47 protein-coding genes (1 of these 47 only partly in view) are annotated in these 57,671 nt (G+C 64.5%); 25 read left to right on the top strand and 22 right to left on the bottom strand.

Annotation, left to right across the window (positions count from 1 at the left end):
* The first annotated feature begins 49 nt into the window (after nt 1-49).
* From DEH80_RS13640 to DEH80_RS13630, 3 genes are all read left to right on the top strand, one after another.
* Entirely contained in the window at nt 50-1,744 is a 1,695-nt protein-coding gene (locus DEH80_RS13640; RefSeq protein WP_109721064.1) for a DUF1800 domain-containing protein, read from the top strand.
* Nucleotides 1,741-2,901, top strand: a complete 1,161-nt coding sequence (locus DEH80_RS13635) for a DUF1501 domain-containing protein (RefSeq protein WP_109721063.1) — start codon at nt 1,741-1,743, stop codon at nt 2,899-2,901. Before DEH80_RS13640 ends, DEH80_RS13635 begins: the two co-directional genes overlap by 4 nt.
* Nucleotides 2,902-2,972: 71 nt before the next feature.
* Entirely contained in the window at nt 2,973-3,878 is a 906-nt protein-coding gene (locus DEH80_RS13630; protein WP_109721062.1) for an alpha/beta hydrolase, read from the top strand.
* On the opposite strand, the gene DEH80_RS13625 is transcribed toward DEH80_RS13630, so the two are convergent.
* The gene (locus DEH80_RS13625) at nt 3,856-4,080 is read right to left on the bottom strand and encodes a hypothetical protein (RefSeq protein WP_133249245.1); all 225 of its coding nucleotides are present in this window, start codon (nt 4,078-4,080) and stop codon (nt 3,856-3,858) included. The genes DEH80_RS13630 and DEH80_RS13625 overlap by 23 nt on opposite strands.
* Nucleotides 4,081-4,209: 129 nt before the next feature.
* Between DEH80_RS13625 and DEH80_RS13620 the strand changes: the two genes are divergently transcribed.
* Both DEH80_RS13620 and DEH80_RS13615 read left to right on the top strand, forming a co-directional pair.
* Nucleotides 4,210-4,845 (top strand): TetR/AcrR family transcriptional regulator, encoded by a 636-nt coding sequence (locus tag DEH80_RS13620; protein WP_165831474.1) that lies wholly within the window; start codon nt 4,210-4,212, stop codon nt 4,843-4,845.
* Between the two features lie 94 nt (nt 4,846-4,939).
* Nucleotides 4,940-5,332 carry a styrene oxide isomerase gene (locus tag DEH80_RS13615; protein ID WP_109721059.1) on the top strand — a complete coding sequence of 131 codons (393 nt, stop codon included), beginning with the start codon at nt 4,940-4,942 and terminating at the stop codon, nt 5,330-5,332.
* 366 nt (nt 5,333-5,698) lie between these two features.
* On the opposite strand, the gene DEH80_RS13610 is transcribed toward DEH80_RS13615, so the two are convergent.
* Both DEH80_RS13610 and trhO read right to left on the bottom strand, forming a co-directional pair.
* Nucleotides 5,699-6,358 carry a glutathione S-transferase gene (locus DEH80_RS13610; protein ID WP_109721058.1) on the bottom strand — a complete coding sequence of 220 codons (660 nt, stop codon included), beginning with the start codon at nt 6,356-6,358 and terminating at the stop codon, nt 5,699-5,701.
* Complete coding sequence (gene trhO, locus DEH80_RS13605; RefSeq protein WP_109721057.1) at nt 6,351-7,235, bottom strand: oxygen-dependent tRNA uridine(34) hydroxylase TrhO; 885 nt, start codon at nt 7,233-7,235, stop codon at nt 6,351-6,353. Before trhO ends, DEH80_RS13610 begins: the two co-directional genes overlap by 8 nt.
* 199 nt (nt 7,236-7,434) lie before the next feature.
* Between trhO and DEH80_RS13600 the strand changes: the two genes are divergently transcribed.
* The 4 genes from DEH80_RS13600 to DEH80_RS13585 all read left to right on the top strand — a co-directional run bounded on the left by DEH80_RS13600 (nt 7,435) and on the right by DEH80_RS13585 (nt 16,329).
* Nucleotides 7,435-9,444, top strand: a complete 2,010-nt coding sequence (locus tag DEH80_RS13600) for a TonB-dependent receptor plug domain-containing protein (protein WP_109721056.1) — start codon at nt 7,435-7,437, stop codon at nt 9,442-9,444.
* The gene (locus DEH80_RS13595) at nt 9,444-9,956 is read left to right on the top strand and encodes a YfiR family protein (RefSeq protein WP_165831473.1); all 513 of its coding nucleotides are present in this window, start codon (nt 9,444-9,446) and stop codon (nt 9,954-9,956) included. The genes DEH80_RS13600 and DEH80_RS13595 overlap by 1 nt, the downstream gene beginning before the upstream one ends.
* Nucleotides 9,953-11,884, top strand: coding sequence for a putative bifunctional diguanylate cyclase/phosphodiesterase (locus tag DEH80_RS13590; RefSeq protein ID WP_109721054.1), 1,932 nt, complete (start codon nt 9,953-9,955; stop codon nt 11,882-11,884). Before DEH80_RS13595 ends, DEH80_RS13590 begins: the two co-directional genes overlap by 4 nt.
* Before the next feature lie 209 nt (nt 11,885-12,093).
* The gene (locus tag DEH80_RS13585) at nt 12,094-16,329 is read left to right on the top strand and encodes an EAL domain-containing protein (RefSeq protein ID WP_165831472.1); all 4,236 of its coding nucleotides are present in this window, start codon (nt 12,094-12,096) and stop codon (nt 16,327-16,329) included.
* On the opposite strand, the gene DEH80_RS13580 is transcribed toward DEH80_RS13585, so the two are convergent.
* The 3 genes from DEH80_RS13580 to DEH80_RS13570 are packed head-to-tail and all read right to left on the bottom strand — an operon-like array spanning nt 16,287 to nt 19,429.
* The gene (locus tag DEH80_RS13580) at nt 16,287-16,850 is read right to left on the bottom strand and encodes an RNA polymerase sigma factor (RefSeq protein ID WP_109721052.1); all 564 of its coding nucleotides are present in this window, start codon (nt 16,848-16,850) and stop codon (nt 16,287-16,289) included. The two genes, DEH80_RS13585 and DEH80_RS13580, sit on opposite strands and share 43 nt — an antisense overlap.
* A complete protein-coding gene (locus tag DEH80_RS13575) occupies nt 16,847-17,689 on the bottom strand; it encodes a hypothetical protein (protein ID WP_109721051.1) in 843 nt (280 codons plus the stop codon). Before DEH80_RS13575 ends, DEH80_RS13580 begins: the two co-directional genes overlap by 4 nt.
* Before the next feature lie 9 nt (nt 17,690-17,698).
* Nucleotides 17,699-19,429, bottom strand: coding sequence for a VWA domain-containing protein (locus tag DEH80_RS13570; protein WP_109721050.1), 1,731 nt, complete (start codon nt 19,427-19,429; stop codon nt 17,699-17,701).
* A 303-nt stretch (nt 19,430-19,732) separates the two neighbouring features.
* On the opposite strand from DEH80_RS13570, the gene ahpC reads away from it, so the two are divergent.
* The 4 genes from ahpC to DEH80_RS13550 all read left to right on the top strand — a co-directional run bounded on the left by ahpC (nt 19,733) and on the right by DEH80_RS13550 (nt 23,165).
* A complete protein-coding gene (gene ahpC, locus DEH80_RS13565; RefSeq protein WP_109721049.1) occupies nt 19,733-20,296 on the top strand; it encodes an alkyl hydroperoxide reductase subunit C in 564 nt (187 codons plus the stop codon).
* Between the two features lie 118 nt (nt 20,297-20,414).
* Nucleotides 20,415-21,992: an alkyl hydroperoxide reductase subunit F gene (gene ahpF / locus DEH80_RS13560; RefSeq protein ID WP_109721048.1), complete on the top strand. Its 1,578-nt coding sequence runs from the start codon at nt 20,415-20,417 to the stop codon at nt 21,990-21,992.
* A 158-nt stretch (nt 21,993-22,150) separates the two neighbouring features.
* Nucleotides 22,151-22,522 (top strand): MerR family transcriptional regulator, encoded by a 372-nt coding sequence (locus DEH80_RS13555; protein WP_109721047.1) that lies wholly within the window; start codon nt 22,151-22,153, stop codon nt 22,520-22,522.
* Nucleotides 22,523-22,598: 76 nt separating this feature from the next.
* Nucleotides 22,599-23,165 carry an NAD(P)H-dependent oxidoreductase gene (locus DEH80_RS13550; protein ID WP_109721046.1) on the top strand — a complete coding sequence of 189 codons (567 nt, stop codon included), beginning with the start codon at nt 22,599-22,601 and terminating at the stop codon, nt 23,163-23,165.
* 343 nt (nt 23,166-23,508) lie between these two features.
* On the opposite strand, the gene DEH80_RS13545 is transcribed toward DEH80_RS13550, so the two are convergent.
* Together DEH80_RS13545 and DEH80_RS13540 are read right to left on the bottom strand one after the other, a co-directional pair.
* Nucleotides 23,509-25,614 (bottom strand): ATP-dependent helicase, encoded by a 2,106-nt coding sequence (locus tag DEH80_RS13545; protein ID WP_109721045.1) that lies wholly within the window; start codon nt 25,612-25,614, stop codon nt 23,509-23,511.
* Between the two features lie 96 nt (nt 25,615-25,710).
* Complete coding sequence (locus DEH80_RS13540) at nt 25,711-25,899, bottom strand: hypothetical protein (protein ID WP_109721044.1); 189 nt, start codon at nt 25,897-25,899, stop codon at nt 25,711-25,713.
* 225 nt (nt 25,900-26,124) lie between these two features.
* Between DEH80_RS13540 and DEH80_RS13535 the strand changes: the two genes are divergently transcribed.
* A complete protein-coding gene (locus DEH80_RS13535; protein WP_133249244.1) occupies nt 26,125-26,373 on the top strand; it encodes a hypothetical protein in 249 nt (82 codons plus the stop codon).
* Between the two features lie 124 nt (nt 26,374-26,497).
* Nucleotides 26,498-29,029 (top strand): chemotaxis protein CheB, encoded by a 2,532-nt coding sequence (locus tag DEH80_RS13530; protein WP_109721042.1) that lies wholly within the window; start codon nt 26,498-26,500, stop codon nt 29,027-29,029.
* Here the strand turns inward: DEH80_RS13530 and DEH80_RS13525 are convergent.
* The 3 genes from DEH80_RS13525 to DEH80_RS13515 are packed head-to-tail and all read right to left on the bottom strand — an operon-like array spanning nt 29,013 to nt 32,081.
* A complete protein-coding gene (locus DEH80_RS13525) occupies nt 29,013-30,323 on the bottom strand; it encodes a DSD1 family PLP-dependent enzyme (protein ID WP_109721041.1) in 1,311 nt (436 codons plus the stop codon). The genes DEH80_RS13530 and DEH80_RS13525 overlap by 17 nt on opposite strands.
* On the bottom strand, nt 30,316-31,725 hold the full coding sequence (locus DEH80_RS13520) for a D-arabinono-1,4-lactone oxidase (protein ID WP_109721040.1): 1,410 nt from the start codon (nt 31,723-31,725) through the stop codon (nt 30,316-30,318). Before DEH80_RS13520 ends, DEH80_RS13525 begins: the two co-directional genes overlap by 8 nt.
* The gene (locus tag DEH80_RS13515; RefSeq protein ID WP_207774603.1) at nt 31,722-32,081 is read right to left on the bottom strand and encodes a c-type cytochrome; all 360 of its coding nucleotides are present in this window, start codon (nt 32,079-32,081) and stop codon (nt 31,722-31,724) included. The genes DEH80_RS13520 and DEH80_RS13515 overlap by 4 nt, the downstream gene beginning before the upstream one ends.
* Nucleotides 32,082-32,294: 213 nt before the next feature.
* Here DEH80_RS13515 and DEH80_RS13510 point away from each other — a divergent pair, with 213 nt between their 5' ends.
* Nucleotides 32,295-34,724, top strand: coding sequence for a TonB-dependent receptor (locus tag DEH80_RS13510; RefSeq protein WP_109721038.1), 2,430 nt, complete (start codon nt 32,295-32,297; stop codon nt 34,722-34,724).
* Between the two features lie 24 nt (nt 34,725-34,748).
* Here DEH80_RS13510 and DEH80_RS13505 read toward each other — a convergent pair whose 3' ends face one another.
* From DEH80_RS13505 to def, 8 genes are all read right to left on the bottom strand, one after another.
* Nucleotides 34,749-35,351 (bottom strand): glutathione S-transferase N-terminal domain-containing protein, encoded by a 603-nt coding sequence (locus DEH80_RS13505; protein WP_109721037.1) that lies wholly within the window; start codon nt 35,349-35,351, stop codon nt 34,749-34,751.
* Between the two features lie 18 nt (nt 35,352-35,369).
* Nucleotides 35,370-36,311: a homoserine kinase gene (locus tag DEH80_RS13500; protein ID WP_109721036.1), complete on the bottom strand. Its 942-nt coding sequence runs from the start codon at nt 36,309-36,311 to the stop codon at nt 35,370-35,372.
* Nucleotides 36,312-36,402: 91 nt separating this feature from the next.
* Nucleotides 36,403-36,729 carry a tetratricopeptide repeat protein gene (locus DEH80_RS13495; RefSeq protein ID WP_109721035.1) on the bottom strand — a complete coding sequence of 109 codons (327 nt, stop codon included), beginning with the start codon at nt 36,727-36,729 and terminating at the stop codon, nt 36,403-36,405.
* Nucleotides 36,726-38,183, bottom strand: coding sequence for a TrkH family potassium uptake protein (locus DEH80_RS13490; protein WP_109721034.1), 1,458 nt, complete (start codon nt 38,181-38,183; stop codon nt 36,726-36,728). Before DEH80_RS13490 ends, DEH80_RS13495 begins: the two co-directional genes overlap by 4 nt.
* Before the next feature lie 131 nt (nt 38,184-38,314).
* Nucleotides 38,315-39,688, bottom strand: a complete 1,374-nt coding sequence (trkA, locus tag DEH80_RS13485) for a Trk system potassium transporter TrkA (protein ID WP_109721033.1) — start codon at nt 39,686-39,688, stop codon at nt 38,315-38,317.
* 133 nt (nt 39,689-39,821) lie between these two features.
* Nucleotides 39,822-41,087 carry a 16S rRNA (cytosine(967)-C(5))-methyltransferase RsmB gene (gene rsmB / locus DEH80_RS13480; RefSeq protein WP_109721032.1) on the bottom strand — a complete coding sequence of 422 codons (1,266 nt, stop codon included), beginning with the start codon at nt 41,085-41,087 and terminating at the stop codon, nt 39,822-39,824.
* Nucleotides 41,077-42,018 carry a methionyl-tRNA formyltransferase gene (gene fmt / locus DEH80_RS13475; RefSeq protein ID WP_109721031.1) on the bottom strand — a complete coding sequence of 314 codons (942 nt, stop codon included), beginning with the start codon at nt 42,016-42,018 and terminating at the stop codon, nt 41,077-41,079. Before fmt ends, rsmB begins: the two co-directional genes overlap by 11 nt.
* Nucleotides 42,019-42,041: 23 nt before the next feature.
* Nucleotides 42,042-42,548: a peptide deformylase gene (gene def, locus DEH80_RS13470; RefSeq protein WP_109721030.1), complete on the bottom strand. Its 507-nt coding sequence runs from the start codon at nt 42,546-42,548 to the stop codon at nt 42,042-42,044.
* Nucleotides 42,549-42,661: 113 nt separating this feature from the next.
* Between def and DEH80_RS13465 the strand changes: the two genes are divergently transcribed.
* The 9 genes from DEH80_RS13465 to DEH80_RS13425 all read left to right on the top strand — a co-directional run bounded on the left by DEH80_RS13465 (nt 42,662) and on the right by DEH80_RS13425 (nt 54,636).
* Entirely contained in the window at nt 42,662-43,780 is a 1,119-nt protein-coding gene (locus tag DEH80_RS13465; RefSeq protein ID WP_165831471.1) for a LysM peptidoglycan-binding domain-containing protein, read from the top strand.
* An 8-nt stretch (nt 43,781-43,788) separates the two neighbouring features.
* Nucleotides 43,789-44,901 carry a DNA-processing protein DprA gene (gene dprA / locus DEH80_RS13460; protein ID WP_438938293.1) on the top strand — a complete coding sequence of 371 codons (1,113 nt, stop codon included), beginning with the start codon at nt 43,789-43,791 and terminating at the stop codon, nt 44,899-44,901.
* A gap of 171 nt (nt 44,902-45,072) precedes the next feature.
* The gene (locus tag DEH80_RS13455; RefSeq protein ID WP_109721027.1) at nt 45,073-45,546 is read left to right on the top strand and encodes a Smg family protein; all 474 of its coding nucleotides are present in this window, start codon (nt 45,073-45,075) and stop codon (nt 45,544-45,546) included.
* A 251-nt stretch (nt 45,547-45,797) separates the two neighbouring features.
* On the top strand, nt 45,798-48,161 hold the full coding sequence (locus DEH80_RS13450; protein WP_109721081.1) for a DNA topoisomerase I: 2,364 nt from the start codon (nt 45,798-45,800) through the stop codon (nt 48,159-48,161).
* Nucleotides 48,158-48,706, top strand: coding sequence for an L-threonylcarbamoyladenylate synthase (locus DEH80_RS13445; RefSeq protein ID WP_109721026.1), 549 nt, complete (start codon nt 48,158-48,160; stop codon nt 48,704-48,706). Before DEH80_RS13450 ends, DEH80_RS13445 begins: the two co-directional genes overlap by 4 nt.
* Nucleotides 48,703-49,620 carry an oxygen-dependent coproporphyrinogen oxidase gene (hemF, locus tag DEH80_RS13440; protein WP_109721025.1) on the top strand — a complete coding sequence of 306 codons (918 nt, stop codon included), beginning with the start codon at nt 48,703-48,705 and terminating at the stop codon, nt 49,618-49,620. The genes DEH80_RS13445 and hemF overlap by 4 nt, the downstream gene beginning before the upstream one ends.
* A 221-nt stretch (nt 49,621-49,841) precedes the next feature.
* Nucleotides 49,842-53,015 carry a S8 family peptidase gene (locus DEH80_RS13435; RefSeq protein ID WP_165831470.1) on the top strand — a complete coding sequence of 1,058 codons (3,174 nt, stop codon included), beginning with the start codon at nt 49,842-49,844 and terminating at the stop codon, nt 53,013-53,015.
* Nucleotides 53,016-53,113: 98 nt separating this feature from the next.
* Entirely contained in the window at nt 53,114-54,064 is a 951-nt protein-coding gene (locus DEH80_RS13430; protein ID WP_109721023.1) for a hydrogen peroxide-inducible genes activator, read from the top strand.
* Nucleotides 54,040-54,636, top strand: coding sequence for a uracil-DNA glycosylase family protein (locus DEH80_RS13425; protein WP_109721022.1), 597 nt, complete (start codon nt 54,040-54,042; stop codon nt 54,634-54,636). Before DEH80_RS13430 ends, DEH80_RS13425 begins: the two co-directional genes overlap by 25 nt.
* 59 nt (nt 54,637-54,695) lie before the next feature.
* On the opposite strand, the gene DEH80_RS13420 is transcribed toward DEH80_RS13425, so the two are convergent.
* The 3 genes from DEH80_RS13420 to recG all read right to left on the bottom strand — a co-directional run.
* The gene (locus tag DEH80_RS13420) at nt 54,696-54,980 is read right to left on the bottom strand and encodes a hypothetical protein (protein ID WP_109721021.1); all 285 of its coding nucleotides are present in this window, start codon (nt 54,978-54,980) and stop codon (nt 54,696-54,698) included.
* A 129-nt stretch (nt 54,981-55,109) separates the two neighbouring features.
* Nucleotides 55,110-55,985, bottom strand: coding sequence for a glutathione-dependent disulfide-bond oxidoreductase (gene yghU, locus DEH80_RS13415; protein ID WP_109721020.1), 876 nt, complete (start codon nt 55,983-55,985; stop codon nt 55,110-55,112).
* A gap of 133 nt (nt 55,986-56,118) precedes the next feature.
* Nucleotides 56,119-57,671: the 3' portion of an ATP-dependent DNA helicase RecG gene (gene recG, locus DEH80_RS13410; protein WP_109721019.1), read on the bottom strand. 556 nt of this gene lie beyond the right edge of the window; 1,553 of the gene's 2,109 nt are visible here — the last part of the coding sequence; its start codon lies beyond the right edge, outside the window — the gene reads right to left on this strand; its stop codon occupies nt 56,119-56,121.

Below are 57,671 nucleotides of genomic sequence, written 5' to 3'. Positions count from 1 at the left end.
GGCCTGAAATGTGCTGGGCGTACGATAAGGACTCTTGGCAGCACTGGGGATGCCGTTGGACACGAATCTGGGGACGAGCTGCCGTGCGTTGGCAGCGCGCATGGTGTCGCGCCGCTCCGTGGTGCAGGGACTTGCCGCGGGCGCCGTGGTGGGTTGCACCGACGGGGGCGGATTACAGGGCGAGGCACTGCCGGGCGCTGCAGACGTGGTCTCGCAAGTCGATGGGCTGCTGACCACGGATGACAGCGGTGGTCACATTCGGTCAGTCGACGAGTCGCATCTCCACCTGCTGCGGCGTATCAGCTTCGGCCCCACGCCGGAGAGCCTCGAGCGACTCAAGGCCATGGGGCAGACCGCCTACGTCGAGGAGCAGCTGACACTGCGTGACCACGCGGTGGAGCTGGATGTGCAGACGCGATACCCGCTGACGCAAAGCCCATCGCAAACCATCTACGCGACCACCGTCATTGGCGGCCAGCCGTACTGGCTTCACACCCGCCAGTACCAGAACGCCATGCTATACCGGGCTGCTCACTCGCGCGCCCAACTCTTCGAGGTGATGGTCGATTTGTGGAACGACCACTTCAACACCTACCTCTATAAAAATCCGGTCCCGCTGAAACTGGACTTCGACCGGACGGTGATTCGTCCCAACGCGCTCGGTAATTACAAGGACTTGCTGCGTGCCACGGTTTTCCATGGCGAGATGCTGCATTACCTGGACAACTACCTGAACCGTGCGGAGGCGATCAACGAAAACTACGCACGCGAATTGTTGGAACTGCACAGTCTCGGACGCGATGGCGGTTATGGCGAGGCCGACCTCAAGGCCTTGGCGCGGATTCTGAGCGGCTGGACCTATGTACGGTCGCCGGCCAATGTCTGGCGACCCACCGATGCCTTGGAATATGGCCAGGCGATCTTTGACGCGGCCGGCCACGACGCCGAACCCAAGACCTTTCTCGGCGAGTACTTTCCCGCCGGGGGTGGCGCCGAAGAACTGGATCGCGCGCTCAGCATCATCCTGGATCACCCGGGAACGGCTTGGCATGTGGCGCGCAAGCTTTGTCGTCGTCTGGTCGCCGATGAACCGTCCGAAGCACTGGTCGCGACGGTCGCCCAGCGATACCGGGACACCGACGGGGATATTCCCGCCATGCTGCGTCGCGTGCTGCGATCAGATGACTTTCGCAGCAGTGCCGGACAAAAGCTCAAACGGCCGATCCATGCCTTGATCGGCGCCGTGCGGGCCGTGGGCGTGGATCGGCTGGATCACACGCTCAACTACGGGCTTTACGGCGTGGCACACAACCCAGGCCAGCTGCTACAGCATCTGGAGCAAGCCGGGCAGGCGCCGTTCTCTTGGACGCCACCCGATGGCTTCCCGGATACCCGGGTGTATTGGGCCAATACCAACACCTTGCTGTACCAGCAAAAACTGATTGTTCGGCTGGCGGCGTCGCGCTCGTATAGCCACCTGCTGTCCGACCCGTTGGCTGCGCGGGAGCAAGGCCTGACCGTGGCCGACGATGTTGCCTACGCCACCACGGCACGCCAGGCGGTTAGCTACGCCATCGCCAACCTGCTGCTCGGTCCGGTGCCGGTCGATGCCGTGGCCCTGGCCATCGACTACATGGCGGATGGCGGCGACCCCGATGCGCCGCGCAGCCGCAATGAGCTGACCCAGCGCATACAGGGGTTGGTGCTTGCACTGTTGTCCTCACCCTGGTTCCTCGACAAATGACGACGCTGACCACACGACGTGACCTGCTCGGCTTGCCGAGCCATGCGACCCAGGCCGCCGCTGCCACCGGCACGGTGGTGGTGGTCTTCCAGCGCTTCGCCGCCGACTGGATCAACCTGCTCGTGCCGGCGGGCGACCCGGACTACGCGCGCCTGCGCAGCAATGTGCGTATCGACAATCCCTTGCCGCTGGACGGTTATTTCGGTCTGCATCCCGCGCTGTCGCCCCTGCAGCCGTTGTATCAGGCGGGCAGCCTGGGCTTTGTGACCGCAACCGGCTGGTTACCCGAATCGCTACGCGACCGGTCGCACTTCCAGGCGCAGCAATTGGCTGAGGCCGGCGGTGCCACGGGGGTGGACGGTGGCTGGCTGGGGCGCGGGATGAACGCGCTGGGCCCCCAGAGCAACCTCTGGGCCGGTTTGGCCGCGGAGTCCAGTGCGCCGGTCAGTCTGGAGGGCTATAACGGCACCATCGCCCTGCAGGATTTTTCGACCTACGATCACGGCTCGGTGGCCGGTGTCGGGGCAACAGCGCTGATCGAATCGCTGGCCGCGGTGGCGGGTGAGCGCGGTCAGGCGCTGCGCAACCTGTCGGCCTCCATGCAGGCCATTCAGGCAGAGCCCCCTGCGCCCACCGCACTCGATTACCCCAACACCAACCTGGGCCGTGGCCTGCGGACGGCGGCCGAGGCGATTCGGCACGGGCTGGCACCCCGGGTGATCACGGTGACCTCTGACGACGACTGGGACACCCACGTCAATCAGTTGTCACGGCACGAGGCCGCGCTACCGAATTTCGCCGCTGCGTTGCGTAGTTTTCACGATGATCTGGGCGAGCGCATGGCTGATGTCACGCTGGTGACGCTCACCGAGTTCGGTCGTAAGGCCATCGAGAACTTCAGCGGGACCGATCACGGCACCGCCTTCAGCATGCTGCTGATGGGCGGGCGTGTTCGCGGGGGGCAGGTGCTGGGGCAGTGGCCTGGTCTCGCCCAGGCGCAGTTGTTCCAGAACGAGGATTTGATGCCGACAACGGATTTTCGCAGCGTTCTGGGAGAGGTCTGGGGTCGGCACAGCCAGGCAGATGACGACACGCTGGAACGTGTGCTGCCGGGTGGTTATGCGACTCGTCCGAACTGGCTTGGCTGCATGACCTGACCCAACGGGTGGTTGGCGCGCCATCACCACAGGCGCTAACGTCCCTGCCTCGACCAGGGAGGGACGCACCCATGACCGAAGAAGTCACGTTTACCAGCCAGGGCACCACGCTGCGCGCCGGCCATTTTCAACCGGCAGATTCACCATTGACGGGCGCTGCCGGCACACCCTGTGTCGTCATGGCCCATGGCCTGGGCGGCACGCGGGCGGCCGGCCTGGAACCGTTTGCCGAGGCCTTTGCGGCCGCCGGTCTTCACGTTCTGTGTTTCGACTACCGTGGGTTTGGCAGCAGCGATGGCCAGCCGCGCCAGGTGGTCAGCGTCAAAATGCAGCTGGAGGACTGGGCAGCGGCCATCGCCTTTGCCCGCACCTTGGACGGTGTGGACCCCGCGCGCATTGCCACCTGGGGTAGTTCGTTCTCCGGTGCCCACGCGGTCACCGCGGCCGTGCGTGACGGACGCATTGCCGCCGTGAGTTCGCAGGGGGCCATGATGGATGGATTGGCCGCGCTGCAAAACGTGATTCGCAAGCAAGGCCTGCTGCATGGCCTGAAGCTGACACAAAAAGGATTAAGTGATGCCCTGCGCGGGGCCCTGGGTCTGCCCCGGGCCATGCTGCCGGTGGTGGCCGATCCGGGCGAACCCGGGGTGCTCACCACGCCGGATAGCAAACCCGGGTACACGCGCATCACGTCACCGGCCTGGCGCAATGAAATCTCCACCAGCTGGGCGGTGACGCTGGCGACTTACCGCCCCAATCTGCTGACACCGCGACTGCCGTGCCCAGCTTTGTTTTGTATTGCGACAGATGACGCGGTTGTGCCGCCCGCAGCCATGGAAGACGGGGCACGGCGGGCGCCCGATAAGGTGCGGGTCAAACGTTATGCAGCCGGGCATTTCGAGATCTACGTTCCACCGATGTTCGAGACCGTGGTGGCGGATCAGACCGCATTCTTTATGGAGACCCTTGCCCGCTAGGAAAGCGCTGCAGGCCCTCGGCCCGGAGCCAGACGCCGCCGCATTCGCGCAGACACTGTTCGGCCACCGTCGGTGGCACGCTCTGGCCAAAGAACATGGCGGGCGGCATGGCCACGGCCGGCAGGTGGCGTCGGGCGGCGTCGCAATCATCGACCGCCAGCACACGCCCGCTGGGACTCGCGTAAAGATGTACGGATTGCATGGGGCTGTCTCGGCAAGGCCTGTTTTGCTGTAACGCGATCTGCGCAAGAGAGCGGACAGCCTTTGATCAACCATCGGGTTGACGGCATTAATTTAACGTCGTTAATCTTTATTGATGGCCCGACAGGCAATGACAGAAGCGCAGGTTCAAGCCCGGCGCGAACAAATACTCGATGCCACGATGGCCGTCTTCGAGGCCGATGGGCTGGAGGCGGTGAGTTTTCGTCGCGTGGCCGCGCATCTGGGCTGCAGCTATTCGGCGCCTTATCGCTATTTCGCCAGCAAAGATGAGCTGCTCACCGCCTTGCGCGCGCGGGCATTTCGTTGGATGGAGCAGGCCATGCTGGAGGCCCTGGCCGGTGTCACCGGCTTTCGCGCGCGGCTGGCGGCGCTGTCCCGCGCCTTTATTGACGCCGCGCTCTCACACCCCCAGCGCTATGCACTGATGTTCTTCGAGTTACCGGACTCGGATCTGGCGCAACGGTCGCTGGAACTGGTGGCCGCCAAGCGCGATTCCCTGGATGTTTGCACCCAGGTGATTGCCCAAGGCGAGGCGGCCGGTGAGGTGGTGCTGGACTGTGATCCGCTGACGGCCAGCCATCTGCTGTGGGCGGGCGCGCACGGCATTGTTTCGTTGCAAATCGCCGGTCAGTTCGTCATGGGCCGGTCGGCCGAAGCGCTTGTACCTACGATGATTCAAGCGTTGATGCGCGGAATCGAGCGAGATGCCGACCGCGAGGTCGGCGCCCGACCGGGCGGCCCGTGAACGCAAGCAGTTGGAGGTGACGGGGTGGAACCGCAACAAGCATCACAGCATCGGGAATTCGCAATGACCGGACACCGGCTGACGGGGGGCGGAGATGTCGCATGAAACCGCGTTGCTGCCGGCGCAGCGCCGGCTGGTTGGTCATGGCGCATTACTGTTATTCGTCGGTGGCGTGATCGGCTTTGGCTTTTTGTTCTTCCTGATTGGTGAGGTCGCGCTGTGGCCGATTCCGTGGACCCTGGACTGGCAGCTGCCCGGCACCTACGACGCTTGGCGTATGGCGCATATGGAAGGCATCGTGAACGGCCTGGTGCTCTGGGTGGCTGCGGCGCTGTTGCCGGTGATGCCATTTACCGTCAAGGGTGCTGCCCGCATCGCGTTGGGCCTGATCATCGTGGCCTGGACCATTGTCATCGCCTCGGCACTGGACCCGCTGTTCCCGGAGAGCCGTGGGCTTGCGTTCGGTGGTCCGCTGAGCAACCAGTAAGGGAAGCACTGATCTATTCGCACCGCCAAGACGGAGCCGGTTTTCGCGCGAGCCCAGGCGGAGTGAGTGCCGCTTGGTTATTCCAAGTCAGTGAACGACAACGCAGGATCGCGGGAAAACCGGCCCGTTCCGTCTGGATTGCGCCTGCAAACAGGCCAGACTGCGTTGCTCGTCGTTCATTTGGAATGACCAAACTTCACTCCTCGCGCCTTGCCTGGCCTGTTTGCAGGCAGCAACTTGGCGGTGCGAATAGATCAGTGCTTCCCTAGCGTTTTTTCTGTTTTATGTCGGCGTGGTGCTGGTCATGGTCTTGTCGGCCGTCATCGCGTGGAAATGCCTCCGTCAACCGGGGTAGCGTGGCCGTATTCAGGGCACCGCGCCCAGCGTCCAGAGCACGGGGGGCTGGTCCGGCTCCCACGGCGCAAACTTCCGCATGATGGCCTGAAATCGGGCGCTGCCGACCCATCGCGTTAGCCAGGCGTGTAGCGCCGGGTAGGGGCGGCTATCCCACCATTGGGGTTCCACACCCGCAAACTGACGGACGAAGGGAAACAGGGCGACATCCGCGAGGCTGGCCTTCGGACTGACGAGCCCTCCGCCGTGCGCCTGCAGGCGGGCCTCCCAGTCGGCGAGTCGCTGCTCCGCCTGTTCACGGTAATGCTGCTGCGAGGCCTCGGGGTGACGCACGTGATACTTGTAGCGATCCAGCCAGTGCTTGAACGGGCCGTCGTTCTGGTCGATGAGCGCCTGCGTCTGGGCCTCGTCGCCGGCCAGCCACGCTTCGGGGTCCTGCTGCGCCAGCGCCCAGCGCATGACCGCGATGCTTTCCTCGATCACGGTGCCGTCAGCCAGCACCAGCACCGGTACGGTCGCCTTGGCTGAGGCCTGGAGCATGGCGTCGGGTTTTTGCTTGAGCAGCACCTCACGGTGTTCGACCGTGATGTTGGCCACCGACAAGGCCATCCGCGCCCTGATTGCATAGGGGCAGCGACGAAAGGAATACAGCGTGGGGTGGGGCTTAACCACGAGCGGCCCGCCGTTGGTCGCGCCGCATCTCCAGCGCGGCCCGGCGCTGGGGCGTCAGGCTGTCGATGCAGTGCGGGCAGCTGATGTCCGCCTCGAAGGCCTCGGAAGCCTGTTCCTCGCGGGTCAACGGCTCGCCGCAGGCCTCACATTGCACGGCATGGCCGGGCCGTAGCTGATGGTCCACCGAAACCCGCTCGTCGAACACATAGCACTCGCCGCGCCAGAGACTCTCCTGCTCCGGAACGGTCTCCAGGTATTTCAGGATGCCGCCGCGCAGGTGGTAGACCTGCTCAAAGCCCTGGTCCTGCAGATAGGACGTGGCCTTTTCGCAGCGAATGCCGCCGGTGCAGAACATGGCAATGGGGCGCTGCTCCTGACCCTTGAGCTCGCGGGCCACGTAGTCGGGAAACTCGCGAAAATTCTCCGTGCCGGGTGACTGTGCATGCTCGAAGCTGCCGAGCTTGACCTCGTAGTCATTCCGGGTGTCGATGACCAGTACATCGGGATCCTCCAGCAGGGCGTTCCACTGGTTGGGGTCGACATAGGTACCGACATGCTCGCGTGGATTCACGCCGGGCACGCCCAGCGTCACGATCTCCCGCTTGAGTTTGATGCGCAGACGCGAAAACGGATTGCGTTCGGCATACGAGCGCTTCTCGTCCAGCTCACGGAACCGAGGGTCGGTGCGCAGATGGGTGAGCACGGTATCAATCCCCGATCGCGTCCCCGCCAGTGTGCCGTTAATGCCTTCACCGGCCAGCAGCAAGGTGCCCAGCACGCCGGCCTGCTGACAGACCTCACGCAGGGGCACCTGCAGGGATTCGAACTCGGGGAGCGGCGCGAAGTGGTACAGCGCCGCGATCACGACTTGAGACATGCGTGGATCGGCTGGACAGAAGGCCCACCAGTTTAATCGACTGCGGCCGTTAGCTATCACAGCCGCGGCGGATGTTGCAGCGGCTTTACATTTTGAACATCGACGCTTGTCGATAATTTCGACCGTTTAGCGGCACAAGACCTAGAAAAGTCGAGTCGTTGGTCGCTACCTGCGTGATCGTGCGTTTGGAGACTTTGTGATGTTGGATAGTGTTCGGCCCTTGGCGAAGGCAGGCGCGACTGCCTCGACGTGGGTGCGTCGGGGCCTGCCGGCCTGTTTGGCCGGCATCAGTGCCGCGACCTTCGCCCATGCGCCCTCCAACGACTTGCTCAACCTGGACTTCGACCAGCTCACCGAGATCATGGTCTCTGAGGCCTCGGGGTTCGAGCAGGCCCCCTGGGACGCCCCGGTCAATGTCACGGTCATCACGCGCGAGAACATCCGAGACTTCGGCTGGCTGACGCTAAGCGATGCGCTGGGCAGTCTGGCCGGCTTGTTCGCACGCAATGACCGGAACTACGACTATCTGGGCACGCCGCTGTCGGGTGACTACAACAGCCGGTACCTGTTGCTCATTGATGGCGTACGGGCAACCGATGGCATCTACAACCAGGCGTTGACCGGGCACACGGCGCTCATCGGCCTGGAGTCGGTGGAACGCATCGAATACATCGCAGGCCCCGGTTCGTCCCTGCACGGCGGCAACGCGTACTACGGCACCATTAATGTGGTGACGGTGTCCGGTCGCGATGGGGGCGAGGCCGGCTTCCAGGTCGGCAGCCTCGGCGTGGCACGCGGCTATGCGTCCATGCATGAGCACCTGGGGCGGGCACAGATCAGCGTCAGCGGCAGCCGCTACAAGCGCAGCGGCGATGATGTTTACTATCCGGAATTCGATACACCGGACCAGAACCGGGGTGTGGCGACCGGCCTCGACGGCGAGACGGACGAGAACATCTACCTGCGGCTCGCACAGGGCGGCACGCAGCTGCAGCTGGCCTACTCTGATCGCCACCGGGATGTTTCTACGGCGTCGTACGAGCAGGCATTCAACCAGCCCGGGTCCTGGACGCAGGATCAAAGCCTGCTGCTCAGCCTGAAGCACGACCGGCAGCTCGGGTCAGCCACGGACCTGGGTGTCGAGGCCTCGCTCAACCGTTACCGGTACACGGGCCACTATGTCTATGGTGCGAGCGAAGATGACCTCAGCGTGGATGTGGCCAAGTCCCTGAGCGTGCGGCTGGCGGGTCGGATCCGTCACGAAGTGTCCGCGCAACTACGCTTGCTGGCGGGTCTGGACTGGCAGCGCGACACCGAGCTGCTGCAGCAGAACTTGACCCCGTCGACACGTGAGTTCTTCCTGAATCGCAACGACCAGCGGGAGCACGCGGGGCTTTATGTGGCGGGCGAGTGGCAGCCGACGGAGCGGGTGACGAGCCACCTGGGTTTGCGGCTGGATGACGACTCGATCTCCGGGTCACAGTTCAGCCCGCGACTGGGTGTGTCCGTCCGCTTTAACGATGCGGTCACGGCCAAGCTGGGCCTGGCCCAGGCATATCGACCGCCCAATGCCTATGAGCTGTACTACGAGGTGCCGGGCGAGGGGGGCTCGCGGGCCAATCCAACGCTGAAGTCCGAACGGATCCGCACCAGCGAGTTCAGTCTGAACCTGCGCCCGGCCGGCCGCTTTCAGTACCGCTTCTACGGGTACCACGCCACCTTGTCCGACCTGCTGGTGCAGGTGCCGATTCCGACGACGGGCGAGCTGATCTTCGTCAACGGAGGCAATGTGCATGTCACCGGCCTGACGAGCGACGCCACCGCGTCCTTCGACTCCGGCGCCACCCTGCGGGTCGGGCTGGCCTATACCGGCTATCACATGCACCACGAACTGGTGGAGACCGAGACGGTGACGCTATCGGCGATCAATACCAACCTCACGGTGCCGCTACTTGATCATCGGGTGATTGCAGGTGTCGAAGGCCGGTATATGGCACCGATCCAGGGATGGCGAGGCGAGTCCGACGCCTTCGGTCTTGTTCACCTGAATCTGCGCGCGCCGAATCTACCGTTCGGCCTGGAGGCGAGCCTGCGAATTGCCAACCTGCTCGATACCGATTACGGCTATGTCGGTGGCCCCGAGCATCTGCAGACCACGCTGCCGCAGGATGGTCGCAGCTTGCTCTTCGGCCTGCGCATGGATTGGTAATGCAGTCTCTCTACCCTTATCAAGGATTGCGCTGGCTCTGCCTGATCGCTGCGTTGGCGGCCGCATGGCCGGCTGCCGCCCGTTACGCGCCCAAGCGCGATCTTGAAGTGGCGTACGTCTACAACATTCTCCGTTTCACCACCGGATTCGCCGTGCAGGAGAAACAACCGCTGGTGGTTTGCATTGACGGGGATCAGCAGGCGCTGCATGCCTTTCGAGCGCTGGACGGGCGGCCGGTGCAGGGTGCGCCGGTGGATGTCCGCAGCTACGCCGCGGCACGCGTGACAAACTGCCATGCGCTGGTCATTGCGGCACCGACATTGCTGCAATGCCCCAACGCCCCCGGCCTGCTCACGATCGCCACGCTGGATCAGCCGGTTCGCCAGTGCATGATCGAACTTGTGGCTCAGCCCAAGAAGATTGGCTTCCGGGTGGATCGCGACACGGCGCATGCCTTTGGCCTAGAGTTCAGTGCCACGCTGTTGCGCCTGGCGCAGGAGGTTAAGGGGTGAATCCCAGCACACCGGCCAGTGCGCGCGTCCGCAGCACCCTGCGCTACACCGCCATTGCCCTGGCCGTCCTGGGCGTTGTGCAGCTGGTGGCGTTATACGAACTGCTGATGCGTGATCTGGCCCATATGGTCCTGACGCAGGCCGAACTGGTGGCCGACAATGCTGCTGCAGCCGTGGTGTTCGAGGACGAAACCGACGCCCAGGCATTGCTGGAAAGCCTGCAGCGCACGCCCGAGGTCATGGGCGCCACGCTGGCGACCCCGCAGGGAGTCCTGGCCCAGGTGGGGCAGATCACGCGCAGCCAGCAAATCCGCTCGAGGTCGGGTTCGCAGGCGCAGGTTGTTCGCGCACCCGATCACGTGATTGCGCGGGCGCCCGTACGTGCGGATGGGGCTGTGGTCGGGACCACCTGGGTTCAATATTCCACCGCGTCCGTGTGGATGCAGCTCGGCACGTTCGCGACACTGACGCTGGTGGCCTGCCTGGCCGCCTGGTTCACCTTGGCGGTCATCGCCCGCCGGCTGGCCGGGGCCGTCGACCATGCCAGTCGCCGTCTGGAACATCTGGCGCGTGTCGATGTGGTCACGGGCTTGCCCAACCGGCGCGCTTTCAACCAGGTGCTATCCGAGCGCTTGGCTCAGGATGGCAGCCGGACGCTAATCGCCATCATCGATCTCGACAACTTCAAGGATGTGAACGACGGGTTCGGTCATGCCGTGGGCGACAAGATGCTCCAGACCTTGGGCGCGCGTCTGGCGGGCGATACGGTGCGCAGTTCCGGCGTACGCGTTTTTCGTTTGGGGGGCGATGAGTTTGGGGTCATCGCCGCGTTGTCGGCACATCGCGATTCGCCAACCCAGATTCTGCGGGACATCCGTCGCGTGCTCACTCCGCCACTGACGGTCGACCAGCACCAGTTCCAGGTGGCCGCGAGTATCGGCGCCTGTACGGCACCGATGGACGGGACCGAGCCCGAGGAGCTATTCCGCAAGGCTGATACCGCGATGTACGAGATCAAGCGTCGCGGCAAGAACGATTTCTGTCTTTATCACCCCGCGATCGAGCAGGCCTACCAGGAACGGCTGGTGCTGACGCGGGAGCTGCGCGATGCCGTGGCGGCCAAAGAGCTGACCTTGTTCTACCAGCCGGTGATCAATCTCCAGAGCGGTCGCATCGACGGCGTGGAAGCCCTGCTGCGCTGGCAGCATCCGGGGCGCGGCTGGGTGTCGCCCGGCGTGTTTATTCCACTGGCTGAGAGCTGCGGACTGATTGCCGAAATCGGTCGCTGGACTTTGGAGGCGGCCTGCGAACAGGCGATGGCCTGGCAGGCAGCGGGTGAGGCGCCGGTCAACATGGCCGTCAACATCTCGATGGCGCATTTGCTGGAACCCGAGTTCCTGGGCCATTTGCGTCATACCCTGACGATCAGCGGGCTGCAGCCCAGCCGTCTCAAGCTGGAGATCACCGAAAGCGTGCTGGCCGAGTCCTTCGACGCGGTGTCGGCGCGGCTCTCACATATCCGCGCTCTCGGGGTTCGGCTCTCCGTGGATGACTTCGGTACGGGCTATTCGTCGCTGGCGTACCTGCCGGCCTTCCCGGTGCAGGAGCTGAAGATCGACAAGAGCTTCGTTTCGCGCCTGCCCGGTGACGGCGAACCCATTGTCGAGGCGATTCTGCGGCTGGCAGAGAGTTTTGACATGGATGTCGTTGCCGAGGGTGTGGAAACGCTGGAGCACCTCGCCTACGTGCGATCGGCAGGTTGCGGACACGTGCAGGGCTTTTTGTTCTCTCCCGCCGTGCCCCCGGATGAGTTGGCCGAGCTACGGCGTGACTTCAAGTTGGGTGATCGCCTGGTCACCGATACGCCGGCGCATCGCAGCGTGGTCGCCATCGGTGAACATGCGCGACCGGCTAACCAGGAGATGTAAACCCGGCTCGCCACCCGCCTTGGTGGCCGAGAGCGACCCGCCCGCTCGTCACGCCGTTCGGTCTGGCGGAGTATGCGATCATGCCGCGCGTCCATGGTCACCCAGACACAGGGCGAGCGATCGGCCTGCTTTCACGCCCACGCTCGTCGGCCGCAGCGTCATTGTCTGCCTCGTCTGGATTCAGGCCATGCTTTGATCAAGGAGTGGTGATGGCGAAACGACAGGACGACAGCGCGAACTCGGCTCCTGGCGCCCCGCCCATCGTTGCCATCGGCGCGTCCGCTGGAGGGCTGGCGGCCTACGAGGCGTTCTTCAAGGCCGCACCCAGCCGCATGGGCATGGCATTCGTCCTGGTCCCCCACCTGGATCCGCGGCGGCACAGTCTGATGGTGGATCTGGTGTCCAAGTACACCGCCATGCCGGTGGCCCAGGCGGTGGATGGCCAGGCGGTCAAACCGGATCACGTTTACATCATTCCGCCGGACCGTTACCTGTCCATCGCCGATGGCGTGCTGCGCCTGCACCAGCCCAAGGAGCCACGCGGGCTGCGGATGGCGATTGATTTCTCGTTCCGTTCGCTGGCCGAGAGTGCCCGCGAGCGGGCCGTGGCGATTATTTTGTCCGGTACCGGAACCGATGGCACCCAGGGGCTGAAAGCCGTCAAGGGCAATGGCGGCATGGCCATGGTTCAGGAGCCGGGCAGCGCCCAGCACGACGGGATGCCGCGATCGGCAATTCGCAGCGGCGTGGTCGATTTCGTGCTGCCGCCGGCGGGTATGCCCGAAGTCCTACGCCAGTATGTCCAGCATCAGTACGTGCGTGCTGCCGATGTGGCCGTGCCTCAAACGGGCACGCGTGAGCAGGACATCGAGGCCGTGCTGTCGATCATCCGGGCGCGGACCCGGCACGATTTCCGGCGTTACAAGCGCGGGACGGTGCTGCGCCGTGTGCAGCGGCGTATGGGGCTGCGCCAGATGCACCGCATGAGCGATTACCTGACGCTGCTGCGGCGTGATGCCACCGAGGTGTCGCAGCTATTTGACGATTTGTTGATCGGGGTCACCCAGTTCTTCCGCGAGCCGGACTACTTGGAGGCCCTGGAACAGCAGGTGATCGAGCGGCTGCTGGAGAAGCCTGATGACCAGCCGATCCGCGTGTGGGTGCCCGGCTGCGCCACAGGCGAGGAGGCTTACAGCATCGCCATCGCCATTATGGACGGTGCCTCGCGAGTGGGTCGGCCGCTGAATCTGCAGATCTTCGCCACCGATGTGGACGAGCGGGCGCTGGCCGTTGGGCGCACGGCGGTCTACCCCGAAAGCATTGCTGGCGATATGTCCGAGGACCGGTTGCGGCGCTACTTTACCGGCGAAGACCATTGCTACCGGGTCAGCAAGCCGGTGCGCGAATGCGTGGTGTTTGCCCGGCAGGATTTGATTAACGACCCCCCGTTCTCCCGCCTGGATCTGGTGTCCTGCCGTAATTTGCTGATCTACCTGGAAGGCGACCTGCAGCATCGCATCCTGTCGTTGTTCAGCTTTGCGCTGAACGACGAGGGCTTCCTGTTCCTCGGGAGTTCAGAAACTATCGGCCGCGCAGACAAGCTGTTTCGTCCGCTGGACAAACGTGCTCGCATCTTCCAGCGCGTGCAGGGCGCATCGCTGTTCGAACGGCAGAGTTTCCCGGCGCGGACGGTGACGCCCAGCGATCCGCCCGAACTGGACCTGGAACCGGTCGACTCGCCGATGGGCACCGAGCTGTTGGGGCCTTACGTTCAGGGTGTGCTGCTGGAGCGTTTTGTGCCGGCGTCGGTCGTGGTCACCGACCACCATGAGATTGTTCAACTGTTCGGTGCCACAGGCGATTATCTGCAACTGCCCAACGGCCCTCCCAGCAATGATTTGCTGCAGCTGTCGCGGCGGGGTCTGCGCATGAAACTGCGGCAGATCATTCGCCAGGCCGGTGTGGATCACAGCACGGTGTCGGTGATGGCCCGCGTGCCCGGCGGCCCGGTGCCGCAGGTATGGGTGAGTGCGAGCCCGTTGGACCACCCGCGGGTCGCCGAAAATCTGTTCCTGGTCAGCTTTCAGCCGGCCACCGTGCCCGAGAGCGACGAGCGTTCTGACGTCGCCATTGGCAGCGAAGATGAGGGCGTGGTTGCCCAGTTGGAAAACGAGCTCAAATCCACCCGCGAAGAATTGCAGGGGACGATCGAGGAACTGGAAACCTCGAACGAGGAGCTCAAGACCTCCCATGAGGAGGCCATGAGCATGAATGAGGAATTGCAGTCGGCCAACGAGGAACTGGAAACCTCGAAGGAAGAGCTGCAATCGCTCAACGAAGAACTCTCGACCGTGAATACCGAGTTGCAGGAGAAGCTCGACGAGCTTGAGAAGACCAATAACGATCTGGGCAATCTGCTGGCCAGTACCGAGTTCGCCACGCTGTTCCTCGATACGCAGGGCCTGATCCGCCGCTTCACGCCGTCGGCGCGGCGCCTGTTCAATCTGATTCCCACCGACATCGGTCGGCCGATTGACGATATCGCCAACCGGATCCGCGGTGGCGATTCGCTGCTGGACGATGTGCGTGCGATTTCCGAGGGCGCCGAGCCGGTGGAGGATGAGGTGCAGGACGTCGATGACGCCTGGTATATCCGGCGCATCATGCCGTATCGCACGGCGGATCAAGCCATCGCCGGCGTGGTCGTGACCTACGCCGAGGTCACCCCACTCAAGACCGCCCAGGCGCGGCTAAGGGCCAGCGAGGCGCGCTACCGGACCCTGTACGACCACACGCCGACCATGTTCTTTACCCTGACCGAGGCGCTGACCATCGCATCGGTTAACCGTTATGGCGCGGAGCAGCTGGGGGCCGAGCCCGAGGACCTGCGCGGTCAGGCCTTTGCCGAACTCACGGTTGATGCCGGCCGCACCGAGCGTCTGCTACGCAAGGCGTTCGAGACCAGTGAGCAGGAGCAACGCTGGGATGCCCGGCTGTCCGGTCCGAATGACGCGTTGCTGTGGGCCCGTTGTATCGCCCGTGCGGTGGATGTGGGTGACCAGCCCACGCTCTTCGTGCTGTGCCAGGACCTGACCACCGAGAAGCGGCTGAGCGATCAGCTGGAGTTTCACGCCACCCACGATGCCCTGACTGGCTTGCTGAACCGGCGCGAGTTCGACGCGGTGCTGCGACGCATTCTGCGCAGCACGCGGGGCGCGCATACCCGCCACACGGTGCTGCGGGTCGATCTCAGCAATTTCAGGCTTATTAACGACACGGCGGGGACCGAGGTCGGTGATTCGATTCTGCGGCAGTTCGGTGGCCTGCTGCGGGAGCTGACGCGGGGGCGGGACATCGTGGCGCGCCTCGGTGGGGACGAGTTCGGCATCATCATGGAGTACTGCCCGGTGGCCGAAGCGCGCCGAATCGTGGACACGCTTCGCTCCGCACTGGCCGAGCAAGTCTTCGAGGTGGACGCGCATCGGTACCAGCTGGACGCCTATTTCGCTTTGGTCGGCATCGACGATGAGTCGCTGGGCCCGGCCGAGGTGATGCGGCGGGTGGACGTGGCCGGTCACGCCGCGCGCACCAAGGGTCCGGGCACGGTTGCCGAGTTCGACGAGGCGGATCAGGACAGTCAGCAGCGACGTGCCGAAATGCACTGGGGCGGTGAAATTCGTGATGCCATCGCGCAAGGCCGTATTCACCTAGCCTGCCAGCCGATTGTGGCGACCGGAACCGACCGTGTGGTCGGGTTCGAGCTGCTGCTGCGCCTGCGTGACGAGCATGGGGTTGTGCATCCGGATACACAGGCCCTGATCTCGGCCGCCGAGGTGTATGGCCTGGCGACGGAGGTGGACCTGCATGTGACAGAACTGGCCTTGCAGCAACTGGCGGCGCGGCTGCCGCAGCTGTCGGACCTGGAATTCATTTCGATCAATCTCTCGGGTCAGAGTCTGGGGCGAAGCGGATTCGCCGAGCGCATTCTTGAGTTGATCGCGCAGTCCCGGGTCCCGGCCAGCAAGCTGTGCTTCGAGATCACCGAAACCGCGACGATCTCGAATCTGGAGCGGGCCATCGAATTCGTCCGTCAGCTGCGCAGCCGTGGTTGCCGGGTGGCCATCGATGACTTCGGCAGTGGGTTGGCATCGTTTCACTACCTGAAGTCGCTGCCCTGCGATCTGGTCAAGATTGATGGTGCTTTTGTGCGTGACATGCTGAACGACCGCGCCAGCCTCGATCTGGTGACAGCCATCGATGGCATTGCCAAATTGCTGGGGGTGCGCACCGTGGCCGAGTTTGTTGAGACCGAGCAAATCGACCAAGAGGTTTGCCGCCTGGGCATCGATTATCGACAGGGCGCACGTTTTCCGCTGGCCCCGGATCTCGACTCGGCCTTGGATCAGCTGGCGGGTTCCGCCCAGGGCCGACAAATCGATAGGTAGTCGCGAACACGTTTGCGCAGCTCGCTGAGCCACTGTCGGGTGGCACCGGGACTTCGGTCCAGCAGGCGCCCGATTTCCGGCGCGGTGAATTGCTCCACGCTGGCCCAGACCAGCGCCTGCGCGCCCTCCGGGTGGGCTGCGGCAAACCGCGCGAACTGCTGGCGCACACAGTCGTCCAGATCCTGTTGGTCGGTGTGCTCGGCCGCCTCGTCGACCGGTTCACGCCACTGCGCCAGATCGGTGTGACGCTGCGCGGGGCGCCGACAGAAATCCAGCCACTGCGAACGCGCCACCTGCCATAGCCAGGCGCGGGGCTCATCCACGGTCGTCCCCTGGTCCAGGGCCCGAACCAGTCGTACAAAGGCGTCCTGACAGCACTCATCGGCGTCGGCGGTGCTGGCGCCCCGTCGCAGAAAGTAGGCGCGGTACCGGGGCGCATAGTCGGCGTACAACGCGGACAAGGCTTCGCGTCGCGCATCGCCACCCTGGGCAATGGCGTTCAGCCACTGGCGTTCGCTCATGGCGCGACCTCCTGCGTTTCAGCGACGAGTGCCAGCACGCCCTGGTCTGGCAGCCTGGGCCAGTCGATGGTCGTGGGCAGGCGCTCGATCATCTGCTGCCTGGCTTCGGGCGTGCTCCAGCGAATACGCAGGACCGGAGCATGCGCTGTGCGGTGGACGGTCAGCCCGTCCACATCGAGCAGGCGCAGCTCTACGGTCTCCAGGCTCAAGCCAGTGTTCGCGGGCAACCGGATGCGCAGCGGCGGTGGGGCGAATGCCTGTGGCCTGGCCAGTGGTTTGGATGCCTGCTGGGCTGGCGGCCGCGCGGCTTGCGGGGGTGGTGGGCCGCTTGCTGCTTCCGGATGATGCTGACCGCGCGCCTGTGCGTCTGCCGGGTCGGCGTCGGGCGCTGTGAGCGCGCGAGCAGCCGGGGCGGTGTCGGCCTGGGGCGCGGACGGCCGGGCGGCCTCGGCTCGTTGTTCATCCTGCCGCTTGGCCCGTGCCGTCACTTCTGCCGCCATCTGGTTTGCACGCGGGTCGGACCGGAGCGGCTGGGCGGGTGGCGGCGCGGATTCCATGCGGGGCCGGTCTGGCCACAACCACCAACTCAGCGATACGCCGAGCATCAGGCTGGCGGCCACACCCATCCAGCTTGGAACGCCGCGTCGCCGCGTCGGTGCCGTGGCGGTGGTCAGCAGGCCCTCCTGCTCCAGTCGCCGGAACAAGCGTTGCCGGCCCAGCTCATCGACCGGGGACTGGCTGGCGTCACGGAGCAGCCGGGCCAGTGCACGGTCCATGGGATCGTCCGCGGCGCGCCGCCCCGCGAGGCCGTCCAGCCAGTCGTCGATGTCGTCCTTCATCGCGATAGCTTACTGCCGGTGATGGGCTGCGAGCGGGGGGACGGGCCGCCCGGGCTGTGTGAGCGCCAGCGCGCTGGCCTGGCGAACCAGCCCCACGAACTCGCGACGCAAGGGCTGATGGCCGGCGGCCAGACGCTCGGCGCGTTGCAGCACAGCGGTCAGGCTGGCTTGGCCCGCATGGTCCGACGACCGCAGGATCAGGCCGAACTCTGCCACCGAGGCCGCCCACTGCAGGTCGTCGCTGGCGTCGTCCATGGGGCGTGGTTGGCTGGCGACCACATGACGCAGCGGCTGGCTGGCGCCCCCGGCCGGCTGCTTGTAGCGGGCCTTGACCAGCATCCACTCGCCGCTGTGGCGGGCCGTCGGGCGGGAGGCTCGGGATTGGTAGCGCAATGACGGGGCGGTGCTGCCGTGGCCGGCTTTCGGCACGATTTCGTACAGCGCCGTAACCCGTTGGCCGGCGCCCACGTCTCCGGCGTCTTTGCGGTCATCGGTGAAGTCTTCCGCCGCCAATGCGCGGCTCTCGTAGCCCAGCAGTCGGTAGCTTGCGACCGCCTCTGGGTTGAACTCCACCTGCAGTTTCACGTCCTTGGCCACCGTGACCAGCGTGCCCTGAAGCTTGTCGACCAGCACGCGTCGGGCTTCGAGGTCCGAGTCGATGTAGTAATAGTTGCCGTCGCCGTGGTCGGCCAGCCGGTGCATGCGCCCGTCTTGGTAGTTGCCGGTGCCCAGTCCGAGCACGGTGAGGAAAATGCCCTGATCCCGGTGCTTTTCGATGAGGCGGACCAGCTCGCCCTGACTGGAGGCACCGACGTTGAAATCACCATCGGTGGCCAGAATCACACGGTTATTGGCCTGCGGGTCGAATTGCTCGCGGGCGATGCGGTAGGCCAGTTCGATGCCCTGGGCCCCGGCGGTGGAGCCGCCGGCACGCAGTTGATTAATGGCCTGCAGCAGTGCGGTCTTTTGCTCACCCGAGGTGGCCGGCAGGGCCAGGCCCGCCTGTCCGGCATAGGTGACGATGGCGACCGAATCGTTCGCATCGAGCTGTTCGATCAGCTGGCGGTAGGCCCGCTGCAACATCGGCAGCTTGTCGGCGGCCTGCATCGAGCCCGAGGTGTCGATCAGGAAAACGAGACGGTTGGGTCCGCGTTCGGCCGGGGTCGGCACCTCGGCGGCGACCTGCACCATGGCGAGCAGGTGGCCGGGCGCCCAGGGCGCCTGGGTCAGCTCGCTACGCAGGCGGATCGGATGCTCGCCGCTAACCGGCAGCGGGCTGTAGTCGAAATAGTTGATCAGCTCTTCAACACGCACGGCATCCACAGGGGGCATCCGCCCGGCGTTGAGCAGGCGGCGGACATTGGCGTACGACGCGGTGTCGACATCCAACCCGAAGGTGGAGAGCGGCGTGACCCGCGGATCGTGGAATCGATGTTCGGTGATGGCCTCGTACCCCTCGCGATTGAAGTGCTGGCTGGGCCGCGGCGGCCTGGGGGTAATGGCCGGTGCAGCCATGAGTCGCTGAGCCTGCAGTTTGCCCTGTTGCTGGATGGCTTGATCGGCAGCGCGGGATTGCCGCAGTTCGGCCTGCGCGTCGGAATAGGCCGGTGTTGTCTCGGCGGGATGCAGGGCGGGTGTGGCCACAGGTTGAGGCTGCGTAGGCGGTTCGGCCGCGCAGGCCGCGAGGCCGGTGATCACAGCCGCGCCAAGCCAGAGGTGAAAACGGGGGAAACGGGTCATGGACAGGTCCTGGTGTGTTGAGCTTGTCTACATAGACGTTGCAGTCACCCAAAGTGTCAGGACGCTTGTGGCAGGCCGGCCATCATCTGCGCGCACGCACGCCTTGTGCTTCCGCTGGCCGGCCCCACCATGAACAGGCCGGATGGGAGCCGGCCATGCCGGAAAACCCTGTCAGGACAAGGTGTTTTCGTCGATATGGAAACTTTATAAGTTCCATTAAAACGATTGTCTTGATCTATGGCGGGGCGCTTTGTAGCGTGCACTCCCGCATTTGGTACACCCACATCGTTTTAGGAGAGAGGAATGTCCCTGATCAATACCCAGGTTCAGCCGTTTAAGGCCACCGCCTTCCAGGCTGGCGAGTTCATCGAAGTCAGCGAAGAGACCTTCAAGGGTCAGTGGTCCGCCATCGTGTTCTACCCGGCCGACTTCACCTTCGTCTGCCCGACGGAGCTGGAAGACCTCGCCGACCTGTACGACGAGTTCAAGCAGATCGGCGTGGAAATCTACGGCGTGTCCTGTGACACCCACTTTGCCCACAAGGCTTGGCATGACACCTCGGAAGCCATCGGCAAGGTCAAGTACCCGCTGATCGGCGATCCCACCGGTCGTCTGGCCCGTGCGTTCCAGGTCATGATCGAGGAAGAAGGCATCGCCCTGCGCGGCACCTTCCTGATCAACCCGGAAGGCGAAATCAAGCTCTGCGAAGTCCATGACAACGGCATCGGCCGCAACGCTTCCGAGCTGCTGCGCAAGGTCAAGGCCGCCCAGTACGTGGCCTCGCATCCTGGCGAAGTCTGCCCGGCCAAGTGGAAGGAAGGCGAGAAAACGCTGACTCCGTCCCTGGACCTGGTTGGCAAGATCTAAGCAGCCTCGCTGCAGATCCGGCGGGCCGGCCTAGGTGCCGGTCCGCCATCCCCAAGAATTCCGTGATCGCTGCCGGCCCAGGCCAGGCGCGATCCAAGTAACGAAAAGGACCGACGACATGTTGGATGACAATCTACGAGCTCAACTCAAGCAGTATCTCGAGCGCCTGTCGCGGTCGGTCGAAATTACTGCCTACACCGACGACGGCGACCGCTCCAAGGAAATGCTGACCTTTCTGGGCGAGCTGAAGAGCGCCTCGAACAAAATCTCGGTGACCCAGGGCAGCGATGCCAGCAAACGCATCCCCAGCTTTGGGCTGGGCACGCCGGATGCCGACATTCATCTCGAATTCGCCGGCATTCCGCTGGGCCACGAGTTCTCGTCGTTGGTCCTGGCGCTGCTACAGGTTGGGGGCGTGGCGCCCAAGCTGACCGAGGACACGATCGAGCAGATCCGCAGCATTGATGGCACGCACAAGTTCGAGACCTTTTTCTCGCTGTCCTGCCAGAACTGCCCGGATGTCGTGCAGGCGCTGAATTTGCTGGCCGTGCTCAATCCGAACATCGAGCACGTGGCCATTGATGGTGCCTTCTTCCAGGACGAGGTCGAGTCACGCGAGGTCATGTCGGTGCCGTCGGTGTTCCTCAATGGCGAGCATTTCGCCTCGGGTCGCATGGGCATCGAGGAGATCATCGCCAAGCTGGACACCGGTGCCTCCGAGCGTGAGGCCGAGAAGCTCAAGGCCAAGGACCCCTTCGACATGCTCATCGTCGGCGGTGGCCCTGCCGGTGCAGCCGCGGCCATTTATTCGGCGCGCAAGGGCATTCGCACCGGTGTGGTGTCCGAGCGCTTCGGCGGACAGGTCCTCGACACCATGGCCATCGAGAACTTCATCTCCGTGCCCGAAACCGAAGGGCCCAAGATGGCCACGGCGATGGAACAGCACGTCATGGAGTACGACGTGGACGTGATGAAGCTCCAGACCGCGGCCAAGCTGGTTCAGGGCGACGAGTACCTCGAAGTCCATTTGGACAGCGGTGCGGCCCTCAAGGCCAAGAGCCTGGTGCTGGCCACCGGCGCTCGCTGGCGCCAGATGGGTGTGCCCGGCGAGCAGGAGTATCGCAACAAGGGCGTGGCCTACTGCCCGCACTGCGACGGCCCGCTCTACAAGGGCAAGCGTGTGGCGGTCATCGGCGGCGGCAACTCCGGTGTCGAGGCAGCCATCGATCTGGCTGGCATTGTCGAGCACGTGACCTTGCTGGAATTCGACAAGGCCATGCGCGCCGATGCCGTGCTCCAGCGCAAGCTGCTAAGCCTGCCAAACGTCAAGGTGCTGACCTCGGCGCAGACCACCGAGGTGCTGGGTGATGGCAACAAGGTTCAGGGCCTGCAGTACAAGGACCGCACCACGGGTGATGTGCACGACATCGAGCTCGAAGGCATCTTCGTTCAGATCGGCCTGCTGCCGAACAGCGAATGGCTGAAGGGCACGTTGGAGCTGAGCGATCGCGGCGAGATCGTGGTCGACGACCGCGCCCGCACGTCCATGCCCGGCGTGTTCGCCGCCGGTGATGTGACCACCACCCCTTACAAGCAAATCATCATCGCAATGGGTCAGGGCTCCACAGCCGCACTCAGCGCGTTTGACCATCTGATGCGCAGTTCTGCCCCGGACGCGCAGCAGGAAGCTGCATAGAACCACTCCCCCCCCCGGGTTCTTGCAGTACGACCCGCCCCGCCCGTGCGTCTCCTCCTCTCTGGCACGGTGCGGGGCTTTTTTGTGTTCGCGGCAGCCGGCATGCTGTCTGTGGTCCGCAGAGCGGATGCGGTGAATCGGGGGTAGACGGAGCAGGCATGTACATCGGAGAGGTCGCAAAGCGTACGGGTGCAACGGCCCGCGCCATTCGCCTGTATGAGTCGTTGGGGTTGCTGGTGGTGCCGCGTCGGGGTCGCTATCGGGTCTATGACGCCACGCATGTCGAGTTCATCCAGCTGATCAAGCATGCCCAGACGGTCGGCGTGACCCTGGCCGAGCTGCAGACGCTGCGGCGCGATGGCAACGATCTGGACTGGTCGGCCCTGGATGGGCTGCTGCAGCGCAAGCATGGACAGCTGCAACAGGACATCGCGGACAAACAGGCGCAGGCGGCACTGATTACCCGCTACCGACAGGTCATTGCCGATTGTGTCGCACGGGACCTGGCCCGCTGCGAACCGCTGGGGTAGGGCCGCGCAGCCGGCTTGACTCTGCCCCCAGGGTCAAGGTGCAGACTGGTGCAACATGCTTTTTTGTCCGACTGCCATGACCCGAACGCTGGTGCTCAACGCCAATCCCAAACCGCAGAGTCTGTGTCGCGCCATGGCCGAGCGCTATGCAGCGGCAGCCGCCGCCCGGCATGAAGTCCAGCTGCTACACCTCAGCGATCTCGATTTCGAGCCGAATCTGGCGCAGGGGTACGACAGCGATTCGTCGTTGGAGCCCGATCTGCAGGCGTTTCAGGTCCAGCTGCAGTGGATGGAGCATCTGGTGATCGTGACCCCGGTTTGGTGGGGCGGGGTACCGGCTCGCTTCAAGGGGCTGCTTGACCGAACCTTGCTGCCCGACTTCGCCTTTCGTTACGACGCGGGCAAGACCTGGCCTGAGCAGTTGCTGCGGGGCCGCAGCTCGGAACTCATCGTGACCCTGGACACCCCGGCCTGGTGGTATCGCTGGGCGCAGGGCCGGCCGATCCACACCCAGCTACAGCGGACGGTGCTCGGGTTCGTCGGCATTCGCAATCGTCGCACCCGTTACTTCGGCCCGGTCATCAAGTCCGATCTGGCCACGCGGCAGCGATGGCTGCGCACGGTGGATCAGCTGGCCGCGTGATCTCCAGGGAAGCACTGATCTATTCGCACCGCCGAGTTGCTGCCTGCAAACAGGCCAGGCAAGGCGCGAGGAGTGAAGTTTGGTCATTCCAAATGAACGACGAGCAACGCAGTCTGGCCTGTTTGCAGGCGCAATCCAGATGGAACGGGTCGGTTTTCCCGCGATCCTGCGTTGCGAAGCGCGTCCATGCGCTTCGCCCTTCGGGCCGGCCTACGGCCGTCCGAATGCGTTCCGTACGCATTCGTGTCGTTCGCTGACTTGGAATAACCAAGCGGCACTCACTCCGCCTGGGCTCGCACGAAAACCGGCTCCGTCTTGGTGGCGCGAATAGATTAGTGCTTCCCTAGCTCCACATATCCCGCATGGCAGCGGCGACATCGACCTGTGCGGTGCAGCGCGAGTTCGGCGCCGTGGCCGGATCCGCCTGGGGGTAGGTGACCGATTCGAAATGCGGCATGACGGCATCCGGGAAAAACCGAGACCGGGCACCGTAGACATGGCGGTTGCCGTACCGCGGTTGCTCCGGCACGTAGTACTTCAGCGGCGCCAGCAGGTGCAACTGGGTGCGGGCGCGGGTCATGGCGACATAAGTCAGCCGCCGCTCCTCCTCGATGGTTTCCTGCTGGCCGGTGCCGAATTCGGAGGGGAGATTGCCGTCGGCCACGTTGAGTACAAAGACGCTGTCCCATTCCTGGCCCTTGGCGCTGTGGATCGTGCTGAGGATGAGAAAATCCTCGTCCAGCAGCGGATCGCCAGCCTCGTCTCCGGTGGCCGCCGGTGGGTCCAGTGCCAGTTCGGTCAAAAAGCTGCCGCGATCGCTAAAGCGCAGGCTGATTTGTTCCAGTTGGGCGAGGTCGGCTGCGCGGACGTCGGCCGCCTCGTACCGTAATGGCAACAGGGGTTCATACCATTGTCGGGCGACCTGGATTTGCCCGTTCCAGTCGCAGCTGGGGTCGGATAATCGGCCCAGCAGTTCACCAAGTGCCCGCCAGCAATCCAGGTCAGCGGCGCGTGCCCTGGGTTTGAACCGCGCCAGCTGCGTCAGGTCGTGGTTATGTGCAGTCAGCCACTGCATAGCGGCTTCCGCCGCCTTGGGTCCCAGCCCCGGCACCAATTGGCAGCAGCGAAACGCAGCGATTTGATTCTTCGGATTATCCGCCCAGCGCAAGATCGACAGCAGATCCTTGACATGGGCCGCTTCCAGAAACTTCAGGCCCCCGAATTTCCGGTAGGGGATATTGCGACGGACCAACTCCACCTCCAGTCCATCGGCATGATGACTGGCCCGGAATAACACCGCCTGATCGCGGAGGCGCTGCCCGGCCTCGCGGTTGTCGAGCACGGTTTCCACGGTGTACAGCGCCTGGCTCTGATCGTCTTCCAGCGTGACAAAACGCGGGCGTGGCCCCTGACCACAGGCCGACACCAGGTGTTTGTCATAGCCGCGGCTGGCCTGGGCGATGATGGCGTTGGCCGCATCCAGTACCGGTTGGGTGGAGCGATAGTTCTGTTCCAGCGTCACGACGCGCGCCGGTGGGTCGAACTGCTCGGGGAAGTTGAGGATGTTCTCAACGCTGGCCGCACGGAAGCTGTAAATCGACTGGGCATCGTCACCCACGACAGTCAGGCCGGCCCCATCGGGGCGCAGGCCGCGCAGGATGTCTGCCTGGACAACATTGGTGTCCTGGTACTCGTCGACCAGCACATGGTCAAAACGCTGGCTCATATCGGCGGCCAGCTCCGGGACCTGCATTGCATGGCACCAGTACAGCAGCAAATCGTCGTAATCCAGCGAGGCCGTGCGCTGCTTGTGGGCCACATAGGCTGCAAACAGCGACTTCAGCGTATCCGCCCACTCGGCACACCACGGATAGTGGCGAGACAGCACGTCGGCCAGCGGCAGGCGGGTGTTGACTGTGCGGCTGTAAATGCCCAGGCAGGTGTCCTTCCGCGGAAATCGGCGTTGGCCGGTCGGCAGGTCCAGCGCCCGGCGGCAAAGGTCCATCAGGTCGGCCGCATCGCCCCGGTCGAGAATCGAGAACTGCGCATCCAGGCCCAGATTGGCGTGGTATTCGCGCAGCAGGCGATTGCCGATCCCGTGGAAGGTGCCGGACCAGGGCAGGCGCAGTTGGGGGGCGGTCTCACCGCGTTCGCGCAGCGTGGCCGTGATGATGGACTGCGCACGGCGGGTCATCTCCTCTGCTGCACGGCGGCTGAACGTCAGTAGCAGCAGGCGGGCCGGGTCGACGCCGTTGAGTACCAGGTGGGCGGCTCGATGCGACAGGGTCTGGGTCTTACCCGTGCCGGCACCGGCGATGATGAGCAGTGGGCCGGCGCGGACGCCGCCTTCCGCCAGTGTTTCACCGTGGGCGGCGGCGGCTTGCTGCGCCGGATTCAGTGGCGAAGGCGGTGTGGCAGTCGGCGAATCGGCCGTGAGGCTGGCTTGCATGGGGGCTGGACCACCAAAGGGCGAGTGACGATCAGTACTGATGATAAAACCAGATAGCCCCCCGCAGGGGCAAGTCGCTCAGACAGGCGGCCCTCGTTAGCGTTTGCGTGCTTGCTTGCGCCGGCGCTGGCGATCTTCCTCGTCACGTGAGTGCCATTCGCGTTCGGAGGCCATGAGGTCGTAGAACAGGCTGGTCCGCAGCAGATCGCTGAGCTGGTGGTGCATCTGGTCGATGCCTTGGGTCTGGTCTTCGTCGCGGGTTGAGGGTTTCCGTGGGTCGGTCATGGCCTTCGAGTCCACGCGGCTGGCGCGCTTGAAACACGCGGTAAGCGTAGGTTGTCGCGCGGCCAATTCCGAACGGTGAATCACCCAGCTGGGGGATGTTCAGGCCTTGCAATGACGGCAAAAATCGGGCGATGTCCGGTTTTCGGTCGGCATGCCGTCTTGGGAGGGGCGCAGGCCGGAAACATGCCGGGCTGCGCCGTCCTACTCACCCCAGGAGCAATGGATATGCAACACGCCTATATGTATCGCGATGGCGATAATCGAGTGGTGGTGGTCGAACGTACGCCGGCTGCTTTTGATCGCATCGACCAGGCCCGCCGGCTAACGCCCATGTTCAACGGTCAACCGGTGCCGAGGCTGATTGTCGATGCCTTTCTTCGTCAGTTCGGCGGTTTGCACGTCACCGGGTTCGGGGCCGAGCTGGTGGCGGCCGAGATGCGCGACGAGCGGGCCGAGGTGTCTGTTGGAATCTGAACGGAATGCATCCGTGCTGAATCGCTAAACGGTCAGGCCATCGCTGCGGGTCGGGTATAGTGGTCGGCGATCTCTTGCTTTCCGAGCACATCCGCCGGGAGCATGCACAGAGCTTAGACCCACCATGCCAGAGTCGAAGAAGCCGGCGAAGACCGGAGCTGACACCAAGGTCCCCGTTGTGGCCATCGGGGCCTCTGCAGGTGGTTTGGAGCCGATCACCCAGATTGTGGCCGGGCTGGATGCCTCGTTTCCGGCAGCGGTGGTTGTGGCCCTGCATCTGTCGCCCCACCACGAGTCCAGACTGGCCAACATTCTGGAGCACGACGTGCAACTCCAGGTCGACACCGTCCGCAATGGCGATGTCCTGCAGCCGGGCTGGGTGTATGTGGTGCCGCCGAATCGGAACGTGGAGATTGTCGACGGCGCGTTCGTGACCTCACCCGCGGCCAAGGGGCCATACCCCAAACCCTCCGTGGACCTGCTGTTCCGTTCGCTGGCGGCGTCCCACGCCGAGTACGCCATTGGCGTGGTGCTATCCGGCACAGGTTCGGATGGCGCGGCTGGAGTCCGTGCACTGAAGCTGGCCGGCGGCGTGACGATTGTGCAGGACCCGGAAACAGCGACTTACGATGGTATGCCGCTCGCCGCCGTCGGCACCGATTGCGTGGACTTGGTCGCCGATGCCGCCAAACTCGCCGAGGTGATCACGTCGGTGGTGAGCTCGCCGATCGAACCGCAGCTTCCAGCCGGCTCGCAGCGGGAGCGCCAACTCAGGCAGATCATCGACTGCTTGAAGGCGGTTCGGGGTGTGGATTTCAGTTACACCAAGCCCAGTACGCTTTATCGGCGTATTGCGCGGCGCTGCTCGCTGAACGCGGATCAGGATCTGGCGCCCTACATCGAGCGTTTGCAACAGGACCCGGACGAGGCGCGTGCGCTGGCCAATAGCATCCTGATCTCGGTCACGGCGTTTTTTCGTGACAAGGAGGTCTGGCTGGCCGTTCGGGAGGAGCTGAAGAAACAGCTGGCTGCACATCCGACAGGCCAGCCGTTCAGGGCCTGGGTGCCGGCCTGCGCGACGGGTGAGGAAGCCTACACCCTGGCCATGATCCTGCTGGACCTGACGCAGAGCATGGACAGCCCGCCCAGCATCACGATCTTCGCGACCGACCTGGCAGAACATGCCGTCGAGATTGCGCGTACCGGTATCTACACCAGTGATTCCCTCGCCAACTTGCCGGCCGGCTATCGGGATCGGTTTCTCGCCCAGTCCGGCGATGGCTACCGGGTGCGCAGTCGGGTCAGGCAGATCACGGTCTTCTCCGTACATAATCTGATCAGCGATCCACCGTTTTCCAAGTTGGATTTTGTCAGCTGTCGCAACTTCTTGATTTACCTCAAGAACGATTACCAGCGCGCCATTCTTGAACTGATGCACTACGCGCTTAAGCCCCGCGGGATGCTCGTGCTCGGCTCCACGGAGTCGACTTCGACGGCCGAAGGTCGATTTGTTGCGATATCCGAGACACACCGCATATATCGCAGAGACCAGACGGTCGAACGCTTCCCGTCACGCTTCAAGTCGCAGATTGATGCGCCGTTTCGAGCGGCTCAGACACCCGCCCGGCGTGCCGGCATGGCCTTGGCACCCGAGTCGCTGCAGACCGCTGCCCAGATCGCACTGGCCAATTACGCCACCCCGAGATGGGTGGTTGTCGATGAGCACGACATCGTCAAGTTCATCTCTGCAGAGGCGCGGGCGTTGATTCGCGCGCCGACCGGCCCGGCGATCATGCGGATTCACGACGTGCTGGCCAATGGCCTGGACCTGGAGCTGCGCGGTGTGCTTTATCGGGCGCGCCGCGAACGCAAGCCGGTCACCGGCTCCCGCGTCAATTGCCAGCTGGCTGATGGGTGGCGCAGCGTGACGCCCCACGCCATTCCGTTGGACGGCGAGTTCGAGCGCTCGCTGTTGCTGATGTTCGAGCTCCGCGAGATGCGCAGCGCCGAAGCCGAGCGGCGCGTCCAGGAGTCATTGCCCGATTCGATGGACAGCGATTACGTGCGCGCGCTGGAGAGCCGCGTGGAGATTCTGCGCCAGGACATGCAGTCCATGGCCGAGGAGCTGGAAACCTCCAACGAAGAACTCCAATCGCAAAGCGAGGAGCTGCAGTCCTCCAATGAGGAATTGCAGTCGATGAATGAGCAGTTGCTGACCTCCAATGAGGAGTTGCAGTCGTCCAACGAAGAGCTGATCACCGTTAACGAAGAGTTGCGCCAGCGCGGTGGGGAGATGGACGTGCTCACGGCCAGCTGGGATGCCGTCGGCAGCTACGTGGACGATGTCATTATCGTGGTGGATGCGGCGGCGCGTGTCCGGCTGCTCATGGGGCCGGAGGAGCGGCTTTATGCTGAAGGGGCGGTGCGGCAATCCTCGGATCGATTCTGGTCGCTACCGTGGCGATCGGGATTCATGCCAATGCTCAGTGCTGTTCGTAAGCGCCTGGAACGCGAAGAGGACGGGCCGTTGCACCTGCGTCTTGAGGATGAGCAGGCTGAGTGCGATCTGCGTGCAATCGACTGGAGCAGTCCGGACATACGCGCAGTCGTGTTGCGTATTCGTTGGGCCAGGGCATCGATTAGCGACCCTGGCTGAACACGGGCCAGGTGGCGACGATCTCGCCCTGGTCGTACACCGCCAGATCACCAAACTGCAGCAGCACGGCTTCGCTTTGATGCGGTCGCAGGAACAGGTGATCGCCCACCTCAAGTTCGACGGCGTCCGAACCGTTGAGCATGTCCTGGTTGGTCGAGTGCCCCCAGATGGCGTTGCGTTGCAGGCCGGGCGGCGACACGGTGTCAGCCAGCCAGTGGCCGCCATAGATGAAAAAGGTCTGGGCGGTGTTGGGGTCCCAGGCCTCGAAAAGGCCGGAGAGTGACTCCAGGCTGGGCAACCGGGTGCCTTCCAGACGTTTGAGCACCGGCGTGGCAATAAAGGCGGCCGGTACGTGGTCGTCTAGCGTGGCGGTGTCGAAGTCCGAGGGCTTCAGGAGCCCCGACCCCATGGCGAGCTCGTTGCAGGGGGCGGTGCTGTCGTACAGCTGGTAGGTGCTGCTGCCTCCTGCGTTGAGCGTGAGTGCTGCGGGGTCGAACCGCTCGCCGAGGACCTGCCGGGCCACGTCGACGCAGTCCGCGTAGAACGCCATGGCCTGTTCTAGCGCAGCCGCGGGCCCGCCTAGCAGGTCAGGGATCTTGGAGGCATGCGCCTCGTAGCCCATGAAACCGGCAAATTGCAGGGCTGGATTCTGTTGGATGGCGTGGAGGGCTTCGGCCACTGCCCGTGTGCTGCGAAAGCCCCCCCGGTGCAGGCCGACATCGAGTTCGAGATTCAGGCGCAAGGGCCCGGCTGCCTGATGGCCCAGGCCAGTGACCAGCTCGGCGTAGTCTTGGATGCGCTGCTGCGTATCCACCAGCCATTCGATCTGGTTATCGGGCTGAAACGCGCCCGGTTGCCACTGCTCGAAATACCGGTGTGCAGCGCCCACCGGCATGGGCTTGCCAAGCAGCAAGTGGCTGTCGGGCAGTGCGCGCGATAGCGTGTGGAGATGGGGCTGGTGAAAGACCATCAGCCGGTGCGTGCCGGTGGCCTGGCGAATGTATCGGATCAGATCGACGCTGGGCAGCGACTTGGCCACGATCCGGTAGGCCAGCTCGGGCGGCAGATGGGTCTGCAGCCGCGCGATATTGGCATCCAGCCGCGCCCGGTCGATGACCAGCGTGGGGTGCATCAGCCCGGCACGTTTCAGGGCGTTCTGGATATCTGCAAAGTAGGCATCGTGACCACCCTGGCCGCGGTCCCGCGGTTTGCTGGTCGCCGCGAGCGCGATGGGTGCTGCCAAGCCCCCGGCAATCAGGGCCCGACGACGCCAGTTGATGGTGGAGTCAGCCATGGCCGAGCAAGGTCCTGAGGTAGGGGTTGAGTAGACGGCCCTGCGGATCGAGCCGGGATTGCAGAGCGACGAAATCGTTGAAGCGTGGGTAACGGTCGGCCAGCGTTTGCGGCGTCAGGCTGTGCATCTTGCCCCAGTGCGGGCGTCCGCCCATGGGTTGGTAAAGCGGTTCCACGTCACGAAACAGCGGCAGCGGATCCTCTTCGTAGTAGCGGTGTACGGCAATCGATCCCGAGGTGTCATGTCCCTGAAACGGACTGAGCCAGGCGTCATCGCCTCGTACGACGCGAATTTCCATCGGGAAGAACACACCGGGGTGGCGCTGCTCCAGTCGCTGCCGAACCTCGCGCAGGGTGGGGAGCAAGGTCTCTCGCGGCAGGTGGTATTCCATTTCATTGAAACGGACCGCACGGCTGGACGGGAAGATTCGGTGCCAGACATCCACGGCGACTTCCGGTTGGTAATCCTGCAGCGCCATGTTGATCAGCCAGCGCCGGGCGGCGGGAAACCAGGCGAGCAGATCCCGCAGCCGCTTGAGATCCATGACCGCGTCGTTGTCCTGCTCCGGGCCGCGAGGCTGCAGCGGCTCGTCGGTCGGGTCGATGGTGATGCCCACGGCGTGATCGCAATGCGGAATGCAGTACATCTCAAAGCTGTGGTGTGCGGCCGCCAGGCTGTCGAATCGCTCGACCAGCTCATCGAAAGGCTCGACCCAGACCCGGCGCTTCATCCGTGTGGTCGGCACATTTTGCAGCGTGACCTGGGTGATCACCCCCAGCGCGCCCAGCGACACCTGAGCGGCGGCGAACAATTCGGGCCGGAGGCTGGGAGAACAGTCCAGAGCCTCGCCCGTCGGCGTGACCAGGCGCAGGGCAATCGCCGCAGTGTGCAGCGCGCCCAGCTGCGCGCCGGTGCCATGCGTGGCGGTGGCCATCGAGCCGGCCAGCGTTTGCGCGTCGATGTCGGGCATGTTGATCAGCGCCTGACCTGCCGCGTGTAGTGGCTCGCCCAGGCTGCCCAGGCGCGAGCCGCCGCCCACGGTCGCCGTGAGCGCCTGAGGGTCGTGCTGCAACAGGCCGCTGAAGTGGCGGAGCGAGATGAGGGTGTCGTCCGTTGGCACCAGCGGCGTGAACGAATGGCCGGAGCCGACCGGCCGAATGGTGCCGCGACTGTCGGCCAGCAGCCGGGCGAGTTCATCTTCGCTGGCCGGTGCCAAGCGTCGCTCCGGTAGGCTGGACTGGTAGCCCGACCAGTTTTGCCAGGGCAGGCGGCGCTGGCCGTCAGCTCCGACGACGGCTGCAGGTGGCTGCGGCATGTTCGCTGCGCCGTAGTCGTCGCAGCCGGCCAGTGGCATCGTCAGTACAAGCCCGGCTGATCCCGTGAGCAAATCGCGGCGCTTCATGAGTCGGCAGGCTGAGGCGGTGTGGCCATGAAGCTGATCAGGTCCCGCAGGTCGGATTCACTGCAATCCGAGCACAGCCCCATGGGTGGCATGCCCTTGTAACCGCTGATGGTGTTCTCCAGCAGGCGGTCCATGCCCTTGTTCATGCGGACGCCCCACGCGCGGGCGCTGCCTGTCATCGGCGCCCGGCTCGCGGGCACGGTATGGCAGGCCTTGCAGCTCGCCGTATACAGCGCGGCCAAATCCGGGTCGGCGGGTGTGAGCGCGCGGGATTGTGCCGGGGTCAGGCTGGAGCTTCCGGCCCCGCAGCCGGCAAGACAAAGGGCCGCCAGGGCCGGGGCGATGAACTGGTTCAAGTTGTGCATTCCCTTGCGCGATACCTGCTGCGAGTGAAGCCGTAATCGTGCCAGGGGGGAAGCGATGGGTCTGGGAAATGCGGGACTAGGCCATTTTTACGACGGGGCGTCTCGCCTGGCCTGACCTATGTTGTGAGCTGCGGAGGTTGTAGACACCGATGACACGAGCCAGGGAAGAGCTCGGCGCGGTGCGGAAATCAACCGGAACAAGGGATGAAACACCTCTGCCTGGGCGTGGCCCTGCTGGCCATGTCGACTACATTGCGCGCACAGGACAGCCGCGATGCGCAGTCGCCTGCTGAACCGACCGCAGCGGATGCGTCGCTGGAGTTGATTCCAGTCCAGCCTCTGCCGCCGCCTGACGACGAGGCGCCGCGGCAGCTGGAAGAAATGGTCGTGACCGCGCAGAAAACCGAGCAAACCCTGCAGGAGGTGCCGGTTTCGGTCACCGCCATCGACGGCGGGTTCATCCAGTCCACGGGTTCGGCGGACCTGGCTGACGTATCGCTCTACGTGCCCAATGTGCGTGTCGATGCCGATGATCTCGGGTCGCCGCAGGTGTTCATCCGCGGCTTTGGCACCAATGCCTTTAACCCCAGCTTCGAAAGCTCGGTGGGTTTTGTGCAGGACGAGATCGTGTTCGGCCGCCCCGGGTATTTCACGGAGGCCATGTTTGATGTCGACAGCGTTGAGGTGCTGCGTGGTCCGCAGGGCACGCTGTTCGGTAAGAACACGGTGGCCGGTGTCTTCAATGTGATGACCAAGGATGCGGTATCCGGCGCGGGTGCCGATGGGCGGATCTTCTACGGCGAACATGGCGAGCACCGGGTCGAGGCAGGGCTGGGGGGCATGGCCAACGAGTGGCTGGGTGGGCGCCTGGCCGTGCTCGACCGGGCTCAGGACGGCGAGCTGTTCAATGCCTTTCTGCGGCGGTACGAAGAGCGGCTGGAGCAGCAGGCGGCCCGGCTCAAGATCAATCTCGTACCGAGCTACACGGTCGATAGCGAGCTCACCGCCGTCATCTCCGATACCGAAGCGGCTTTCTGGCCCTTCCAGCTGTTCGGGCTGGATGCAGATACGCGGGCGTATCTGCAGGACTTCGATCCCGATATCGAGGATGACCCCAAGAACTTCATCAACTCCGCCGAGACACCTGGGTGGATCGAAAAGGGCTCACGCACGCTGAGCTGGCGGACCAGTTGGGCGCCGGGGCCGATGGGCGATCTGGAGGACCTGGAGACCACGCTGGTGCTGGGCGGATCGCGGTTCTACATCGACCAGCTCAACGAGCTGGATATCTCGCCGGCCAACATCAGCCGGCTCGATAACCACGAAGACCATGATCAGCTGTCCGCCGAGTTGCGCTTAACCGGCCGCGGGGCAGCCCCGTTCGGCTGGGGGGAGCGGGTGGAGTTTGTCGCCGGCGCTTTCTGGTTCGATTCTAGTTACACCCTGCTGGCCCGCGTGTTGGCCGGTGAGGATCTCAGCACCTACGCCTTTACGGATGATGCCTTTCAGCTGATCACCGGCGACGGGTCGAGCAGCAGTCCCTTGGTGTTGCTGCAGGGGCTTGGGCCGGCGCTGGTCCCCCTGCTGGAGAACGACTACTACCAGTTCGACTACAACCAGGACATCCGCTCGGCCGCACTGTTTGGTCAGATGACCTGGTACCTCTCCGATCGCTGGGCCCTCACGCCGGGACTGCGGTACAACCGTGAGGACAAGCGCGTGGACACCGCCGGCACGGCCTTTTGTGAGCGCACACCGGCTGCGGTCGTGCCCTGCATTATGGGTTTGCTGCTCGAGGCCAACGACTACGATCGCGACAACCTACGACGCAGTGAATCGGATCTCTCCCCGAAGCTGGCGCTCCAGTACTTCAGCGATCATTCGGTGAACTACTACGCCTCCTGGGCCCAGGGGTTTAAGAGTGGGGGATTCAATGCATTGTCCTTCAACGGTGAGGATCTGGAGTACGCGGCCGAGGAGGCGGAAACCGTCGAGCTGGGTTTCAAGGGGCGGTTCTTCCAGCGCACGCTGTCGCTGAACATCACGCTCTACCAGACGCGGTTCGACAATCTGCAGGTGCTGGCTTTCAACGGGACGTTCTTTGATGTCAGTAATGCTGCCACGGCCTACTCGCGGGGCCTGGAGGCCGACTTCGTTTGGCTGACGCCTTGGGCGCCGCTGCAAATCGCCGGCGCATACGGCTGGCTGGACGCCCGGTATGAGGCATACCGCGACGCACCCGCGCCCATCCAGCAAGGTATCGATGCGGAACAGGACCTGACCGACCAGCGCATCGCCTTCGCGCCACGAGCCACCGCGACGCTGACGCCGACGCTGAGCTTCCCATTGGGGGGCTTGGTGCTAACCGCCGCCGTGGACCTGCTGTATCAGGGCGACCAGTTTGTCGATACCGACCTGGACCCGAATACCTACGTGCCCGCGACCACGCGCTATGCGGGTCGATTCACCCTGGGTTCGCAGAGCGAGCGCTGGTCGCTCACATTGGGCGGAACCAACCTGACCGATGAGCGCGTGCTGAATCAGGTGACCGACACGCCGTTCTTTCCCGGGACGTATCAGGCCCAGCTGGCCAGCGGTCGTCAGTTGTTCGGGGCCTTGAACCTGCAGTTCTAGCTCGGCGTCATGGTCGATGCGGGCTCAAAGCGCCGCCGTCTGGGCGACGGCCGGTCGTTGGGCTACTTCGGCCCACCAGCGCGCGAGTGCGGGGTGGCTCGCCGTCCACTCGATGTCCGGCAGGCGAAACGCGAGATAACCCAGCGCGGCCGCACAGGCCACCCCATCGAGGCGGGCGGCGAGCAGCGGCACCGACCGATGCTCCTTGTCCATCGTGGCCAGTGCCCGCTCGATTTTCTCCTGCCAGCGCGCCAGCCACCGTGCAGACTGTTCCCCGGCCGGTCGGCGTCGTTCGAACACGATACTCACCGCAGCGTCCATGAGGCCGTCGGCCAGTGCTTCGCGCCGCTGTACGATCCAGCGTAACTCGCCAGCATCCGGTATGAGCTGTGGGGTGGGTGCCAGGCTGTCCAGAAACGCGCAGATCACCCGGCTGTCATAAAGCGGCTGCCCATCGCCGGTGATCAGGGCTGGAATCTTGGCCAGCGGATTGATCGCCAGCAGGGTTGCCGGATCCTCCAGCGGATTGGTGTGCACGACCTTCAGCACGTCGCTCAGCCCCTTTTCGATGGCAAACATGCGCACTTTGCGCGCAAAGGGTGAGGTCGGGGTACAAAGCAATTGCATGGTCGGTCTCCGGCCGGGTCAGGGTAGTGGCAGTGCCTCGCCGGCACGCCAGCGCTCCAGGCGTCGGCGTTGTGGAGTCGGATCCTTGATCAGGGTCAGATCGCCGCCGCGGGGGAAGCAGCGGTCGTAGAGTCGGGACAGCCAGAATCGCAGTGCGCTGGCGCGCAGCTCGGCGCTCCACACCACACGCTCGGCGTCGGTGAAGGGGCGCACGGCGGCGTAGGCCGCCAACAGTTGCGTCCAATGATCGGCGCGCGGGGCCCAGTGTTCGTCCACGCACCAGTCGTTGACCGCCACGGCCAGGTCATAAATGAACCGGTCGTTGCAGGCGTAGTACCAGTCGATCAGTCCCGATAGCTGCTCTCCGGCAAACAGCGCGTTGTCGCGAAACAGGTCGGCATGAATGACCCCGCTGGGCAGGTGACTGCGGTCGACGCCTGCCTGAAACGCCAGTTCGTCATCCAGCAGTTCGCATTCATCGGTTTCCAGCTGCGGGCGCAGGGCCTCGGCGGTGGCCTGCCACCAGTCGCTGCTGCGATCGGGGGGGCGGTGCCCGTCAAAGCCCTGCCCATCGGTGTGCAGGCGCGCCAGCGCCTCGCCGACCGCGGCGCATTGCCGGGCCGAGGCGTCGGCCACCCCGATGCCGGGGATACGGTCGACCAGTGCAGCCGGCTTGCCCAGCAGGGGTTGGCTCAGGGCGCCATCCCGGGCGCGGCGCGGGGCGGGCGTGGGCACGCCCCGCTGATGCAGGTGATCCATCAGCCCAAGAAAATACGGCAGCTGGTCGTAGTTCAGCCGCTCGAACAGCGTCAGCACGAACTGCCCATCGCTGGTGTCGACAAAGTAGTTGGTGTTCTCAACCCCTTCGCTAATGCCATGAAAGTTGACCAGCGAACCAACGTGGTAACGGGCCAGGAACGGCTCTAGAGAGCGGCGGGTGACCGGGGTGAAAACGGACATGTCGAGTTTCTCGAGGCGGGTAGCGCAGGGGACGGGACAAGGCTCGCATGCGGGGTCGGGGTGCGCAATCAGCCAGGGCCGTGCGCAGCGATCACGGAGTGGCCGAGTCCGGTGCGAGCCGTTTCAGAAACACGCCCATGCTGCGCTCGGCCTGTCGGTCGCCTTGCTCGCGGGCCACGGCCAGGCCGCGAGTCAGCGTGTCCCGCGCCGCGTCCGGGCGGTTGGCTTTGATCTGGCTGCGACCCAGCAGTGCCCAGGCGGCCGAATAGTTCGGATCGAGCACCACGGCCTGCTGCAGGTGTTCGATGGCGGCCTCAAGCTCGCCGGACTTGGCCAGCAGGTCACCGAGCGTGAAGCGCAGCAGGGCCGAGTCTTGTCCGGCGGCCAGCGCGGCCTCGAGTCGGTCGCGCAGGGTCATCGCCGCCAGAACGCCGGGGTGAAAATGGCCAGCAGGGTGAAGATCTCCAGCCGGCCGAAGAACATGGCCAGCACCAGAATCCATTTCTCGGGGTCTCCCAGCGACGCCATATTTGACGCCACCTCGCCCAGGCCCGGGCCCAGGTTGTTGAGGCAGGCCGCCACGGCCGACCAAGCGGTCACCTCATCCAGGCCGAAACCCATGAGTGCCAGCAGCATGGCGACGAAGATCAGCACATAGGCGGCAAAAAACCCCCAGACCGCGTTGATGACCCGGTCGGGCACGCGTTTGGCACCGACCTTAATCGGCAGCTCGGCGCTGGGGTGCAGCAGCTGCATGATCTCGCGGCGGCCCTGACGCACGATGAGCGAGAAGCGGATCACCTTCATGCCGCCGGTGGTGCCACCGGCACAGCCCCCGACGAAGGAGCCGAGCAGCAGCAACATGGGCAGAAAGCTTGGCCATAGCGTGTATTCAGCCGTGGTGAAGCCGGTGGTGGTTCCGATGGACACCACCTGGAACAGCGAGGCCATGAACGACTCGGGCAGCCGGGCGTAGGTCCCTTCCAGATACAGGTAGGCGGTCCCGACCAGCGTGACCGTCAGCATGGCCAGGAAAAAGATGCGGGTCTCGGTGTCCTTGACGTAACCCTTGACCGAGGCCGAGCGCCAGGCGAGGTAGTGCAGGCCGAAATTCAGTGAGCCGAGAATCATGAACACCACGGCAATCGATTCGATCAGCGCGCTGTTGTAATAGCCGATGCTCTGGTCATGTGTGGAGAAGCCGCCGGTCGCGACGGTCGACATGCTGTGGGAAATGGCGTCGAACCAGGTCATGCCGGCCAGCCAGAACGCCACGGCACAGACCACCGTCAGGCCCAGATAGATCAGCCACAGCGTCTTGGCGGTTTCGGTGATCCGCGGCGTAAGCTTGGCGTCCTTCATCGGCCCCGGCGTCTCGGCGCGGTACAGCTGCATGCCACCGACACCCAGCAGCGGCAGAATGGCCACGGCCAGCACGATGATCCCCATGCCGCCGAGAAAGTGCAGTTGCTGGCGATACCAGAGCACCGAGTGCGGGAGCGAATCGATACCGACCAGAATCGTCGCGCCGGTCGTGGTGAGCCCCGACACCGACTCGAACACGGCGTCGGTGACCGATAGAAACGGGCGCTCGAACAGATACAAAGGGATGGCGCCGAACAAGGACAGCACCACCCAGAACAGCACCACGACCAGCATGCCGTCGCGGATTTTCAGCTCCCGGCGTCGGTCGCGGGCCGGGTACCACACGGCGGCACCCGTGATCAGCGTGATGAAAAACGCCGCCACAAAGGCCGCGACGCCGCCGTCGCCGAAATAAAGCCCGACGGCGGCCGGCGGCAGCATGCTGATGGAGAACATCATCAGCAGCTGGCCGACGATACGCTGAACCGGACTGAAGTCGTTCAGCATGGCGCTAGCGTGCAGCCGTCGTCGAGCCGGCGGACGAGGCCGGGCAGCAGGCGCCGTGCGGACATGGCATTGCGGTCAATCGGTCCTCCCCAGGCCGCAGGCGATGGTCTTGCCACCGGTTGCCGGCCTCCCTAAATAAAGGTCACCCCAACCTGGAACAGGCGCTCCACCTTGGGCGTCAGCGCCTTGTCCACAATGAACATGATGACGTGGTCTTCCGGTTCGATCACGGTGTCATGGTGTGCCATGAGGACCTGATCGCCCCGCACAATGGCACCGATGGTCGTGCCCTTGGGCAAGGCGATTTCCTCCACCGTGCGCCCCACGACCTTGGATGACTTGGGATCGCCATGGGCCACAGCCTCGATCGCTTCCGCCGCCCCGCGTCGCAGGTTGTGCACGCGAACGACATCCCCGCGCCGAACATGCGCCAATAGCGCCGAAACAGTCGACTGCTGCGGCGAAATGGCGATATCGACCGCACCGCCTTCGACCAGGTCCACATAGGCCAGGCGGTTGATCAGGGCCATGGCCTTGCGTGCCCCCAGCTGCTTGGCCAGCATCGCTGACAGGATGTTCGCCTCGTCATCGTTCGTAACCGCGCAGAACACGTCGGCCGATTCGATGTGTTCTTCCAACAACAGGTTCTCGCTGGCGGCATCGCCCACCAGCACCACCGTGTGATTGAGTTGCTCGGCGAGATGACGCGCGCGCTCCCGCGAGCGTTCGATCAGCTTGACCTGGCAATGACCTTCCAGCGCCCGCGCCAGGCGCAGGCCGATGTTGCCCCCGCCGGCCAGGATGACGCGCTTGACCTCCTTGTCGGTTTTGCGCAGCTCCGAGATCACCTTGGAGATATCGCGCTGGTCAGCGACAAAGAAGACCTCGTCTTCGGCCTCGATGACGGTATCGCCCTCGGGGATGATCGGCTTGCCACGCCGGTAAATCGCAGCAACCCGGGTTTCGACGCCAGGAATATGCTGGGCCAATTCCCGCAGCTCCTGACCGACCAGCGGGCCGCCGTAGTACGCCCGCACACCCACGAGGCGGACGCGGCCGTCGGCAAAGTCCACCACCTGCAAAGCGCCGGGATACTTGATCAGGCGCCGGATGTAATCCGTAACCAGCTGCTCCGGGCTGATGTGCATGTCCACCGGCAGCGCTTCCTGATTGAACAGGTTCTTCTCGTTTAGGTATTCCGCGGCCCGGACGCGCGCGATCTTGGTGGGCGTGTGGAACAGCGTGTAGGCGATCTGACAGGCGATCATGTTGATCTCGTCAGAGTCGGTGACCGCGATGATCATGTCGGCGTCGTCGGCGCCGGCCTGTCGCAGAATATTGGGGTAGGACGCCGAGCCGTGGACGGTGCGGATATCCAGGCGGTCGGCCAGGTCTTGTAGCAAACCGGCATCGGTGTCGATGACGGTGACATCGTTGGCTTCGTCGGCGAGGTTTTCGGCCAGCGTGGAGCCCACCTGACCGGCACCCAGAATGATGATCTTCACGCCGTCATTCCGGGTGCGGGACGCATGTGGGCGCGGACCGCCTTCTTGCGGAACACCGACATCACATGCTGCATGCGCGAGCTACGAGTCTCATTGGCTGCGCACCTTACGACTGGCCTGACTGACTGACAAGTCAATCCGATTTCTCGATGACGCTGTAATAGAAACCATCGAAATCACCGCCGGGTTGGATGCGCTGGCCCGGACCAACGGTTTCGCCCCAGTTCGGCAGTTGGCGAGGACGGGCATCCGGCGTGTCCGCCAGCCAGGATTCGACCTGCAGGGCATTTTCCGCCGACAGCACCGAGCAGGTGGCGTAGACCAGTCGTCCGCCCGGTCGCAGCAGCGGCCACAGCCGGTCCAGCAGCTTGCGCTGCAGCGCCACCAGTCGGTCGATGTCGGCCGGTCGTCGCAGCCAGGGAATATCGGGATGGCGCCGGATGACGCCGGTGCCGGAACAGGGGGCATCGATGAGGATGGCGTCAAAGGCTTGGCCGTCCCACCAGTCCTTGGGGGTCGTGGCATCTTCCGCCAGGGTCGTCGCCTGCAGGCCCAACCGGACGAGCGTGTCCCCCACGCGCTCCAGGCGTTCGGCCACGCAATCAATGGCCGTGACCTGGGCGGCTGCCCGCTCCAGCAGATGCGCGGTCTTGCCGCCGGGGGCCGCACAGGCATCGAGGATGCGTTCACCATCGCGGGGTGCGATCAGGTCGGCAGCGCGCTGGGCCGATGCATCCTGCACCGACAGCCAGCCGTCCTCGAAGCCGGGCAGCCCGGCAAGATCGACCGGCTGCGCCAGCACCAACGCATCGGGCATGCCCTGGATCGGGCGGACCGTATGGCCGGCGCTTTCGAGGGCTTTGATGGCTGCGTCCAGCGTCATGCGGCCACGGTGTATGCGCAGCGTCATCGGGCCAGGGACTCGAGACTGCGCCATCACCGCGTCGGCTTGGGTCCCCCAATCCTGGCGGATCCGGTCGGCCAGCCAGGGCGGGAGCCAGACCCGGGGCAGGGTGGCGTCCAGCGCCTTACGTTCACGCAGATAGCGCCGCAGGATGGCGTTGACCAAGCCCCTGGATTTTGGCTGACCGAGGGCCCGTGTGGCATTGACCGTGGCCGATACGGCGGCGTGTTCGGGCGTATCCAGGCTGCGAAGCTGCGCCAGCCCGACGGCGAGCAGGGCGCGTACCGGCGGGGCGGGGGGGCGCTGCGTCATGCGGGTGATCAGGGCATCCAATGCGCGCCAGTCGCGCAGCACGGCACTGGCCAGCACTCGGACAAAGCCTCGATCCCGCGGATCCTGCAAGGTCGCCATGCTGGACAGGGCATCGTCCAGCGCGCGGCCCGCGAAGACGGCGGCGACGACGCGGGCCGCCTCGGCCCGAGCGTCAGGCTTCAAGAGAGGAGAACCGTTTGCCGGCCAGCGCGCGACCGCGGGCCGCCTCGCCGGCAGCCATGCGTCGTTTGCCGGGAAATTGCAGCTCGGTGATGGTCAGGGCGCCATTTCCACAGGCCACGATCAGCCCTTCATCGGTGGCTGCGATGATCTCGCCGGGCGCTCCATGATGCAGCTTGGCCGGCCCGAGTCGGGCGCTCCAGATGCGGGTGACCTCGCCGTCCAGTGGAGAATGCGCAACCGGCCAGGGGTTGAAGGCGCGGATGGCCCGGTGGATGGTCGCCGCTTCCTGCGTCCAGTCGATCCGGGCCTCCTGCTTGTCCAGCTTGGGTGCGTAGGTGCTGCCCTCCGCAGGTTGTGGCTCGGCACGCAGGGAACCATCCGCCAGGCCGGTCAGGCAGTCCGGCAGCGCTTCCGCGCCCAGTTTCGCCAGCGCATCGTGCACCGTCTGGGCGGTCTCGTCGCCGTGCAGCGATAACGTGGCGGTGGTCAAGACGGGGCCGGTGTCCAGGCCGGTATCCATGCGCATCAGGCTGACGCCGGTTTGCGAGTCACCGGCCAGAATGGCGCGCTGGATGGGGGCGGCGCCGCGCCAGCGCGGCAGCAGCGAGGCATGGATGTTGATGCAACCCATCCGCGGGATATCCAGCACGGCAGGCGGCAGAATCAGCCCGTAGGCCACGACGACCATCACATCGGCATCGAGGCTGCGCAGCGAGGACTGGGTTTCATCGTCGCGTAGCGAGGCGGGCTGACGCAGCGGTAAGCCGAGCGACTCCGCCGCCTTTTTGACCGGGCTGGGCGCGGTCTTGCGGCCACGGCCTGCGGGTCGGTCCGGCTGGGTGTAGACGCGGCAAACGTCGTGGCCGGCCTGAACCAGTGCATGCAGGGGCGGCACCGCGAAATCGGGTGTTCCCGCGTAGACGACTTTCATGGCGGACCTGGGTTGATGAGGACTCAGTCGCTGCCGAGTCGTTGCTGTTTTTCCAGCTTGCGGCGGATGCGATTGCGCTTGAGCTGGGAGAGATAATCGATGTACAGCTTGCCGTCGAGATGGTCGATCTCGTGCTGGATACACTGCGACAGCAGCCCCTCGCCGGTGAGCTCGAAGGGCTTGCCTTCTCGGTCCAGCGCCTTGACGGTGGTCTTGCCGTGCCGCTGGACCTTGTCGTAATGCCCAGGCACCGACAGGCAGCCCTCCTCGATCAGCTCGGGGGCCTCGGTGGCAATGATCTCGGGATTGATCATCACAATCGGAGAATCTTTCTCGGCCGAGCAGTCCATGACGGCGAGTCGCAGCGCGATACCGACCTGGGTGGCTGCCAGTCCAACGCCCGGGGCGTCGTACATGGTCTCGAACATGTCGTCGATCAATGTCTGCAAGTCGTCGTCGAACTGTTCGACCGGCTTGCCGATATTGCGGAGACGCGGATCTGGATGGTGAAGAATTTTCAGGATTGCCATGCTAAATTGCTCGCAACAACTTGATGCGGCTCAAGGAAAACACGTTTGTCCCATTCGTGGTTTCCCCCATGTCGCTCGTCCTGTCAGCCGCGATGTTGGGAGTGGGGACGCGAATGACGAAGTATAGACCGTTGCTGTGTTCGCTTGCCGGGGGCGCCTTGCTCATTGGCTGTGCCAGCGATCCTGCGCCGACACCGAGTCCGGTTGCCGAGCCCGCGTCGCCACCGCCTGTGGTGCGTTCGCAGACACCGCCGCCGCCGTTGGTGGAAGTCGCAGACGATGCGCCGCTGAAGTATGTCGTCAAGAAAGGCGACACGCTCTGGGACATTGCGACCTATTTTCTGCGCGACCCCTGGCTGTGGCCCGAGGTCTGGTACGTCAATCCGCAGGTTTCCAATCCGCACCTGATCTATCCGGGTGACGAGTTGCTGCTGGTCTGGGTCAATGGTCGCCCGCAGATCCGGCGCGGCGGGCTGGGTGTCGAACGCCTGTCGCCGCGCGTGCGCAATCTGCCGCTGGATGCAGCGATTCCGACGATTCCCATCGACGCCATTCGCAATTTCTTGCGTGGGCCGCGTCTCATCGAAGCCGATGCGCTGGATGAAGCGCCCTACGTGCTGGAATTCGTCGGGGAGCATTTGATCGGGGCCGAGGGCATGTCGATCTACGTCATGCGCCTGCCCGAGGAAGACATCACCACGTACCAGATCGTGCGTCGTGGCGAGACCTACCGGGACCCTGACGACAATCGGGTCCTCGGGGTCGAAGCCTTGCCCATCGGCGAGGTCGAGGTCGTGCAGTACGGCACGCCCGCGGTGACCCGCGTGTTGGACAGCGTGCGAGAGATTCTGATTGGCGACTACCTGCTGCCCTCCGAGGCTGAGGTCTTCAGCGCCAATTTCTTCCCGCATGCGCCGGGCAACGAAATCGAAGGGCGCATCATCAATGTCTATGAGGGCGTGTCCCAGATCGGCCAGTACGCCATCGTCGCGTTGAACCGTGGGCAGATGCACGGACTGACCCCGGGTCACGTTCTGAGCATTTATCAGTCAGGACGCAAGGTGTCGGACCCCTATCGCAGTGGCTACGGCAAGGTGCAACTGCCCGACACGCTGGCGGGCAATCTGCTGGTCTTCAAGACCTACGATCGCTTCTCCTACGGGTTGGTCATGGAAGCCTTCCGGCCGGTGCACGTGTTGGACAAGGTCAAGAACCCGCAACCGAACAGCTAGGCGCAGCCTTGACGGACCCGAGGCGCGCCTGGCTGCAGCTCTTGCGCACCCCGGGGTTGGGGCCAGTTCGCATGTCCCGCCTGCTGGAGGCTTTCGGCACGCCGCAGCGCGCGCTAGAGGCTTCGGTGGCCGATCGTGAGCAGGTGGGGCTGCCGCGGTCGGTTGCCACGGCGCTGGACCAGCCACACGATGCCATCACCGCCGATATCGAGTGGCTGGATGCCGCGGCCAACCGCCATTTGATCACCCGCGAGGACCCGCGCTACCCGCCGCGTCTGCGCGAGATTCCCAACCCGCCCCCCGTGCTGTTCGCACTCGGGGATCCCGAGGTGCTGTCACTGCCGCAGATTGCCATCGTGGGCAGTCGCAGCCCCACGCCGCAGGGGGCGGAGCATGCGTTCGGATTCGGTCGATCCCTGGCCGCACGCGGTCTGACCGTGACCAGCGGATTGGCCTTGGGCGTTGATGGGCAGGCGCACCGTGGCGCGTTGGCGGCCGGCGGGCTCACGGTGGCGGTTTGCGGCACGGGGCTGGACCGGGTGTATCCCGCCGCGCACCGGGACCTGGCGCATGCCATTGCTGAAGAGGGCGTGTTGCTGTCCGAGTGGCCACCGGGCACGCCACCCAAGGCGGAGCATTTCCCGCGACGCAATCGCATCATCAGTGGCCTGTCGCTGGGGGTGCTGGTCGTCGAGGCGGCCACCGAGTCCGGATCGCTGATCACGGCGCGCGACGCTATGGAGCAGAACCGGGAGGTGTTCGCGATTCCCGGGTCCATCCACAACGTGCTGGCGCGTGGCTGTCATCGCCTGATACGCGAAGGGGCCACCCTGGTGGAAACCGCAGAAGATGTGTTGGCACCCTTGTCCGGGCAGCTGAACTGGACCCCCGGTGCGGCGACTCCAGCGCCTGAGCCCAGCCCCTCCCCCGATGGCTATGATGCCGATTATCAACAGCTACTCGCCGCGCTGGGTGATGCGCCCGCCAGTCTGGATCAGCTGGTGGATCGCACCGGATTGACCGTCGAAGCGGTTTCTTCCATGCTGCTGGTCCTGGAGTTGGACGGTGTGATCGCACCCAGCTCCGGCGGACTGTTCATGCGATTGTCATCAGCACATTGAATCGTGAAGCACCGCGCTGTGAGACCACGGCAAGGGTGGGTGTTGCCAACGGATCGACTGACGCACCGGCGGCGCTCTGCCGGCCGTTGACCGAGTCGGTCCAGGTCTTGCAAGACATCTGAAGATCGGGAACTTGCCTGCACCGACAGGCCCAAACCAGGGGCAAGCGACATGAAGGAAAACGTGCTCGACGTCCTGCTGTACCTGTTTGAGAACTATCTCGAAGAAGAGATCGAAGCCCGCTACGAGGGCTGCCCACTCCGTGAAGAATTGGAAGCGGCCGGGTTTCCTGCCGAGGCGGTCACGCACGCCTTCGAATGGCTGGAAGGGCTGGAGGCGCGCAAGCGCTCGGGTGACACGGTCATGCCGACCACCGCCTACCGTGTGTACGCAGCCGAGGAGATGGCACGGCTGTCCACCGGCTGCCGCGGTCTGCTGATGCATCTGGAGAATCTCGGCATCCTGACCCCCGATGGTCGCGAACTGGTGATCGAGCGCCTCATGGCGCTGGATGATGATGCGGTCGAGGAAGACCATGTTCGCTGGGTGGTGTTGCTGGCGCTGTTCAATCAGCCCGAGCACGAGGAAGCCTACGCGCGCATGGAAGACCTCGTGTTCCAGAGCTATGCCGAGGCCGTGCACTAGCCCCTGCGCTTGGCTGGGGTGGATCGGACGGCGGCGCTCTTCGGTGGACATCCGGCCATCGGGGACGCTCAAGTCATCGCGACGACCGTCCGATAACCCAACACCGTCTCTGACCGGCATGCCGGGCTTTGCCGCCCGGCCGCATCCGTTGAACACGGGATGCCGACAGCGGCTGCAACTTGCAACTCTTTCGAGGCGCGGCCATGCTCGCGCCCCCCGAATCCCTATTCAGCAACGAGTTTCCGCCCCCCATGGCGCAGAATCTGGTCATCGTCGAATCGCCTGCCAAGGCTAAGACCATCGAGAAGTACCTCGGTAAGGACTTCCGGGTGTTGGCTTCCTACGGCCATGTGCGTGATCTGGTACCCAAGGAGGGTGCCGTTGATCCTAGCGCCGACTTTGCGATGCGCTATCAGGTCATCGACCGCAACGAAAAGCACGTCAAGACCATCGTCGACGCGCTGAAGAAGGCCGATGCCTTGTTGCTGGCCACTGACCCCGATCGCGAAGGCGAGGCCATTGCCTGGCATCTGCTGGAGATCCTCAAGGAGAAGGGGCTGCTGGACGACAAGACCGTCCAGCGCGTTGTGTTCCACGAGATCACCGAGCGCGCGATTCAGGATGCGCTAAGCCACCCGCGCACCGTTTCTGACGATCTGGTCGACGCCCAGCAGGCACGACGGGCGCTGGATTATCTGGTCGGCTTCAACCTGTCGCCGCTACTGTGGCGGAAGGTCCAGCGCGGCCTGTCGGCCGGCCGTGTGCAAAGTCCTGCACTGCGGTTGATCGTCGAGCGCGAGGACGAGATCGACCAGTTCGTGCCGCGCGAATACTGGTCCATGGAGGCCCAGGTCCAGAAGGATGGCCAGGCCTTCGGGTCCAAGCTGTGGACCTACGCCGGCGACAAGGTCGAGCAGTTCACGTTTACCAATGAAGTCGATGCCCACGCCGCGCGCGACGCGCTCACCGCGGCCGCCGGCGGCCAGCTCACGGCCGAGACAGTCGAGAAGAAACAACGCCGCCGCAACCCGGCACCGCCGTTTACCACCTCGACCTTGCAGCAGGAGGCGTCGCGCAAGCTGGGATTCACGACCACCCGCACCATGCGGACGGCCCAGCAGCTGTATGAGGGCATCGAAATCGATGGCTCGTCCATCGGCCTGATTACCTACATGCGAACCGACTCGGTATCGCTGGCCAACGACGCGTTGGCTGAAATGCGTGAGGTCATCGCCGATCGGTATGGCAACAAGGCATTGCCCGACAAACCCCGGCAGTTCAAGACCAAGTCGAAGAATGCGCAGGAGGCCCACGAGGCCGTGCGCCCGACGTCTGCCACGCGGCATCCGTCCGAGATGCGCAAGTACCTGAATAGCGATCAGGCCAAGCTCTACGAGCTGATCTGGAAGCGTGCGATGGCCAGCCAGATGCAGCCGGCGTTGTATGACACCGTGTCGCTGACGCTGACCGCCGGCGACGGTCACAGCTTCCGGGCTACGGGATCGACGTTGGTCGAACCCGGCTTCATCGCCGTCTACCAGGAAGGTCGCGACGACAGCAAGGCCGACGACGACGACAAGACCTTGCCGCCCGTCGAGCAGGGTGATGTGCTGGAGCTGCTGGAGGTCAAGACCGACCAGCATTTCACCGAGCCGCCGCCCCGCTATACGGAAGCCAGCCTGGTCAAGACCCTGGAGGAGTACGACATCGGCCGGCCCTCGACCTACGCCAGCATCATTTCGACGCTGCTGTCGCGTGAATATGTCGAGCTGGAGAGCAAGCGCTTCTACCCCACCGATATCGGTCGCATCGTCACCCGTTTTCTCACCGAGCACTTCACCCAGTACGTGGACTACGACTTCACGGCGCGGCTCGAAGATGAGCTCGATGCGGTCTCCCGTGGGGAAAAGGACTGGAAGCCGTTGCTGGAAGGCTTCTGGGAGCCTTTCTCGGAGACGGTGGAATCCAAGCAGGACATCTCCCGTGCCGAGGTGGCACAGGCCCGTGAACTGGGCACCGATCCCAAGTCGGGCAAGCCGGTCATCGTACGCATCGGCCGTTACGGCCCGTTTGCGCAGATCGGCTCCAAGGACGATGAAGACAAGCCCAAGTTCGCCAGCCTGCGGCCCGGGCAGCGCCTGGACAAGATCACGCTGGACGAGGCGCTGGCGCTGTTTCAGCTGCCCCGCGACATGGGCGAGACACCAGAAGGCGAGGAGATGCAGGTTGCCGTCGGTCGCTTCGGGCCCTACGTGCGCTACGGCAAGAAATTCGCCTCGCTGGGCAAGGACGACGACCCTTACACCGTGTCACGTGAACGGTGCCTGGAGCTGGTGGCGGCCAAGAAGAAGCTCGACGCCGAGCGCGAGATTCACGTCTGGGAAGACGAGGGCATCAAGGTGCTCAACGGCCGCTACGGGCCGTACATCACCGATGGCAAGAAGAACGCGAAGATTCCCAAGGACACCGATCCTAAGTCACTGACGCTGGAACAGTGTCAGGAGCTGATTGCCGCTGCCCCTGAACGTAAAAAGCGCGGCGGCCGCAAGACAACGACCAAGGCGGCCAGCAAGTCGACGACCAAGTCCACGAGCAAGGCCAAGAAGAAGGCGTGACCACCGGGTTCCAGCTTCGCCAGGCCGCCCGGACGCTGCGTGCCGGCGGGCTGGTGCTATACCCCACGGAAGGCGTGTGGGGTTTGGGTTGCGACCCGCTGAATCCCGGCGCCGTCGAGGCGATACTCACACTCAAGTCACGGCCGTTGTCCAAGGGGTTGATCCTGATCGCCCGACAGCGCGCACAGCTGGCGCCGTTTGTCTCTGACCCCGATGCCATCCCGGAGACCGAAACACCCACCACCTGGGTCGTGCCGGCCACGGCGCATTGCTTGCCCTGGCTGACCGGCGGGCGTCGGACCATCGCCGTTCGGCTCACCACGCATCCCGTCGCTGCTTCGCTATGCGATGCGTTTGGCGGGGCGGTGGTGTCGACCAGTGCCAATCCGGGAGGGCGACCGGCGCCCCGGCGTATCACCCAGTTGCATCCGCGCCTACGCGCCGAGGCGGACTATCTGTTGGCCGGCGCCTGTGGCGGCCTGCGTGGACCCACGCCCATTCGGGTGCTGGGCACGGGCGAATGGACGCGAGGAGGTCGGGCATGAGCGAACTTGATCAGCCGGATGCCGCCGCCGTCGAGGCATTCCTGCGCGGTTTGCAGGCCGATATCTGCACGGCGCTGGAATCGTTGGAACCGGAAGCGCGTTTTGGTGAGGACCATTGGCAGCGTGACGAAGGGGGCGGCGGCAACACCCGGGTCCTGGAAGGTGGCCAGGCGTTGGAGCGTGCCGGGGTTGCCCTGTCGGTCATCCAGGGCCGACGCTTGCCGCCGGCAGCCAGCGCCCGAAATCCTGAGCTGGCCGGGCGGGGCTTTCGGGCGATGGGTGTCTCGGTGGTCGTCCATCCCCGTAACCCCTATGCGCCCACCTCGCATATGAATGTGCGCTTCCTGGTGGCCGAGGCGCCGGATGCCGAGCCCATCTGGTGGTTTGGTGGCGGTTTTGATCTGACGCCAATCTACGGCTTCGAAGACGATTGCCGGCACTGGCACGCGACCGCCCAGGCCCTTTGCGCGCCATTTGGCGACCAGGTGTATCCGACCTACAAGGCGGCCTGCGACGCGTATTTCTACCTGCCACATCGCCAGGAGCCCCGCGGTATTGGTGGGTTGTTCTTTGACGACCTCAATGACTGGGGTTTCGAGCGTAGCTTCGCATTTCAGCAGGCCGTGGGGCGTGGCTACGTCGATGCGCTGATGCCGATACTGCAGCGGCGCTGCGACATGCCCTACGGCGAACGGGAGCGCGATTTCCAGCTGTATCGCCGCGGCCGATATGTCGAATTCAACCTGGTGCATGATCGCGGCACCTTATTCGGGTTGCAGTCAGGCGGTCGGACGGAATCCATCCTGATGTCCATGCCCCCGGCAACGGGTTGGCGCTACCGCTATGAGCCGGAACCCGGTTCTCCCGAGGCGGCGTTGACGGAACGGTTCTTGCTGCCGCGCGACTGGCTCTGACCCACCACTCATCTGTACAACCCGTCATCCGATTTGCACCCCGTGGAGGGGTGGGTTAAGAACACCACAGACATTCCAAACGTCCGGTCGCAGGAAGCGGCTCTGCTGAGACATTTCACCCGTTGACGGGTGGCCACCGAGGGAAGCCCCTCGTCTCGCACGCCCGGTCACGGAACGGGTCGCGACACGGAATGACACTCAAAACCTATGGAGAAAACAGGATGCCTTCCTTCCTGAGAGCGGCGTTGCGCTTGTGTAGCTGTGTCCCGCTGTTCATGGTCACCGGCCATGCCATGGCGACCGACCCGGCTGCCGGCACGATCGACATGACCACCACGCAGCAGACCGCCACGGGCGGGCCGTATGTCGTATCCAATCCAACTCTGACGGTGACGGGCACACCCGTCTGCGACGTTCCGGACAGTTGTGACGAATACACGCTCACGCTGGACCTGCCGCAGTCGTTTCGGGACGCCAATCCCGATGCGGCGATCAACGTCGAATTGACCTGGGACAATGGCGACGACCTCGACCTGTTTGTCTACGATGATGCGGGCACCGTGATCGGTCAGAGCGCGACCAGCAACCCTGAAGAATCTGTGGCGGTCGACATCGATCGGATTCCCAGCACTGCACGCATCGTGATCGTTCCATTTGCGGTCACAGGTGCCACCGCCACGCTGACCATGACGCTGGGTACCGATGCGGGTGGCGCCGGGCCGATCGGAGGCGATCCCTGTGTCGTCTCAGGGGAAGATAACGGTGGTCAGGCCCAGGTCGACCCCGAAGTGCTCATGGATTTCACCGCATTGGGCTCGACCGCCCTCTACGGGGTCATCGTGCATTTCAATCAAGGCTCGCCCAAGTGGCAGGACACCCTGCTGTCCACGCTAGGCCTGTCGGTTGTGAAGGATTTCCGCCGCTATGTGCCGGCGGTCTACGTGACCGGGCCGGTGGCTGCACTGCAGTCGCTTAGCGCGGTACCGGCGGTTCGGCGTTTGGAATACAACGCGCCCCTGCAATACTTTGGGGCGACCCAGCCGTGGGCCACACGTGCACGCGTCGCTCATGAGTTTGTCTCCGGCGGTCCGTACTTCGACGCTGATGGCAATATCATCGATGGTAGCGGGACAACCCTGGGTGTCATCGATAGCGGTCTGTTCGGTCTGCACCCGGACTTCTCAGAAAACCTGCTACACAACTTCAAGCTCATCAATCCGGCGGATGAGGTCACCGGTATCCCGACCGGAACGCCACGGTATCTGGACATCGGTGCAGCCGATTCGGAAAGCCAGGTGGGTGGTCACGGCACGCATGTCACAGGCACCGTGGGTGGCCGTGGACAGCAGTCCGATGGCGGCTATCCGGTTCCAGAAGTCGCTCCGTTTATCCAGGGCACCTACGCCGGTGCCGCTCCGGGCACGCAGTTGATTCATTGGGGCAACGGCGCGGGCTTACTGGTGTTGTCCACCGCCTCGGCCTATGTGCACCTGCTGGATAATCTCGATACGTTCGACCCGCCGCTACGCGCGGTGAACAACTCCTATGGCAATGCAGGCGGCACGCCCTACGACCCGGGTTCGCTCGCGGCCTGTCTGGTCAAGGATATCGTCGAGGCCGGTGTCGTGATGGTGTTTGCCGCCGGTAACGATGGTGGCGACGGCAGCGTCGACTCGACCTCCAGCGCCTGTAAAGACCCGACGCCGGGCGTGATCTGCGTAGCGAACTACGATGACCGCGGAACCGGTGATCGCAATGCGCCCCTGGCGGGTTCGTCTAGTCGTGGCCTGAAGGGCGATCCGGCCAACTATCCGGATATCGCCGCACCGGGTTCGCTGATCACCTCGACCTGTCTGCAATCGCAGCCGAGTCAGGCCATTTGCACCGGGGGTGCCGGTGGCGTGATCGAGGATGCCTGGTTCCCCTGGTATGGAACCATCTCAGGCACGTCCATGGCAGCGCCGCATGTCACCGGGGTCATCGGATTGATGACCCAGGCCCGACCCGATCTGACGCCTGCCGAGATCGAAGACATCATCCAAGACACGGCCGTCAAGGTGGGCACGGACTACGATGACGATCCGCAGAATCCTGGTGGCACCACCAACTTCGGATACGGCGCGGGCCTGATCGATGTCCCCAACATTCTCGATGCTCTAGGTGTGTCGTCCACCGGCCTGCCGCCTGCAGGCGAGGCCTTTGTAATTCTCGATGGTGACCTCGAAAGCGGAGATGCCACCGATGTCGTGAAACTCAGCATGCAGGACCAGACTCGCGATGGTGTGACTGGAATCCTGCACAGCTTGGAGCTGGCGGACGCCACGGATCTCGCGGGTGAGACGACGATTGCCTACCGCATCGAGCGTAATGTGGACGGTCAGCCGTTCACCACCACGGTGACGCTGGGTGCCGAAGGCGTGGGCATACCGGAGGCGGGTGATGGCAATACCGCCGTTGCGAGCGCCGCAACGCTCGACGGCAATGTCATCAACGCATTCGTCCCTTACGTGCAGATGGGTATTCCGGCTGTCGGTGAACCGATCCACAACATTCGTGTGTTCGTGGACGGTGATTCGGGCGTGCTCGACATCGCACCCAGTCCGTTGGGCAGCACGATGGCGACAGAGACCATGTTCGGCCGTGCCTTCACCACGCAGCTCGACCCCGGCGTGCTCCCGCCGTCGGATGAGAAGAGCTGTGAGCTGCCCGGACTGACCCGGATCACCGCGCCGGCCGGTACCACCGGTTTGGCCGAGTCGGGCACCGGGCAGGAAGACTTCCGGCAGGCCTGGATCGCGGAGCCGACCGACATGCCCGGCAAGATCGTTTTCACGATCAAAGTCGACAATCTGGAAGGCACGCCACTGCCGGCACACCGCTGGTACGTCTACTTCAATCTGCCGGAGGACGACACGCGTTACTGGGTGGCCATGACCACCGATACGCTGACACCGGCGTTCGAGTACGGTACCGCTACGGCGATCGACACGCCGGCGGCTGGTGTGGGGACCTTTACGACGCTGGGTGCGATTGATGAAGCCAGCGGCTTTGATCCCGATGGCACCATCACGCTGGTTATGGACAAGGCGACCTTGGGCATGGCGGCGGGCACAACCCTCTCGGGTCTTGCCGTCAGCGTACGGCAGACAACCAACACCGTGAACGGCGTCGGCCTGACTGTGGATTCGGCAGGCACCAATCTCGACTACACCCTGGTGGGCAACGACCAGTGCCAGTCGCCTGATCCGCTCGATCCGCCCACCGATCCAGAAGAAGGGTCAGACCCGGGCGAAGACGACATTGTGAGTCCAACGGGCAGCGGCGGTGCCCTGGGGTGGGCTTGGCTGATGTTTGGCTTGGGGCTTGGCGTGCTGCGACTGCGTCGCCAACTCTGACCGTCATGGCCACGCAGGCGGTGCTCGCATCAACGTGCACCGCCTGCGTGCGTCACTAACGCGTTGCCAAGGCGCCATCAGCGGGCCAGACTTGTGCCATGACGCTGACTGAACTCAAGTATCTGGTGGCGCTGGACGGCGAACGTCACTTCGGTCGGGCGGCCGACCGATCCTTCGTAAGCCAGCCGACCTTATCCGTGGCGCTACGCAAGTTGGAAGACGAGCTGGGGGTCACGCTGTTCGAGCGCCATCGCGGTGAGGCGCGGCCCACGCCGATTGGCGAGCGGATCATCGCGCAGGCGCGGGTCGTCCTGTCGGAGGCGGCGCAGATCGATCAGTTGGCGCGGGCAGGGCAGGACGAACTGGCCGGGCCGCTACGGCTGGGGGCGATCTACACGGTCGGCCCGTATCTGCTGCCCTATCTGGTGCCGGCCCTGCGCCGCGCGGCGCCCGGCATGCCGCTGATTATTGAAGAGAACTTCACGGTTAACCTGATCGAGCAGCTCAAGGCCAATGAGCTGGATGCCATCCTCATCGCTTTGCCGATAGACCAGGCCGGCCTGCAGACCTGGCCGGTGTACGACGAGCGGTTTTCCGTGGTCTTGCCCGCTGACCACCCCTGGGCCGAGTCCGAATCGATCGTCGCCGACGAACTCGCCGGCGAGCATTTGTTGCTGCTGGGCCCGGGGCACTGCTTCCGGGATCAGGTGGTGGAGGCCTGCCCGGACTGTGTCGATCAGGTACAGGGCCAGCCGCGACCGTTAACCGGCTCCAGCCTGGAGACGATCCGGCACATGGTGGCCAGTGGCTTGGGCATCACGGTGTTGCCGCAGAGTTCCATCGTCAACCGTCCGGATGAGACCACCATGCTGATCACCCGGCCGTTTGCAGCGCCCGCGCCGGAGCGGCGGATTGCCATTGCCTGGCGCAAGAATTTTCCGCGTCGTCAGGCTATTGTCGCGCTGCGCCAGGCCATCCTCGACAGCGGTATGGCCGGGGTGACCTGGCTCGATGAACCGGCCCCGTGGGAGATCAGCTCCGCCGCCTGATTGCCGAGGCACAGGCCTGCCGCCTGTGCGAGGCGCAGCTGCCATTGGGGCCGCGACCGGTCTTTACGGCACGCGCCGCGGCCACGGTGGTCCTGGTGGGTCAGGCGCCGGGCAGCCGGGTGCATGCTTCGGGGATTCCCTGGGACGATGCCTCTGGCCGAACGCTGCGTGCCTGGCTGGATCTGCCGTCCGAGACCTTTTATCACCATCCGGGGTTGGCCATCCTGCCCAGCGGATTTTGTTATCCGGGGCGCACGGCGCGCGGAGATGCGCCGCCGCGTCCGGAATGTGCCCAAACCTGGCATCGTCGCTTTTTCGCCGCGATGCCCCACGTCCAGCTCATTGTGGCCATTGGCCGCTACGCGCAGGTGCTTTACCTCGAGGCGCCGGGTAAAACGCTCAGCGACAACGTCGCGCGCTATGCCGAGTATTTGCCGCAGGGCCGGTTTCCCCTGCCACACCCGAGTCCGCGCAACCGCAGGTGGGTTCGGGACCGGCCCTGGTTCGAAGCCGATGTGCTGCCGGCCCTGCGCCGCGCCGTGCATGGCGCGCTCGCAGCCTGCAAGCCCTGAGTGCGGCGGCGGGCCGGTCCAGTGGGGGCCGGGCTGCGACGTCGCCGCCTGGCTCCAACTTAGCCTTCGGTCGCCTCGGCCCGGCTGGCCAATGGTCCCGGAACCGGCGCAGGCAGGGCCGGGGCAGCGACCTGGATCCGGGCCCGAATCAACTGCAGCGCCCGGTTGCCCTGTGCGGCAATCTGCTGACCGATGGGCTGGTCATCAAAGTTGAGGACCAGCCAGTGTCTGGCGGCGTCGGACTGGTTTGTGAAGGGGTTCAGGCTGCCCGCGTGGGCCGCGTTGGAAGCCAGGGCTAGCGTCGCCGCAATGGCTGCGTGCCGCATCATCTTGCCTGTGCGCATGTGTCGTCTCCGGGCCCGGTGACGCCTGGTCGCGGCGATTGGGGCCAGCTGGGGTGTGTTGTACCAGCAAGAGACACGGGCTCGGCGAAGGGTCGCAGCCATCGGCCGGATTGGCCGCGACCGGCCGGTTCATTGTCCGCTCTGCAGCTTATCCAGCGTGCGCAGTTCGAAGTCGCTGGCGTCGTGGCGTTCGGGCAGCTGATCGGCAGGATCGCCCCAGACACGGTTCACCATGCGTCCACGCTGCGCCGCCGGGCGCTGAGCGATGGCATCGGCCCAGCGGATGACGTGCTCGTAACTCTGTACCTGCAGGAACTCGCCGGCATCGTAGAGCAGGCCTTTGACCAGCGCTCCGTACCAGGGCCATGTGGCGATGTCGGCGATGCTGTACTCGCGACCGGCCAGGTATTCATGGTCGGCCAGGTGCCGGTTGAGCACGTCGAGCTGGCGCTTGGTTTCCATTGCGTAGCGGTTGATGGCGTACTCGATCTTGATCGGCGCATAGGCGTAGAAATGCCCGAAGCCGCCACCGAGGAACGGCGCGCTGCCCATCTGCCAGAACAACCAGTTCATGGCTTCGGTGCGCGCGGTGGGGTCGGTCGGTAGGAATGCGCCGAACTTCTCTGCGAGATACAGCAGGATCGACCCCGACTCGAAGACCCGGGTGGGGCTGGGCGTGCTGTGATCCACCATGACCGGGATCTTGGAGTTCGGGTTGATCTCCACGTAACCGCTGGAGAACTGCTCGCCCTCGGTGATGTTGATCAGCCAGGCATCGTATTCGGCGGCTTCATGGCCCAGCTCCAGCAGCTCTTCGAGCATGACCGTGGCCTTGACCCCGTTCGGTGTGGCCAGCGAGTACACCTGAAAGGGATGCTTGCCCACGGGAAGGGTTTTTTCGTGCGTTGGGCCGGCGACCGGGCGATTGATGTTGGCGAAGCGGCCACCGCTTTCGCTGTCCCAGGTCCAGACCTTGGGAGGGGTGTATTCGGATGCATTCGACACGATAACGTCCTGTTGTCTGAAGTGAGTGCGTTGATACACGGATGGATCAACCTCGCCAGGAGCGAGCGTTCATCCGTAGCCTACGCGGCCCATAAGACCGGTGCGATGCTGTGCAGTTGTCAGTGCCGCCCGGTCAGGCGCGGGCGTATTGCTCGGCACCGGCAATCCAGCGTTGTGACAGCACCTCGCGCACGGCATCTCGGCGGCCTTCGAGTTGGGCGGCGATGGATTCGGCCAGATCGAGCAGGTCGGCATCACGCACCATATCCGCCACCCGCAGGCCGACCTCACCGGTTTGCCGCGTCCCCATGACCTCGCCGGGGCCGCGCAACTCCAGATCGCGCTCGGCGATCCGAAATCCATCGGTGGTCTCGCGCATAACCGCCAGCCGCGCCTTGGCCTGCTGTGACAGCGGGCTCTGGTACAGCAGCACGCAGTGGCTGGCCTGGGCGCCCCGGCCCACGCGGCCGCGTAACTGGTGCAGCTGGGCCAGCCCCAGGCGCTCGGCATTCTCGATCACCATCAGCGAGGCATTGGGCACGTCCACACCCACTTCGATGACGGTGGTCGCCACGAGCAAGTCCAATTCGCCGGCCTTGAATGCGGCCATGACGGATTGCTTGTCGGCCGGTTTCATGCGGCCATGGACCAGGCCGACGCGAAGCTGTGGACAGTCGCTGCGCAGGCGCTCGGCAGCGGCTTCTGCAGCTTCCGCGTCCAGCTGATCGGAGGCTTCCACCAGGGTACAGACCCAATAGGCCTGGCGGCCCTGCTGACAGGCGGCGCCGACGCGTTCGATGACCTCGTCGCGGCGCTGCTGATCCACGGCAATTGTGGTCACCGGCGTACGCCCCGGTGGCAGTTCGTCCAGGACCGAGGTGTCCAGGTCTGCGTAGGCCCGCATGGCCAGGGTGCGCGGGATGGGCGTGGCTGTCATGACCAGTTGATGGGGATAACGCTCGGCACCTTTATCGAGCAGGGCCAGGCGCTGATGCACGCCGAAGCGGTGCTGCTCGTCGACAACAACCAGCGCCAGCTGCGGGAGCTCGACGCTGCGCTGGAATAGCGCATGTGTACCGACGGCCAGCAGCGGATCGCCGGAGGCCAATCGCGCTTCGATGGCGCGTCGTTCAGCCGCCTTGCGCGCGCCTGAAAGCAAAACCACCTCGATGCCCAGAGGGGCCAGCCAATGCCCCAGCGTGAGGGCATGCTGTTCGGCCAGCAGTTCGGTGGGTGCCATCAGGGCCGCCTGGTGGCCGGCCTGGATGGCCGCGAGTAGCGCGGCGGCCGCGATGACCGTCTTGCCGGCCCCCACATCACCCTGGACCAGCCGCATCATCGGGCCATCCTGGGCCAGGTCGTTTGCGATCTCCCCGATTACCCGCGCCTGGGCGCTGGTGAGTGCGAAGCCCAGCCGCTCGAGCAGCGGCGACAGCGTCTCGGCATTCAGCGTGAGCGGCCTGGCTCGCAACCGTTGCCGGGCGCGCTGTTTCAGGTCGCTGAGGCTGAGCCGGTGGGCCAGCAACTCCTCCAGCGCCAGGCGCCGCTGAGCGGGGTGATAGCCGCTGACCAACTCGTTGACATCACTGCCGACGGGCGGGCGATGCAGCGTTGCGATGGCTTCATGAAGCTTGGGCCAATTGGCATCCGCTTCCAGCGCGATGGAGGCCAGGGGGTCGGGAATCT

Origin of the sequence: Abyssibacter profundi (assembly GCF_003151135.1) — a bacterium.
Classification (GTDB): domain Bacteria; phylum Pseudomonadota; class Gammaproteobacteria; order Nevskiales; family OUC007; genus Abyssibacter; species Abyssibacter profundi.
Note: the sequence above shows the minus strand (reverse complement) of the source record. Positions and strands in the feature narration are given on the sequence as shown.

Excerpts from the sequence above, each read along its gene's own strand:
- DEH80_RS13640 (WP_109721064.1), top strand. The coding sequence starts at position 50 with ATGCCGTTGGACACGAATCTGGGGACGAGCTGCCGTGCGTTGGCAGCG.
- DEH80_RS13635 (WP_109721063.1), top strand. The coding sequence starts at position 1,741 with ATGACGACGCTGACCACACGACGTGACCTGCTCGGCTTGCCGAGCCAT.
- DEH80_RS13630 (WP_109721062.1), top strand. The coding sequence starts at position 2,973 with ATGACCGAAGAAGTCACGTTTACCAGCCAGGGCACCACGCTGCGCGCC.
- DEH80_RS13625 (WP_133249245.1), bottom strand. The coding sequence starts at position 4,080 with ATGCAATCCGTACATCTTTACGCGAGTCCCAGCGGGCGTGTGCTGGCG.
- DEH80_RS13620 (WP_165831474.1), top strand. The coding sequence starts at position 4,210 with ATGACAGAAGCGCAGGTTCAAGCCCGGCGCGAACAAATACTCGATGCC.
- DEH80_RS13615 (WP_109721059.1), top strand. The coding sequence starts at position 4,940 with ATGTCGCATGAAACCGCGTTGCTGCCGGCGCAGCGCCGGCTGGTTGGT.
- trhO (WP_109721057.1), bottom strand. The coding sequence starts at position 7,235 with ATGTCTCAAGTCGTGATCGCGGCGCTGTACCACTTCGCGCCGCTCCCC.
- DEH80_RS13600 (WP_109721056.1), top strand. The coding sequence starts at position 7,435 with ATGTTGGATAGTGTTCGGCCCTTGGCGAAGGCAGGCGCGACTGCCTCG.
- DEH80_RS13595 (WP_165831473.1), top strand. The coding sequence starts at position 9,444 with ATGCAGTCTCTCTACCCTTATCAAGGATTGCGCTGGCTCTGCCTGATC.
- DEH80_RS13585 (WP_165831472.1), top strand. The coding sequence starts at position 12,094 with ATGGCGAAACGACAGGACGACAGCGCGAACTCGGCTCCTGGCGCCCCG.
- DEH80_RS13580 (WP_109721052.1), bottom strand. The coding sequence starts at position 16,850 with ATGAGCGAACGCCAGTGGCTGAACGCCATTGCCCAGGGTGGCGATGCG.
- DEH80_RS13575 (WP_109721051.1), bottom strand. The coding sequence starts at position 17,689 with ATGAAGGACGACATCGACGACTGGCTGGACGGCCTCGCGGGGCGGCGC.
- DEH80_RS13570 (WP_109721050.1), bottom strand. The coding sequence starts at position 19,429 with ATGACCCGTTTCCCCCGTTTTCACCTCTGGCTTGGCGCGGCTGTGATC.
- ahpC (WP_109721049.1), top strand. The coding sequence starts at position 19,733 with ATGTCCCTGATCAATACCCAGGTTCAGCCGTTTAAGGCCACCGCCTTC.
- ahpF (WP_109721048.1), top strand. The coding sequence starts at position 20,415 with ATGTTGGATGACAATCTACGAGCTCAACTCAAGCAGTATCTCGAGCGC.
- DEH80_RS13555 (WP_109721047.1), top strand. The coding sequence starts at position 22,151 with ATGTACATCGGAGAGGTCGCAAAGCGTACGGGTGCAACGGCCCGCGCC.
- DEH80_RS13550 (WP_109721046.1), top strand. The coding sequence starts at position 22,599 with ATGACCCGAACGCTGGTGCTCAACGCCAATCCCAAACCGCAGAGTCTG.
- DEH80_RS13545 (WP_109721045.1), bottom strand. The coding sequence starts at position 25,614 with ATGCAAGCCAGCCTCACGGCCGATTCGCCGACTGCCACACCGCCTTCG.
- DEH80_RS13540 (WP_109721044.1), bottom strand. The coding sequence starts at position 25,899 with ATGACCGACCCACGGAAACCCTCAACCCGCGACGAAGACCAGACCCAA.
- DEH80_RS13535 (WP_133249244.1), top strand. The coding sequence starts at position 26,125 with ATGCAACACGCCTATATGTATCGCGATGGCGATAATCGAGTGGTGGTG.
- DEH80_RS13530 (WP_109721042.1), top strand. The coding sequence starts at position 26,498 with ATGCCAGAGTCGAAGAAGCCGGCGAAGACCGGAGCTGACACCAAGGTC.
- DEH80_RS13525 (WP_109721041.1), bottom strand. The coding sequence starts at position 30,323 with ATGGCTGACTCCACCATCAACTGGCGTCGTCGGGCCCTGATTGCCGGG.
- DEH80_RS13520 (WP_109721040.1), bottom strand. The coding sequence starts at position 31,725 with ATGAAGCGCCGCGATTTGCTCACGGGATCAGCCGGGCTTGTACTGACG.
- DEH80_RS13510 (WP_109721038.1), top strand. The coding sequence starts at position 32,295 with ATGAAACACCTCTGCCTGGGCGTGGCCCTGCTGGCCATGTCGACTACA.
- DEH80_RS13505 (WP_109721037.1), bottom strand. The coding sequence starts at position 35,351 with ATGCAATTGCTTTGTACCCCGACCTCACCCTTTGCGCGCAAAGTGCGC.
- DEH80_RS13500 (WP_109721036.1), bottom strand. The coding sequence starts at position 36,311 with ATGTCCGTTTTCACCCCGGTCACCCGCCGCTCTCTAGAGCCGTTCCTG.
- DEH80_RS13495 (WP_109721035.1), bottom strand. The coding sequence starts at position 36,729 with ATGACCCTGCGCGACCGACTCGAGGCCGCGCTGGCCGCCGGACAAGAC.
- DEH80_RS13490 (WP_109721034.1), bottom strand. The coding sequence starts at position 38,183 with ATGCTGAACGACTTCAGTCCGGTTCAGCGTATCGTCGGCCAGCTGCTG.
- fmt (WP_109721031.1), bottom strand. The coding sequence starts at position 42,018 with ATGAAAGTCGTCTACGCGGGAACACCCGATTTCGCGGTGCCGCCCCTG.
- def (WP_109721030.1), bottom strand. The coding sequence starts at position 42,548 with ATGGCAATCCTGAAAATTCTTCACCATCCAGATCCGCGTCTCCGCAAT.
- DEH80_RS13465 (WP_165831471.1), top strand. The coding sequence starts at position 42,662 with ATGACGAAGTATAGACCGTTGCTGTGTTCGCTTGCCGGGGGCGCCTTG.
- DEH80_RS13455 (WP_109721027.1), top strand. The coding sequence starts at position 45,073 with ATGAAGGAAAACGTGCTCGACGTCCTGCTGTACCTGTTTGAGAACTAT.
- DEH80_RS13450 (WP_109721081.1), top strand. The coding sequence starts at position 45,798 with ATGGCGCAGAATCTGGTCATCGTCGAATCGCCTGCCAAGGCTAAGACC.
- hemF (WP_109721025.1), top strand. The coding sequence starts at position 48,703 with ATGAGCGAACTTGATCAGCCGGATGCCGCCGCCGTCGAGGCATTCCTG.
- DEH80_RS13435 (WP_165831470.1), top strand. The coding sequence starts at position 49,842 with ATGCCTTCCTTCCTGAGAGCGGCGTTGCGCTTGTGTAGCTGTGTCCCG.
- DEH80_RS13430 (WP_109721023.1), top strand. The coding sequence starts at position 53,114 with ATGACGCTGACTGAACTCAAGTATCTGGTGGCGCTGGACGGCGAACGT.
- DEH80_RS13420 (WP_109721021.1), bottom strand. The coding sequence starts at position 54,980 with ATGCGCACAGGCAAGATGATGCGGCACGCAGCCATTGCGGCGACGCTA.